We start from the raw sequence: 57,671 nt of genomic DNA on the forward strand, positions 1-57,671 counted from the left end.
AAATTAATCCGCAAGAAATTGCAGCGGATGATGTCACAACTGCAAAAATTACGATTACATTATTTGATGCAAATGGAAACCCACTCACATCTGGAACAAATGAAGCGGATGAGGCATATGATGTTGTCATTATTTCTAAAAATAGTTCTGTATTAGGAACGTTAACACCGGTTACGAATAATGATGATGGTACCTTTACCGCTGAAGTTAAATCACAAATCGCAGGTGTTGAAGACTTTACATTCACAGTAAATGGTGTTGATTCTAATCGAGCTGAGCAGATTCGTTATCTACCAGGTGCTTTTGATCTTACAACATCTACGATTGAGGCAGATCCTGCATCGATTGTGGCAGATGATAAAGCGCAATCTCTGATTACCGTTCAATTAAAAGATAGTTTTGGTAATCCTCTTGCGAGTAATGTTGGCGATGTCAATATTACAGGGTTAGTATTAGCGACTCAAAGGGGGGATCGTGTTCCGGCATCTTATGTAGGGGAAGGTCGTTATGAGCTTGTTGTAACATCTACCAGAGCGGGAACAGATGGCACAATTGGTTTTGAGCTCGATGCTCAAAGTGGTAGTAATACAACTTCAATCACTTATCTTCCAGGAGAAGTGGATTTAGCACAATCAGCAATTTCAGTGGATCCAAAGAGTATTATTGCTGATGATGCGACAACTGCAACGATTACAGTTCAATTAAGAGACTCTCAAGGGAATAATCTTGATAAGAGTGCGGGATCCGTGGCATTACGCTTTAATAATGGCAATCCATCATTTGGTACAGCAAGTGCTGTGATCGACCATCAAGATGGAACTTATACAGCAACCATTAGATCTCAAAAAGCGAACGTTACAGAGCTTATTGGATTTACATTAGAGGGAGATCCAAGTCCAGCGGCTCCAGCAGAGCTTAAATATACTGCGGGCAGTATTGATTATACAACGAGTACTATTACAGCATCCCCAATGACAATTGAGGCAGATGGAGAAACACCATCAACAATTACAGTACAACTTAAAGATGCGTTTAATAACGAAATTTTGAATCCAACTGAAATAGTGGAAGTGACGTTAGATAGAGCGACAGATATTGGGAAATTCTCTCCGGCAAATAATCAGTTTACTTACCAAGGTAACGGACAATATACGGGGACGATGACTTCAACCACAGCAGGAGAAGAAACTTTAGGATTTAAGATTGGTACTCAAAGTGCAACAGGTAAAGTGAAGATTACCTATAAAACAGGTGGTGTTAGTTTAACTAGATCAGAAATCAGTGTTGATCCAACTTCAATTGTTGCAGATGGTGTTGAGAATGCAACCGTAAGTGTTCAGCTTTATGATGCAAATGGTAATAAACCAACAGATGCAAATCCTGGCGTTGTGATATTAACAGGTGCAACCCTTGGAGAAGCAGAAGCAACCACTTTAGTACATCAAGGTGAGGGGCTATATACAACAACGATGACTTCTACAAAATCGGGAGTAGATACCTTAGGCTTTAAGTTTGGAGATACATCAGGAAATGCTGAAGAGGCTACAGGTAAAGCAACGCTTGAGTACACAGCAGGTGAGGTGAATACTGCTAAGTCTACAATTGTAATTACTCCTAAGGTCATTACGGCAAATGGTGTTGCGCGTGCCAATGTTGTGGTTCAATTGAAAGATGCTTTTGATAACTCAATTATTGAGAACAAAGGTATCGTGACATTAACAGATCTTAATTTAGGAGCTGTTACAGGAAATGAAAACAACACCTTAACGTATCAAGCAAATGGTACTTATACAGGAACGATTACATCAACAGTTGCTGGTACAGATGCAACCATTGGTTTTACAGTGGCAGAGCTAGGTGCGGGTGGAAATACCCAATCATTAACTTATAATCCAGGACCGATGAATCTTGGAACATCTACGATTACGGCTGATCCATTAACGATTGAAGCAGATGGCAATATGGGTTCTATTGTTACAATTCAATTTAAGGATGCTTTTGGAAACTCTCTACTTGAGGATATTACGGGTAGCGTGACATTAGATGGGGTTCTTAACGGTAATATTAGCTCAGAGCCAAGCTATACCGGCAATGGACAATACCAAGCAACGATTACTTCAGAAACAAAAGGCTCAGATAAAATTGGTTTTAGAGTCGATGGTACATTAGGCGCAGGCGGAGATCGTGTAGAAATTAGCTATATTTCTGGTGCGGCAAGTATTACAGAAACTGAATTCACTGTGAATCCTACTGAAATTACCGCAAATGGTACGACTGTATCGACGCTTACAGTGAGATTATTTGACGCATATAATAATAGAATCACGGATGACCTAGGTGATATCGTGACGATTTCTATTAGCAGTGAGCAGCCTTTAGGAACATTAAGTAATGTTGTTAATAATGGAGATGGGACTTATACGGCAACCGTTACTTCTATTAAAGCAGGTACAGATCATTTTGACTTTACTCTAAGTGGTGTTCCAGCTAACCGTGAAAATGTGACAGTAACCTATTTACCAGATGTTGCTTATGCATTAACGTCTGAAATTACGGCAAATCCTGTATCTATTACGGCAGATGGAACAGAAACAGCTACGTTAACGATCCAATTGAAAGATAGAAATAGCAATAATTTAACCACTTCTATTGGTGCTAATGCCGTTGTTATTTTTACGAATAATGACATGATCGGCTCCTTGAAAGCAGTTCAAGATAACAATGATGGAACATATAGTGCAGAAGTCACTTCAACGAAATCAGGAACAGATACCTTTAGTTTTGAAGTAGATGGCGCAACAGGTGGTAATACTGCGGCAGTGTCTTATACGGCAGGTATTGCATCGGCAACGACTTCTGAAATTAGTGTATCGCCTTCAGTAATTACGGCAGATGGTACTGAATCTTCAACAGTCACAGTAGTACTTAAAGATATTAATGGTAACCGTTTAACCTCAGATGGAGGCGTCACGATTACATTGAAAGGTATTACATTCGCAACAGAAGGGAATATTGCATTAACCTATAACGGCGGAGAAACAGGATCATTCTCTGGTCAATTAACTTCTACAACTGATGGTCAAGATATTATTGGCTTTACCGTAGATGCTGTTGAAGCAACAGGACCAAAATCGAAAGCAACATTAACGTATCGTTCAGGTGGCGTGAGCTTAACAACATCTACAATCGTCATTGATAAGCCAGAAATTACGGCAGATGGCGTGGATGCTGCGATTGTGACGGTTTCATTAAAAGACCAAAATGGCAATGCTGTTACTGAACTTGCGGACGTGACTTTAGTCGGAGTAGTCAACGGAACGTTACTGAATAATACCTTTGAATCTATCGGTGGTGGGCAGTATCAAGGCTCCATTATTTCTGAAAAATCAGGGCAAGACACCATTGGATTCAACGTGGATGGTGAAAAAGCCAATGATGAAAAAGTATTACAATATATCGCAGGAGATGTAGATCTCACTGTGTCTACAATTGCAGTCAATCCTCGTACGATTAAAGCGAATGACACTGACGAAGCAACAGTTACGGTAACGCTCTTAGATAAATTCCGTAACCCGATTATTGTAGGTGCGGAAAGCTTAGATGTGGCATTAGATATGACGACCTTAGAGAATGGTCAGTTAGTAGATGCTGCTACGAATGGTAAATTCACTTCAATAGGCGCTGGTAAATTCACATTAAAGATTAAATCGACAAAATCAGGGTCCGATAATCTTAACTTCACGTTAGGAGGAGCTGCTAGCCAAAACACACCGGCAACTGTGACGTATACAGCTGGATCTGTCAGTTTAACGGCGAGTGAAATCAAGGTAGACCCAACAGAAATTATCGCAGATGGCAGAACACAAAGTAGAGTTACGGTACAGCTGAAAGACCAGTTCGGGAACGATACAGATTTGGGTGTTACGCCAACGTCAGTGACACTGAGTGGTATTGAGCTTGGAAAACTGACAGCTTCTGTGAGATATGTTTCTAATGGTCTTTTTGAAGGGTTTATCACTTCAGAGAAGAGCGGAACGGATACGATTCGTTACCAAGTTGCAGGCGTAGGTGATGGTACTAATAGTGCACAACTTACCTATACTGCAGGAACAATCGATGTTAATGAATCTACAATTCGTGCGGTACCAAACTCGATTAAAGCAGATGGAGTTGCAGCATCGACAATTATTGTAGAGTTACGTGATGGCAATGGAAATATCGTCCCAGGTGACCGTGGAATTGTGGTTATTACAGGGCTTGATCGTGGTGAGGGAATTACTGAAAAAACAGGAAATACCTTAGCAACAACATTTGATAGCGTTAGCAATCGTTATACCGCCACGGTTATCTCTACCGTAGCGGGCACAGATGTTCTGAGTTTCACATTAGATAATGTGCAGTCGAATAGTAAGGCAAACTTAACGTATACGCCTGGGAACTATGTACTCTCTTCATCTACGATTGAAATTCAGCCTGAAACTATCGAAGCAAATGGGACAGAAACAGCAACGATTACAGTTCAATTAAAAGACCGTTATGGTAATAACGTCGTGGGTAATCCGGGAGATGTATATGTTGCGGGAGCTGTAGTAGGAGAGTTTGCAAATGCTCGCTTAACTTATGTTGACGCAGGAAAATATACAGGTCGTATTTCATCGAGAAAGGTAGGTTCAGATACGGTTTCATTTAACGTAGATGGGGTTACGGCAGTTGGAAAAGAAGCAACTGTGACGTATGTTTCCGGATCGTTAGATAGAAATACCAGTACGATTATGGCAAATCCAGCTCGTATCGTGGCGGATGGCGAAAAATTATCGACGATTACTGTTCAATTAAAAGATGGTAACGGCAATAATTTAGAGAGTAGTATTAATCCGACAACTAACCAACCATATCAAGTGACACTAATGCCAACTGCGCCCGCAATTGGAGAAATGTTACCGGCAACGGGTGTCATGACTGACAACGGCGGTGGTTCATTTACAGCTTATGTGAGATCCGTGAAAAGTGGTGTTGAAACGTTTGAATTTATGGTTGATGGCTTAAAAGCGAGTGCGACGACAAATGTCACTTACTTAGCAGGTGCCGTGGATGCGAATAGTTCAACAATCAGTGCATCTCCTCGTCAGATTCAAGTAAGTAAAGAAGGGGCAATTACTTCTACAATTACGGTTCAGTTATATGATATTCAAGGAAATATCATTACAACGGGCGACCATACTATCCAGATTATTTCTGATCAGAAAATTGGGGAGTTAAGTGATGTTATCAGTGCCGGAAACGGTGCGTATACCGCAACAGTTTCTTCTGAAAAAACAGGTACTGAAACATTTAGATTTACAGTGAATGGAACAGCTTCAAGTGCGGTAACAACCGTTCAATATCAAGCTGGGGCTGTTAACTTCCAAAATTCTGAAATTACAGCAATGCCGCGCCAAATTATTGCGGATGGTATTGCGACATCTACAATTGTGGTGCAATTAAAAGATGGTTTGAATAACAATATTGAAACGAATGAAGGTGAAGTTGTTATCACTGGCGTAACATTTGCAGAGCAAAGTGCCGATGAGATTATTGCAACATATAAAGCAGGTCGTTATGAGTTAACCTTAACGTCTAAAAAATCAGGTATGGATGCAAACATTGGATTTAAATTAGATGGCAGAGCATCTGTTAAAAAGGCCTCATTAACGTATCTCCCAGGAGAAATTGATTTAGCACAATCCTCAATTGCAGTAATTCCAAATAGCATTGTGGCAAATGGTACTGATACAGCGACTGTCACGATTACGTTAAAAGACTCGGAAGGAAACGTTGTCCCTGATAGTAATAAAAATGTGAATTTACTCTTTACAACTAATGGTGGCGTATCTTACGGACAGTTTACAAATATCGTAGCGGGTGATGTTGCCGGAACTTATACAGCAACAGCAACATCCACTGTTGCAAACGTCATAGATGCGATCAGTTTCCAAGTAGATGGTGAAACAAGTACTTATGTACCAGCAAGATTGAGCTATACCGCAGGAGATTATTCTACAAAAACCTCTACGCTTACAGCAGCGCCTTCTACAATTGAAGCGAATGGAAAGGAAAAATCCGTTATTACATTACAGTTAAAAGATATTAATGGAAATACTGTATTAACGGAAGCAAATGGAGTTGTAGAACTTAGTGTCGAAAGTGGCGTCGCTGGTATTATCATTGGTAAAGATTCTACTAATCCAAATATCATGCAATATATGGGTAACGGGCGTTATACGATAGAAGTTACTTCCCAGATCCCAGAAAATGACCCAGGTAAGGATATTACTGGAACTGGAATATATGCTTATTCTATTGGCAACGAGAAAGGTGATAAGACTACTTCTGTCATGTATGAATCAGGCGTTGTAAGTCTAGTTAGATCGACAATTAGTGTGTCTCCTTCTACCATTAGCGTTGAAGGTGAAACGAATGACATATCAACAGTTACAGTGACATTATTAGATGCTAATGGGCAGGGGTATACAGCTCCAATATCAGGGGAAGTTAAACTAACCGGATTAGTGTTAGGTAAACAAGCGGTTACTAATATTCAAGGGGAACTTGTATTAAATCAGGGCACTCCAGGTGTTTATACCGCTGATATTAATTCTCAGAAGATAGGAACGGATACTTTAGGATTCACTTATAAAGGAACAAAAGCTGATGCAACAGCGAATCTAACATATATAGCAGGAGCGGTGGATTCTACAACATCTACAATCGTCATCAATCCTGGTGTGATTACAGCAAATGGTAATGCCTTTGCAACAGTGACAGTTCAGCTTAAGGATAAGTATGAGAATAATATTACAGAGGAACAATCAGATAAATTATCTCTTGCAGATTTAATGGTAGGAATACCAAATCAAGCACAGGGTGAATTAACGTATCTAGGTAATGGAACTTATACTGCAACGATTACTTCGACAACAGCAGGTACTGATCCAGAGGTTGGTTTTACAATTGGCACAGGATCTAAGAGCACTAACACTGCATCCATCACTTATTTGCCAGGTGAAATGAATCTTAGTCGTTCTACTATCACGATTGATCCACTTCAATTTGAAGTTGGATCAACAGGTGCTGATGTGACGATTCAATTTAAAGATGCTAATGGAAACCCTATCGACAGAGAAGTAACGGGATCCGTGACTTTAACAGGGGTTGCGTTAGGTAGTGCAACAACCCCTGTATATACTACAAATGGTATTTACACAGCGAAGATTACTTCAGAAAAAGTGGGTATAGATCAGATAGGATTTGCGGTTGATGGAACACCTGGTGCAAATGGCAATACTGTGGCGGTAACATATACGGCTTCAGGTGCGGATGTGACACAGTCTGAGCTATCTATAACCCCTACAACGATCGTAGCAAATGGTATTACGACAGCAACATTAACCGTAAAACTACGTGATCAGTATGGAAATCCTATTACAGACTCTACAACGGATGTCGTTGAGATATTCTCAGCGAACGGCAATGCAACGTTAGTGAATCCTGTGACGGGTACTATTAGTAGTGTTGTTAATAAAGGAAATGGTATTTATGAAGCAACGGTAACCTCTATAAAAGCGGGTCAAGAAGCATTTGACTTCTCTATTAATGGTGCGGATGCCGATACAAAAGATGTCATTGTGACTTATAAAGCAGGTAGAGCAAGTGCAACGACGTCAACGATTATGGCTGATCCAGTATCTATTACGGCAGATGGGCAAACCGTATCAACTGTTACGGTGACCTTAATTGACCAATTTAACAATACGATTACGGAAAGTCAGGGCAATATTATTGTCATTAGAGCGGAAGGAACACGATTAGGTGTGGTTTCTGATGTCGTAGATAATAATAATGGCACCTACAGTATTACGACCAAGTCAACAAAAGCAGGTTCTGATACATTTGGATTTAGTGTTGAAAACGTCGCATCAAGTGGTAAAGCGAGCGTTGAATATACACCTGGAACTGTTGCATCTGCAACAACTTCAGAGATCAGTGTCACGCCATCGGCCATTATCGCAGATGATACTTCAGCAGCAACAGTGACTGTTATCCTACGTGATGCATTTGGTAACAGATTAACGACCGATGGTGGTAATGCTGAAATTAAATTAACCGGCATTACTACTGGAAAGTATGCTGGAGCGAACTTAGTTTATGATGGTGGCTCATCAGGCTCATATTCAGGAAAGGTTACTTCTGAAAACGCTGGTGAAGATACGATTGGATTTACATTAAATGGTACTCAAGCATCAGGACCTAAGAGCACAACGAAGCTGACTTATAATGCAGGTGGGGTAAGTTCGACTAAGTCTACAGTTGTAGTAGATCCGCAATCTATTACCGCTGATGGAATCATGACTTCTACAGTGAAAGTATCCCTCTTTGATAAAGATAATAATGTGATTACAGAATCTCATAATGTGATCTTAACAGGCGTAACATTCGGTAATTACACAGGAACTGTCTTAGAAGAAACAGCAACAGGATCAGGTGTTTATGAATTTGAAATGACATCTACTAAAGCAGGCGTGGATAATATTGGCTTCACGATTGATGGGAATAGTGCGGCAGGTATTGCGGCTCTTACCTATACTGCTGGAGATGCGGTTATTGCAAACTCTACAATCACGGTAAATCCTTCTACTATTAAGGCGGATGATCAACAAACTGCGACATTAACAGTGACGTTACGTGATGCCTTTAATAATGTTGTCGATACGGATCTATCAGGAGAAGTGACTTTAGATTCATCAACTGCAGTATTAGGGAAGTCAGCTGAACCAAATGGTGATACAACCTTTAGATATATCGGTAATGGTCAATATCAGTTATTGATCAAATCATCAAAAGCAGGAACAGATCAGTTGAACTATCTTTTAGATGGTACAAAAGGTGCAACGCCAGTTTCATTAACCTATACAGCAGGTGCTGTTAGTTTAGTGGAAACAACGATTACGGCAGATCCTATCAGTATCAAGGCAGATGGCACAGAAGAGAGCTCTATTACCGTTCAATTTAAGGATGCTTTTGGAAATGATATCGCGACGAATGTGGGTCAAGTAACGTTAGTAGATTTCACATATGGTTCTGTGAAAGCACCGATGGCGCGTCAGGTAGATGGTACCTATAAAGGATCAGTAGTATCTGTAAGAGCTGGAACAGATAAGATTGGATTTACAATTGCCGGTGTTGGTAAAGGTAATCAGTCTGTTGATGTGACGTACACCGCAGGTGCTGTTAGCCTGACAGAGAGCTTGATTTCACTGAGCCCAACGACAATTCGCGCGGATGAAATTGAAGAGTCTATTGTGACGGTTCAATTGCGTGATAGTGAAGGTAATAATATTACTTCTAATGAAGGAGAGGTTGTTTTAACAGGTTTACTGTTAGGTAAATTAAGCGGTGTAGCTGCTGGAACTCTTGCACTTACATACGATAGCGCTAGCGGTAAGTATAGTGGAACGATTGTTTCTACGCAGGCAGGATCTGACCAGATTGGGTTCACTCTAGATGGAAAAACAGGGAATAACCGTACACATATTACGTATACACCAGGTAGTTTTGATTTAGGGTTCTCCACAATCTCAGCTAACCCAACGCGTATTGAAGCAGATGGTAGTGCGGTATCTGTAATTTCAGTACAGTTAAAAGATAAGCACTCCAATAATATCACTGGAAATCCTGTGGCTATTCGCGTCAGTGGCATTGTTAATGGACGTATTTCTGATCATCAATTATCACCACAAGGTAATGGCTTATATACAGGAGAACTCACTTCTCTGAATGTTGGATACGATATTATCGGCTTCAATGCCGGCGGTACGCCAGCGGTAGGAAAAGAGGTTCGTGTGAACTATATTGCAGGATCTATTGATTTGAGTAAATCTTCTATCACGGCAACCCCTACCACTATCAAAGCTGATGGTGTAGAAATGTCTGTCATTGAAGTGAAATTACAAGATAAATCTGGAAATCCTGTCATCAGTGCAACAGATCGTAATACCGGTCATCGTTATCAAGTTAAATTAGTATCGGTAGGTAATTTGGTAGGAGAAATTCTGCCAGCAGATGGTTTGATGACCAGTGATGGCGCAGGAACATTCTTCGCTTATGTTAAATCGGTCAATGCGGGTTCAGATACATTTAGCTTTACGGTGGATGGTGCCAAAGCTAGAGATAGTGCATCTGTATCTTATACAGCAGGGGATGTGAATATCAGTAACTCTACCTTTACAGTCACTCCTAATGTTATTGATACAGGTCTAGCGGGTGCGGGTGGGAAAGCCACGTTTACTGTGACGTTATATGACCAATTTGGAAATGAAATTGATCCAAGCATGGCTGGCGGGTCTGTTGTAATTAAACCTACTTCTAATCCAATTGGGGACGTAAGCGCGGTACGCATTGAAGGAAATGGTTATAAAGCGGATGTGACTTCTGAAATTGCTGGAACAGAAGAGTTTATGTTCAGTTATAACGGCGTAGATAATCATATTCGATTAAAAGTGACTTATCGTCCTGGGGTTGCGGATCTAACTAAATCTACAATTGTAGCTCTTCCTGGTGAGATATTAGCAGATGGAGTGGCACAATCTAGAATTATTGTTCAGCTTAATGATGCGCTCGGTAATGCACTAACGACGAATGCCGGTCCTGTGACGATTACTGGATTAACGAAAGCTGTACAAGCAGCAAGTAATGAGGTGATTGCATCTTATGTTGGAAATGGTCGCTATGAATTAGTAGTAACCTCTGTAACGGCTGGAACAGATGATAAAGTTAGCTTTAACTTAGGAAGTACAGCGGCGCCAGCAGACATTAATACGAAACTTGTCTATCTCTCAGGTGAATTGGATCTTGGTCAATCTATGATTCAGGTAACACCACGTAGTATTGTGGCTAATGATACGGATACGGCAAACATTACGATTACGTTAAAAGATAGTAAGGGGAACGTATTAACGGATGATTTAGGCGAGGTACTTTTAAGATTCAATGATGGTGGTACACCTTATGGAGTTCCGACGGCATTGACGCAACAATCAGATGGAACATACACCGCAACGATCAAATCAACAGTTGCGAATGTAACGGATATTATCGGTTTCTCTGTGGCAGGTGCAGTAAGTGCTAATACAGGAACAGTATCTTATACCGCAGGGGCATATAGTCCTCAAACATCTACTATTACGGCATTACCACTGCTTATCGAAGCGAATGGCGAAGATATTTCTCAGGTAACCGTTCAATTGAAAGATGCATTTGGTAATGACATTACGACAAATGCCGGTACGGTTGAGATTACGGGATTAGTCAATGGTCTATTTGCTAATGGGAATGCCTTGTCTTATATCGGACGTGGAACTTATCGAGGAGACTTAACGTCGAATGTTGTTGGTGAAGATACCTTAGGATTTAGTGTAGAAGGTATTGATGGTGATAATAAAGTTACAATTGAATATCGTGAATTGACAGCGAATACACCAAGTCTTACAAAATCTACGATTGCTGTTACACCGGCAAGCATAGTTGCAGATGGACAAACTACAGCAACAGTGACGGTAACACTCAGAGATTTTGAGGGGAATACATTAACTGATTACGCAGGAGCTGTATATCTGAATGCGCTTGAAGTAGGTCAAGTAACGGGTACTCCTGTTAATGGAGAAATGACTCAACAATCTGATGGAACATATCAATTAACGATTAATTCTACGAAAATGGGTAGTGACGATTTAGGTTTTAGTATCGGTGATAGTTTTGCAGATCGTGAAGCTGCAGCTATGCATACCTTGATATCGTATACGGCTGGGGATGTTGATTTAGAAACATCTACTCTGACAGTTGAACCCAACACGATTGTTGCAAATGGCGTGATGAGAGCAGAAGTGATTGTTCAGCTTAAAGATGCTACCGGCAATAATGTTCTTGAAAATATGGGAACGGTTGCAGTATCCAAAGTGGTCAATGGTGTGGCTGAAAATGCAGGTCAATTAAGCTTCCAACCAAATGGCACTTATGTGGGAATCATCACATCTACTAAAGCTGGTACTGATGGACTTAGTTTCACATTAAATGGGACTGATGCTGATAAATCTGAGCTATTAACATATACAGCAGGACCGATGAACCTTGATAAGTCTACGATTGAAGCTACTCCTGAGATTATTGCTGCAGATGGAAAAGTTCAGTCAACGATTACTATTCAATTTAACGATGCGTTCGGTAATGCTATTACTGAGGCTATCACTGGTACTGTTGCACTAACCGGAGTGGATTTAGGAGATATTATTACTCAACCATCGGCAGCAGGAAATGGTCGCTACGAAGCAACAGTAAGTTCGACTTATTCAGGGATTGATCATATTGGATTTACAGTAGCGGATGCGACAGGAGGAAGAAGAACGGACAATGGAGGTATTGTTTCTGTTACTTATACCCCTATAGATTTTGATCCGAAGAATTCTTCAATTGAAATTATGCCAATAGAAGTAACGGCTAATGGGATTGAAAAAGCAGTTATTCGTGTTTCATTAAAAGATGAGAACAATAATCTTATTACTGATCCAGACTTAAAAGTCACAATTGTGAATGCTGCAACAGATCCTCTGAAAGGTGTGTTAACTTCAGAAACGGCAAGTTTAGCGGGTAATGTATATGTGACGACGATTACTTCTACAGAAATTGGCACAGATACCTTAACGTTTACAGTAGAAGTAGATGGACCAGGAAATACTAAAATTGAGGCGCCAGGAGGTTCTAATGCTGATGTGAAATATGTAGCAGGTCCTGTGAGTATCACAAAATCTACAATGACGATTGTTCCAACGACGATTGCATCAGATGGTCAGGCTGCTGCAGAGGTTACTATTACTCTGAAAGATCAGTTTGGACACTTGATCCAAAAAGATGTAGGTGTAAATACTATAAAAATTCGTTCGATGAGTCAGAAAATTGGGGATGTATCTTCCATAAGCTACGATGATACGAATCATACTTATCATGCGATGATTACTTCTAATGAAGCAGGTAGTGAAATTTTCAGTTACTCAGTATTAGGAATGGAAAGTTCAGTAAGAGAAACGGTTGTTTATGAGGATAAAGTGGCAGGTACGCCAGTTGACTCAAACTCTACTTTCACGATTGTTCCAGAAGTTATTTTTGCGGATGGTATAGAGCAAGCGAAAGTAACGGTAACGCTTCGTGATAAGGATGGGAATGTCGTTACAGGAGCTGAATTAAATAAGTATGAGGTTACACTCGAAGGATTAGGTGTTGGAAAGGTTTATGGTGCATCAGGCACTGAAATTTCTAAGTTAGAGGTTACTGCAAATAGTTTTACCGGCAACATTAAAAGTAGCGTTGTAGCGATTGAAACGGTGAAATATGCGGTATTTGAAATTGGAAGTGTTGATCCTATATACCCACCAACTAAGAGTATCGTTGTAACTTATAAAGACCCAGTTACTGAAGGTGGTGATGTAAGTCTTGTTAACTCTACCATTACGACACTTAAGCCTATTATTAAAGCAGATGGCGCAGATTCCACAACGATTACGGTTGCTTTACTCGATAAAGATGGTGTAGCTGTAGCTGATGGTTCGATATATACAGTGGCATTAACGGGCATTGATATTGGTACATTAGTGGATGGTCCTACTAGAGCTGGAAATCTGTTCACATTTGAGGTGACTTCTGAAATGTTGGGGACAGATGACATTGGGTTTACTGTTAATAATGTGGAAGCTCAAGATACTGTTGCGCAAACATATGTTGTAGGAGATATCGATGTAAATGTTTCTACAATTGAGGTAATTCCTGCAAGTATTACTGCAAACAATGAAGAGTTAGCAACGATTTATGTACAGCTGAAAGATAAGCTTGGTCATAATATTCTAAGCTCGCGAGGAGGTCCTGATGTTCAGTTAATACTCCCTGCAAATCCTTTTGGAACAGTTGATAATTTACAATTGACAGCAGATAGTGTCGGATCATACAGCACAACCATTAAATCGGAAAAAGTAGGTATTGATACCTTAAAATTCTCTGTTGATGGTGATATATCAACCCAACAAGCGGATGTTGAATATACTGCAGGGCCAATTAGTCTTACCAAGTCTACGATCGTAGTTTCTCCGGAAGCAATCTTAAGTGATGGTGAAGCATCTGCGAAACTAACCATCCGTTTACTTGATGCTAAGGATAATCCTGTAAACATTCAGAGAACGATTACCTTGTCAGGACTTGAGTTAGGAAGACTTGTCACTCCATTGGAGTATCAAGGAAATGGTGTTTATGAAACAAGAATATCATCGACAGCAGTAGGAGAGGATACGCTTGGCTTTAGTGTGACTGGTTTTGGAGTCGGTACGAATAAAGCGACGATTACTTATTTACCAGCGCTATTTAGCTTGAACGAGTCAACAATTACCGCTACGCCTAACAGTGTTGTGGCTGATGGGGTTGCTAAGAGTACGATCACTGTTCAATTAAGGGATGAGTATGGTGATCCAGCGAAATTCAATGCGGGTGGATTGAGTAACTTTAGACCCGTTGTTGAGTTGGTATTCGACGAGCCACAAGTTTCTGATACGGTTACACCTCTTGTTCAAGATCATGATAATGGGCGTTATACCTTTGAAATCTCATCTAAGAAAATTGGTGTAGATACCATTGGATTTACGGTTGATTTGGCTGAAGCTGTGAACAAAACTCAGGTAACTTTTGTGTCAGGACCAATGGATATTGAGCGATCTGTGATTACTGTAACGCCACTAGAAATTGAGGCAAATGGTACCGAAGAAGCCACTGTGACGGTTCAATTGAATGATAAATTTGATAACCCAATCAGTGAAAGTGCAGGAACGGTAACACTTACAGGTGTTGTTCTTGGAAGCATGGCTACTACTAATCACGCATTACATTATGATGGCAATGGAAAATATTCAGGTGAAATTACTTCCACTAAACCCGGTGTAGATACTATTGGGTTTAATGTAGGAGCTACACCGGCGCCGAATAAAACGGCGAAGCTGAGTTACGTTGTGGGTGATATTGATATGGCGACTTCAATCATTACGATTGAGCCAAGTAAAATCTTAGCGAATGGCGATACAAAAGCGACAATAACCATCGATTTCCGAGATGTTGCCGGCAATAGTGTCAGCGATGTGAAAGGACGAGTATTCTTGACAGGTACTGATCTCATCGGAACTATCGTAAACCAAGAGAATGTTCCAAGATTGAGCGGTGGTATTTTCCAAACAACGGTCACATCTAAATTAGTGGGAATTGATCAGATTGGCTTTGCTATCGAAAGACCAACGGGTACATCTGTGGGAGCTGATAAAGCGACTGTTGAATATACTGCCGGAGATGGAAGTTTTAGCGAAAGTCGTTCAACGATTACGGCAAACCCAACTAAGATTGCATCTAATAATTCGGATCAATCTACGGTAACGGTCACGCTCTTCTATAAGGATAGTGATGTACCTTTATCAGGTTACGATAAGTTGAGATTAGTAAGTAAAAATACAACACCTTTAGGAGTGGTTGAGCCTACTTATGGCGTAGAAGTTGTAGGAAAACCTGGGGTTTACGAGTTTAAAGTTCATTCAGGCACGATCGGTATAGAGCAGTTTGCATTTGCAACTGATGCCGGTACAAGCACGAAAACAACTTCAATTGAGTACACCGCAGGAGATGGGGACTTTAATCAGACAACTTCTGAAATTACTGCAACTCCAACAAGTATTTGGGCAGATGGTGTCATGACATCCACGGTGACCGTGACGATGAAGTATGGTCCTAATGGAGATGAGCCTTTATCTGGCTATGTCGGTCTTGAGCTTGTCAGTAAGGACTCAAATACACCTCTATTAGGAGATGTGAAATATGTCGGTGAAGCTACTGGCACAGGTATCTATACCTTCACGGTTACTTCAACGAAACTTGGTACGGATGACTTTGCATTCAAAACAAGAAAAGCGACAAGTGATAAGAGTGCGCAAGTGACATATACCGTGAATGATGGTGCATTTAGTGAAACAGCATCTTCTATTACGGCGGATCCTATCGAGATTAATGCAGATGGTATTGCAAAATCGACCATTACTGTAAAACTCTTCTATGAAAGTAATCCTTCACAACCTCTTACAGGTTATGCAGATGACTTATCATTAACTACTGCTTCAGGAACGATGTTGGGAGTACTTGCAAATAATGGCAAAGCGACAGAAGTAGCGCCAGGTGAGTACCAATTCATTGTGTCATCGACAGAGTTAGGTAGCGATGTGTTCCTCTTCAAAACGCTGAAAGATACGAGCACGAAAAATGCGACAGTGACATATAGTGCTGGTAAAGGTGCGTTTGATGAAACGGCTTCTACTATTACTGTGGATCCTGACACGATTGCAGCAGATGGCAAAACAGCCTCAACGGTAACGGTTAAACTCTTCTATAAAGAAGATCCAACGAAACCATTAACGGGTTATACAAATCTAGAACTTGTGACATTGAATAATGAAGCATGGATTGGAAAAGTAACTGCAAATGGTGAAGATGCAAATCAACCAGGTACTTATACCTTTACGATTGTGTCGGATGATGTAGGATCAGACGAGTTTACCTTTAAAACTGAAGCAAGCACGAGCACGAAGTATGTAAAAGTAACGTACACGGCGGGAGATGGCGAGTTTAATGCGCAAACTTCAACAATTACGGCAGATCCGGAAGAGATTCTTGCAGATAACGTGCAACAATCTACGGTAACGGTGAAACTGTTCTATGTGGAAGATGGGCTTAAACCAATCATAGGATATCTCGGCACATTATCTTTAGTTGCAAAAGATGGTAGTGACATTATCGGAGATTGGGCATATCAGGGTGAAGATCTGAGTAATCCAGGAAGCTACGTATTTACGGTAACTTCAGGAGATCTTGTAAATAATCCTGGAACAGTTACAGATGGTGTTCGTGCGATTGATACCTTTACTTTCAAAACTGATAAACAACTAGGCGAAGATGAAGCAACGATTCGTTATATGGTTGGTGGTAAAGAGTTTGATCCTTCTGCGTCTACTATCGAAGCAAGACCGACTGAGATTGTTTCAAATGGCATAGATGTATCTATTGTTAGTGTGAGACTCTTCTATCAAAATGCACCAAATACTCCTATTACTGGATTTGATGGTAGATTTGGAAGCTTAGAGCTTGAACCTGGAAAACTAGAATGGACAGCAAATCCACCTGTGTATTTAGGAGAAGCTGCGAACTTACCTGAATATCAAGGTCAATACCCTGCAGGAACTTATCTCTTTAAATTGACTTCGGATGAAGCAGGATCAGATACCTTTAGTTTCAAGGTAGATGATAAGAATAGTAATAACCAAGCAACGGTGACTTACTATGCGGGTGGTGGAGAATTCAATAAGGAAGATTCCACAATCGAGGTAAATCCGACAGAAATCTTGGCAGATAATACGCAAATAGCAACAGTGACCGTATCACTCTTCTATATTGAAAGTGGAACGGGTACTAGTGAGCCGAAACGACCAATTGTTGGTTACAAGGGCATATTGAAGCTTGTGAATAATGTCGAGTGGGTAGGAAGAACGCCTGTTTATCGTGGTGAAAGTCCAACTGAGCCAGGGAAATATCTCTTTGAAATCAAATCTGAGAACGTGGGAGAAGATACCTTCACATTTGCAACAGATAAGATGACGAGTGATAAAGAGGTTTCACTTAAATATACGGCAGGAACAGCAGACTTTGATGAAACAGCCTCAACATTGACGGCGAAACCATTAGAAATTGCGGCTAATGATGTCGAAACTTCTAAGGTGACGATTACGCTTTATTATAAAGACAATCCAACTAAACCAATCGAAGGTTATACCGGAACGTTTACGCTTGTAACGGAAGGAGATCAAGATTGGCAAGGTATTGGTAAAGTCAGTGAAGTTCAAGAGTTAGGCGGTGGTCGTTATCAGTTTAATATTACGTCTAAAGTGCTTGGAAGTGATACCTTCACGTTCAAAACTGAAGCAAAAATTAATGAAAACCCAGCGAACTTTGCAACTGTAGAATATACAACTGGCGGTGGTGCGTTTAACCAAAGCTCATCAACGATTGTTGCAGATCCTATAGAAATCGCCGCAGATGGTGTGACGAAATCTATCGTGACAGTGACGATGTTCTACGATGAAGAAGGTTTGCTCCCAATTACGGAATATAAAGGATTAGAATTAGTTGCAAAAAATGAAACCCAGATCGGAACCGTAAGTACTGTTACAGAAGTAGGAGAAGGCCGTTATACCTTTGAGGTGACTTCAACGGAAGTGGGATCAGATACGTTTAATTTTAAAACTGAAATGTATCTTTCTTATGATGAAGCAACTGTTAGCTATACGGGTGGGGATGGTGAATTTGACCAGACTTTATCTACGATCGTCGCAGTACCTGATGATATTGCCGCAGATGATATTGCAACTTCAACAATCACTGTGAGCATGTTCTATGAGAAAGGTAATAAAGATCCAATCATCGGCTATGTAGGTTTAGAGTTAGTTTCAACAGCGACCGATGGCAGTTATATTGGGGAGATTATTTCTGGACCTACGGATAAAGGTGATGGAATGTATGAGTTTGTAGTGAAGTCAGGTCAAACAGGCACAGATACTTTTGCCTTCAAGACAAGAGCAGCTACATCAACAGATACGGCACAGGTTAAATATAGTGGTGGAGATGGGTACTTTGATCAGAACACGTCAACCATTACAGCTGATCCCACAGAGATTGCATCTGATGGTGTTGCGACTTCAATCGTGACAGTGACCATGTACTATGATGCGGCAGGACTTAAACCAATTATCGGTTATGAAGGCTTGAAACTTGTGTCTAACAACACACCACCGATCGGTACTGTGGGATTGCCAAAAGATCTTGGGGATGGACGTTATGAGTTTAAAGTAACCTCTGAAACCGCAGGTTCTGATGACTTTAAGTTCGAAACACGAGCGTACCAATCTGAGAAATCTGTCGAGATCCGTTATACAGGTGGAACTGGGGAGTTTGACCAAACATTATCGAAAATCGAGGCAGATCCTGAGACAATTGCGGCAGATGGTACGGAAGTATCGACGATTACAGTTACCATGTTCTATGAAACAACCAAAGCACCGATTGTTGGCTATGAAGGGTTAGAACTCGTATCCATCGATGGACTTGTAGGAACCATTCTTTCAGGACCGATTGATAATGGAGATGGAACCTATACCTTTGAAGTCTCTTCGAAAACAGTTGGCTCTGATAAATTTGCCTTCAAAACGAAAGCAGCGACATCAGATTCAACGGTAACGGTTCGTTACACAGGTGGAGATGGTAAGTTTGATCAAGCATTATCGACGATTGTTGCAGTACCTGATGATATTGCCGCAGATGGTACGGAAATCTCGACAATTACCGTCACCATGTACTATGAAACAACTCAAGAACCGATTATTGGCTATGAAGGGTTAGAACTAGTATCGATGGATGGAGAGGTAGGATATAAAGTTTCCGGACCAATTGATAATGGTAAGGGCATCTATACTTTCCAAGTTTCATCGACCACTGCTGGCTATGACAAGTTTGCCTTCAAAACGAAAGCAGCGACATCAGATGCAACGGCAACGGTTCTTTATACGGGTGGAGATGGTAAGTTTGATCAAGCATTATCGACGATCGAGGCAGACCCAGAGGTTATTGCCGCAGATGGTACGGAAATCTCGACAATTACCGTCACCATGTTCTATGAAACAACTCAAGAACCAATTATTGGCTATGTAGGGTTAGAGCTAGTATCGATGGATGGAGAGGTAGGATATAAAGTTTCCGGACCGATTGATATTGGAGAGGGGAAATATACTTTTGAAGTCGCTTCGAAAACAGCTGGCTATGACAAGTTTGCCTTCAAAACGAAAGCGGCGACATCAGATGCAACGGCGACGGTTCGCTATACGGGTGGAGATGGTAAATTTGATCAAGCATTATCCAGTATCAAGGCAGAACCTACGGAAATTGCCGCAGATGGTAAGGCAAGATCGAAGATTACCGTATCTATGTACTATGAAACAACCGAAGCACCGATTATTGGCTATGAAGGGTTAGAGCTAGTATCTATCGATGGATGGGTAGGAGAGATTGTTTCTGGACCTGAAGATAAACAAGATGGAACTTATGTCTTTGAGATTTCTTCAAATACGCTAGGTTATGACAAGTTCATATTTAGAACAAAGGCTTATGACTTTAAAGGAGAGCCTGCAGAAGTAACATACGATGCTGGAAAAGGAACGTTTGATCAAACGAAATCGACAATTGAAGCAGTGCCAAAAGAGATTGCAGCAAATGGCGAGGAAATCTCTACAGTGACGGTACGTATGTTCTATGAAGCAGATCCTGATCTACCATTGGCAGGTTATGAGGGATTAGAACTAGTCGCTGCACCTGGTACTACTTTGATTGGAGACATAGATCAAAACTATCAAGAAACGGAGCCTGGAGTTTATGTATTCAAAGTGACGTCTGAGGAATTTGGCTCAGATAGCATTACCTTCAAAACAGAAGCGGCTACTTATGATAAACCAGTAACCATTAAGTATATTGCAGGTAATAAGTTTGATGAGTCATCATCTAGCATTAACGCAGATCCTCTAGTGATTGATGCGGATGGAATTATGACATCTACGGTAACAGTAACGTTGTATTACGACGCTAATGGTGACAAACCGATAGTAGGACATACGCCTCAGACATTGACGTTAGTAGCAGGCAGTGAGCAGATTGGAATATTTGCGCCGGCATCGAACTTTGAAGTAGCGCCAGGAGTATATGAGTTTGATGTGAGATCGACCTTAGCAGGTGAAGAGCTGTGGAAGTTTAAAACAGTGACTCAAACGAGTGATAAGGGCGTGGATATTACTTATCTACAAACTGAAGATGCGTTACTCCTTATCAAGCTCAATGCTTCTAACACACAAGTGAAAGTGGGAGATGTACTGTTGATTACTGCAAACGTGAAGAATATCGGTAACGTTCCTGCAAATATGTTTGATGTTACAAATAGCTTACCAGGAGGATTTAGTTATGTATCAGACTCAGCGGTAACGAGTTCGAATGACACATTATCGATAGTAGGTAACTCACCATTGACATTAGGAGACTTAACGCTTGATGTTGGTAAAGAGATGAATCTGCAATATGTCATTAGAGTGGGTGCCGGAATTAGACCAGGAAATAATACGCTCTATAGTGAAGCTTTTGGTAGTAAAGAAGTTTTAGCAAGAGCTGTAGAAACAGTGACGAAGAGAATTTCCTTATCTAATAGAGCTTCGATCGTCTTACATGTTGATAATAGTGATCCACTATTTGATGACAGCCTAGTATTTGGAACGGTATACCACGACCGAAATGGGAATGGTATGCAGGAGCCAGGTGAGCCGGGTATTCCAGGTGCAAGAATTGTCAGTGCGCAAGGACTTATTATTACAACGGATCAGTTTGGTCGTTACCACTTGAAAGATATTCAAGGCGGTAAGTGGGAGAGAGGTAGAAACTTCATCCTGAAGATTGACGACGCATCCTTACCTGAAGGGGTAACGTTTGTGACGGCAAATCCTCTAGTAAGAAGAATCACGCCAGGATTACCAACACGATTCGACTTTGCAATCCAATTACCGGAAGACGCGATATTAGAAGTCAGTGACATACTCTTTATTAAAGACAAGCCCTTAATGAAGCCCGAGTATGAGCGGTATCTACCGCAGATGCTTGAGATGATTGAAGAGCATGGAATTAGAGAAGTAACAATCACTACAAGTGCGCTTGGAACGTTATCAGAACAACGTGAAGAGTATTTACAAAACTTATTAAACGATAAATTGAATGATGAAACTCAAGTTGTTGTTGGCAGCGATGCTCAAGAAGTGGAGGACAAATAATGAATACACGTATGAAGCTTCTTGATTTAAGATTACTCATGATTTTAGCAGGGCTTGCAACACCAGTTGTTGCAATGCCTCTGGCAGATGGATATGAAACTGCAGCAGAGTCTGAGTATGTAGATTGTAGTAATTCGATTATTTGCACAGATAATGGCGAGACATTGTTTAGTGTGAAGCAGAAGCCTAATGCGGCTTCTAGCGATAAAATTATTACCCTTCCGAATAATGGGATGATCTGGATGACAGAGAATCCCAATATGGGAATGGCAGAGTTATCTGTGTCTGCACCGAGTTATGTTCCTTTTTATGATGGGAGAATTACAAAACCAGTTGAATTTTATGTTCGATCAAACTATTCCGCGTTTGTATCTAAATATGAGATCTTAATTTATCGTGGGAATGATGTGGACTTAGTATCCCCAGTTGCTACGATTCCTGTAGATGTGAATGCCATTACCTCTGTCAATTGGACAGGGGAATTGCCTGAAAATATCCGTTTTAGAGTGAATGATAATCTTCGATATATTGTTCGAGCTTATGATGCTGAAGGTCAGTTCGATGAGACTTTCTCGAAAGAGATTACGCTTGTCACGCCGGAAGAAGATGAGCGAGGAAATGTCGCAATCAGAGATTCTATCTCTAAAATCAAAGGGCAAACTCTCAGTAAAGAAGAAGCATTAACGGATGCATTGATTGATCAGGTAGTAGGTTCTAACGATTTGTATCGACAAAACATTCCGTTTATTGGCTCGAGAGTCCGCATTCAAGGAAGTAATATTCCTGAAGGAAGTGTCTATATTGATGGAGAATCCTATCCTGTGGATCAAGAACGTAAATTTGAAGCAGACTTCTTGGTGCCACTAGGAGAGAGAACTTTTGATGTTGAAGTCAGCGGTTCTAATGGACAAAAAATTGATAGAACACTGTCAACAGATATTACGGGAGAATCTTTCTTCCTTGTGGGGATTGCAGATTTAACGCTCTACCAACATAACGTCAGCGGACCTGGGCAAGATATTGTGAGGGTTGATGAAGAAGGGAAAGCGCAAACTTCAGATTTCCTAACAGATGGTCGTTTAGCTTTCTATCTTAAGAGTCGAATGAAAGGTCGCTATACCATTACTGCTCATGCTGATACTAGAGAGAGAGAATTAAAACATCTCTTTAGAGGTTTTGGCAAGGCTTATCCGGAAGATGTATTTAGATCTTTAGATCCAGATCTTTATTACATGACTTATGGAGATGATTCTACTGTATATCGTGATGTCGATACGATGGGACGTTTCTATGTGCGCGTGGATTGGGATAAAAACCAAGCACTTTGGGGAAACTATAATACAGGGCTTACGGGGACTGAATTTGCGACATATTCCCGATCTCTTTATGGTGGGGCGATTGATCTTCGAACGAATGATAATACGATTTACGGAGATACTAAGGGAACGTTAAGACTCTTTGGGTCGCATGCTGAAACGGTTCCTGGGCACAGTGAATTCCTAGGAACAGGGGGAAGTCTTTACTACTTAAGACATACCCAAATTTTACCGGGATCCGATAAAGTTCAAGTGAAAGTGATCGATCCAACCACAGGTTTAACACAAGCCCTAATTGCCTTAGAGCGCGGCGTTGACTATGAAGTTGATGCTGTTCAAGGCCGTATCATCTTAACAAGACCACTACTTCAAATTATTGGACAATATAACTCTAGTATTATTTTTGAAGGTCCATTAAATGGCTATGAACAGTTCTTAATCGTAGATTATGAATATGTTCCTACAGGATTTGAACCTAAAGATATTACGAAAGGTGGGCGTGGACAATATTGGTTAAATGACCATTTAGCAGTAGGTGTGACATACGTTGATGAACGTGTCGGAGGTGAAAGTTCCTATGAAATTATGGGATTTGACACGGTTTTGAAAGCAGGAAACGGAACCTACTTACGAGGGGAATATACCCATACGCGAAATAGTGGTGTTCCCGTATTCTATTCACATAACGGGGGGTTGAGTTTTGAGCAGATTGATTTACCTGACTCTCTAAAAAACAAGGGTCATGCTTATGCTGTTGAAGGGCGTGTCAACTTACGTGAGCAAGGAATTACGGATCGAGATGTTCAAACAGGCGCTTGGTACAAGCGAACCACTAAAGGTTTCTCAAATGGCTACAGTAGTACAATCGCCGGCATGGAAGAGTATGGGGCTGAAGTATCTGCGGAACTGAGCGATAATCTTCTTGCTTATATTCGACATTCTGTTGCAAAACAAGATCAAAACAGATTTACCCAAACTCAAGTATCGATAGAGAAACGTTTTGAAAATGATTCCACCTTAACAGGAGAATTAAAACAAGTTGAAACGAAAACCAATGATAGCAAAGCAATCGGTAAATTAGCGGCCATTCGTTATAGTCAATTTGTGACTCCTAATTTAGAGATGTATGGAATTGGGCAAGTGACCATTGATGATGACCATAAACGTTATGCTAAAAACAACTTAGTCACATTAGGGGCGCGTTACTATTATGGCGATAACTCTTCTTTAAACTTTGAGGCCGCAACGGGAAGTAGAGGACATAGTATTCAAGCAGGGTTTGAGCATAAAATAAGTACAGATCATACCATCTATACGAATTATACGTTCGCAACCCAGAAATCAGATTACGACAATATCTTTAATCAAAACCAGTCAGGTTTAACGGTTGGTCAAAGATGGCGTTTAAATGATCGTTTGAATATCTTTAATGAAATTCAAAATCTCCGTGGTAGCAATAATGAGAGAGGAATCTCGAATACTATTGGGGCAGATTATCTGTTAGATGATGGTTGGAGTACCAACATCACTTTCCAGCAATCTCGTTTAAAGCATAAATTTAATGATACGGAAGATGCAAAAACAAAACGAAATGCCGTCAGTGCTAGTATTACGAAAACGGATGAAATCATTGAGTTTAGTTCAAAGCTTGAGTATCGAAAAGATACAGGAAGTGAAGAGCGTCGCCAATGGTTAACCACCAATCGTTTTGCTTATAAATTTGATGAAAGCCTCAGATTGCAAGGGAAGTTTAACTATTCACAATCGTACAATTATATTGATGCAAAAGAAGATGCGAAGTTTATCGATAGTGGCATAGGATTTGCATATCGTCCTTGGGATAATAATAAGTGGGGAATGTTTGGTCGCTATAACTATTACTATGACGAATCTAGCAGTGGTCAGGTAGGTTATGGTACGGATTATGATCAAAAATCTCATATTTTCTCAATGGAAGGGGTTTATAAACAAAATGAAACTTGGGAATATGCAGCAAAACTGGCATATCGTAAGAGTGAAACACGCTTTAATTACGGTAAAAACACTTGGTACGACAGTTCCGCATTATTTGCAGCAGCGCAGGTTCGTTATGATCTCGTGAAGAAATGGCATGTAATTGGAGAATACCGAGCACTTAAAGTAAAAGATGGTGGTACAAAAAGTGGTTTCTTAATCGGTATCGATAAAGATATTACGGATAATTTCCGCATCGGATTTGGATATAACTTTACGGACTTTAGCGATGATTTAACGCAACAAGGCTATAAATATAAAGGGTTTTATCTGAATTTTGTAGGCTACTACTAATCGGAATAGTGCTTATTAATATTTATTTATAAAAATATCGATTTATGTAAATAATTATATATCTAAGAAGATATGACTCATCAAAAGCTCAGCAAATGCTGGGCTTTTTTATTTTGATAAAAATAAGGTGTTTTTATATTTGCATTTATCAATATTAATGATATTAATAGGATAATAAAAAACATACAAGAAATACAAGTTAGGTATGTTTTATTGTTAGATATTTTAATCAATGCTTATTAGAAATTAGGGAAGATGGAGGGTAGGTGGATGTTTACAGGGCTATTAGTTGGCGGAATACTAGGGTTTATGCTGCAAAGGGCAAGATTCTGTATGACCGGTGGATTTAGAGATATTTATCTCACTAAAAATTTTACGATGCTCTATGCATTTTTAATTGCAATCGCTGTACAAGCAGTAGGCGTTTTTGCTTTAGTAAAAGGGGGGTATTTATCTATCTCTACGGGAAATGTTTCTTTGCTTGGATCCATTGCCGGTAGCCTGTTATTTGGTGTTGGCATTGTACTTGCCGGAGGATGTGCCACGGGAACATGGTATCGTGCGGCAGAAGGACTCATTGGGAGTTGGATTGCACTCATCTTTTATATGGTTTTTGCATCTATTACAAAATATGGTGCGTTATCTGGGCTTCAAGATGAAGTGAATAAAATTGGTGTAATTAATAACTCCATGGCAGAAACTTTAGGAATCGAGCAAGGGATATTAATCTTGTTATTAGTTGTAATCACAGGCGCTTTAGTGATTAAACATCTTCGTAAACCAAAAGTGAAAATCCCTTCTTTACCGGCAAAAAAACAAGGATTACTCCATCTCTTATTTGAAAAGCGTTGGCACCCTTTTGTCGCAGGTGCAGTATTAGGGTTAATCGCTTTTGTAGCATGGCCATTAAGCTCAATGAGCGGTAGAAATGGGGGCTTAGGAATTACAACCCCATCGGCAAATATTATTAATTTCCTTGTAACCGGTGATTTAGGAATGATTGACTGGGGCGTGTTTTTAGTCATCGGAATTTTTATGGGGTCATTCATCGCTGCGAAGGGAAGCCGAGAATTTAAATGGCGCGTACCGAGTCATAATATTATTATCGCGAGTGTTGTGGGTGGTGCGATTATGGGAATTGGCGCAAGTTTAGCAGGTGGATGCACGATCGGAAATGGTTTAACCAATACTTCTATTATGGCGTGGAAAGGTTGGATCGGTCTATTCTTCACAATTATTGGGGTATGGATAGCTTCTTATTTTGTATATGTCAGACCAAGACGAGCAACTCAGCAAGGAAATATTGCAGGATCAGCGGTAGCTTCTTCCTAGGTAGAAGTGAATGATTTTACAAGTAGGTTGTTAGTAGTAATAGTTATAAAAAGAGTTTTGGCAGTTTTGAAAAAGCTCTGTACAAACATAAATATAAACACATAAATACAAATAAAATGATTTGTTATAAAACGATTTAGGAGAATCACAATATGGCTGTATATGAATTAAAATCTTTAGGTTTAGTGTGTCCTTTTCCATTGATTGAAGCGAAAGAGAAAATGACGACTTTAAACTCAGGAGATGCCTTAAAGATTGAATTTGACTGTACGCAAGGAACAGAGGCGATTCCAAGATGGGCGGCGGAAGCTGGGCATGAAGTGACAGAATATGAACAGATTGGAGATGCAGCTTGGGCTATTACTATCGTTAAAAAATAATGGTAAAAGAATATTTAGTGATCTATGAACAATAGGGAAGTTGTGCAAGGACGCGACTAGCAAGGAGGTTGAGCCAGGATGCAAGATTAGGATAATCTTTTAAAAAAGGATATTTTGCAAATGGAAGCTAGAGCATGAAGCTTAATAACGGTAAAGGATGATCGTGAAGAAAACAGCAATTTCAAGAAGAAGTTGCTGTTTTTTTATTAATAATAGGAGCTACCTATATTAGTAGATGAGATGATTAATCTTCTTCAGGAATCTCTTGGAATTCTGTAATATTCAAACGGTAAGGATTATAAAAACTGCCATTCAGCTGTGTTTTTCCTCTTAATAGTTTTAAATATCTCTTAATGTTTTCAGGGTTTGGGTTGTGGGGGTTCTTCCAAAATTTTTTTAGGGATTGATGGCTAGTGAGCCCCTCAATATCATAATGAGCATCCCCAATAACCTTAATAGGTAAGCCGTGAATAAGGGCAGAGATACCACAAGTACTATTAATCACGACCATTGCTTTGGCATTTCTAAGTAAGTCAGGCATCGAAATTTCATGGACATATAGTACTCGATCTAAAACCCCTTTGCGTGTGGCTAAGCGTACAATAAGACTCTGATAATTACTAAAGCCGCGGTCCATAGGATGATGTTTGATAATGAGTTTACTATCAGAGGGTGCATTTTCCGAAAAGCTATTAATGACTTTACGAATATATTCTGGCATGGATAATCCCCGCCCATGGCGAATAATTTGATTATCGTTATGAACTTGTAGAGGGAAAATAAAAAAATTATCCAGCTTTTGTTGTCGAATAAGTTTAGCTATAGGACGATCTCGAAGCTTATAAAAATACTTTAAAATTCCTGTTTTTAGCCAAGCTCCGAAATAGACACGAAGTTTTGTTTCTCTATGATGTCTATATAAGGCATAGGTTTTACGTTTTTTCCACATCTCAAAATAGTATCGAGAAGCCATTTTTGCTCTGGAAAAGAAGCGAACAGTTAGCGGACGTTCTCTCATAATATGAGGTTGACGAGGTTCGTTTTCTGAGAGAGGCATTCCATCAGGTATAGTTTCTATGAAATCTTGTTGATAAAAAAACTTATCTCGGGAGAGTGTGCTATTAAAATTAACGCCCCATTTTTCAAATGTCACGTAGTTCGGTCTTAAATAGCCCTCTTCAAAAGCCCAAAAGGAGATAGGGCGTTTACTGAGCTCACAATACTCTTTTGCAATTCTATGGTATTTTCGACCATCGCCAAAACAGACGATGGCATCAATATTATGTTCTTGTACATAACGGTGTAGATACTCCGAAAAATTTCTTGGAGATCCTTGATAACTTATTGTATGAGGAGATGCTGGGTAATAATATTCATCTCCGCCGTTAAAATTAATTTTAAAAACAATCTTATGCTCTTTTTGCGTAAGATATTCTTGTAAAAGTTGAAAAAATGGACCGATAGGACCTTGCAAAAGCAATACTCTTTTACTACCAACGATAAATTCATCCCAAAAGCTTTTCACTAAATGCAATTTCCTAGAGTGTTCTATGATGTAGAGCAAGTTTTAATATATTAATTTTTAAAATTCGTACAAAGTAATAGCGGATAATTATGTCATGTTTTCTATATTTTTTTATGAATTAATGATAGATATTTAAAACTTTCTATATAACATTATGAAATAATTCATTATTTATACGCAGATACTAAAATCATTGTCAGTTTTTGAAAGATTTGTGAGGGCTTTAGATAGATTCTAGTTGTTGAAGGGCATGTAGTTCCTGCTTGTATTTGAGTTTATGGTATGATTATTGACGCATTTTGGACTCGCTACAATATCCTGTTTTCTATAATTTCTGAATAAACGATCTCATAATATGACCTTTACCCATTTTAATCTTCATACAGAATTCTCTCTTGTTGATGGCACAATACGCATTAAACCTCTATTCTCTAAGTTAAAAGAATTAGGAATGACGGCTGTTGCCTTAACAGATTTAGGCAATGAATTCGGGGCAATTAAATTTTATGAAACTGCTGTAAAATCTGGTATTAAACCTATATTTGGTGCCGATTGCTTGGTGATTGATGGAAGTGATGTTGTTGGAAAGATCACATTACTCGCACAAAATTATGAAGGATATTTAAATCTCTCTGAGCTCTTGAGTTATGGTTATCGTTCCCACCAAGTTCGTGGCATTCCTCATATTACCTATGAAAAACTTCTTGAATACTCTACCGGTATTATCGTGATTTTGTCGAAAGAGAGTCATTTTGGGCAGTTGTTATTAAATAGCGGTGATGAGGAAGCTTATGAGTTTTTACAAGAATTTTATCAACCTTTCTTAGAAAGTAGACTGTATTTAGGGTTGAAGCGCTTAGGACAAGTGCAAGATGAGGACTTTATTCAAGTTGCGCTTCCATTTGCTGCAAAATATGATTTGCCGGTAATCGCCCATAATGATGTGCGATTTATGGAAAAATCGGGATTTGAAGCGCATGAAGTGAGAGCGAGTATTCAATCAGGGCATACAATGCTTGATCCGAATCGTCCGAAAAATTATACCGCCGAGCAATACCTTAAAAGTGCTGAAGAGATGACGGAGCTGTTTGCCGATATTCCGGAAGCCATTGAAAATAGTGCTGAGCTTGCGAAACGTTGTACGGTTACTTTAACCCTTCATAAGCCACAATTGCCGGCATTCCCAATTCCGGAAGGCATGACGATCGAGGAATTTTTCAAGGCAGAGTCTTATAGAGGGCTTGAAGATCGCATTGGAAAACGTACTGAAGACAATGATCAAGCCGTATATTGGGATCGTTTAGAAACAGAACTCAACGTGATTAATAACATGGGTTTCCCAGGTTACTTCTTGATCGTTGCAGATTTTATTCAATGGGCAAAAGATAACGAAATTCCGGTGGGGCCTGGTCGTGGATCAGGTGCTGGTTCTTTAGTTGCTTGGGCGCTGAAAATTACCGATTTAGACCCGATTCCTTATGATCTACTCTTTGAGCGATTCCTAAATCCTGAGCGTGTTTCTATGCCGGACTTTGATATCGACTTCTGTATGGAAGGGCGAGATCGCGTCATTGAATATGTAGCCAATACTTATGGAAGAGAAGCCGTTTCTCAGATTGCAACACATGGAACGATGGCTGCAAAAGCCGTTATTCGAGATGTGGGAAGGGCACTTGGGCATCCTTATGGATTTGTGGATCGTATTGCCAAACTGATTCCGATGGATATCGGCATTACCCTTGAAAAAGCGATGATGCAAGAGCCGGAGCTTCATGATCTTTATCATCAAGATGAAGAAGTGAAAATTTTAATGGATTTTGCGAAGCAATTAGAAGGGCTTTCTAAATCTGTGGGAAGACACGCCGGTGGCGTAGTGATTGCACCTACAAAGCTTACCGATTTCTCGCCGCTCTATTGCGAGGAAGGCTCAAGCGCTTTAGTGACGCAATATGATAAAGATGATATTGAAGCTGCGGGGTTAGTAAAATTTGACTTCTTAGGCTTAAGAACCCTCACTATTATTGATTGGGCACTTAAAAATATTGAATATAATCGAGATATTAAACTCGATATTCAAACGATTCCGCTGGACGATAAGCCGGCATTTGATCTCTTAAAAGCATGTCAAACAACCTCTGTATTCCAGCTTGAATCACGAGGAATGAAAGATCTGCTTCGCCGAATGCAACCCGATACCTTTGAAGATATTGTCGCACTTGTGGCGCTCTTTAGACCTGGACCGTTAGAATCGGGAATGGTGGAAGACTTCATCAATCGTAAGCATGGGCGAGAAGAAGTGAATTATCCTTTTGATGAATTGGAATCAGTGCTTAGCCCGACCTACGGCGTCATTGTGTATCAAGAGCAAGTGATGCAGATTTCTCAAATCATTGGGAATTATAGCCTTGGTGGCGCTGACCTTTTGCGCCGAGCAATGGGAAAAAAATTGCCGGAAGAGATGGAGCAACAGCGCACGCTCTTTATGTCGGGTGCAGAAACCCTTGGATTTGATACCGAAAAAGCAGGGCGACTCTTTGATCTCATGGAGAAATTTGCCGGCTATGGATTTAACAAATCTCACTCCGCTGCTTATGCGCTTCTCTCTTATCAAACGGCATATCTGAAACAGCATTATCCTGCGGAATTTATGGCGGCGGTACTGTCCGCTGATCTCGATCATACCGATAAAATCATCATTATTATTGACGAAGTGAAAGAGATGAAGATTCCGCTCATTCGCCCAAGTATTAATGAATCTCATTATAAATTTACGGTAAATCGTGAAGGCGCGATTATTTATGGCTTAGGTGCTTTGAAAGGGTATGGGCAAGCAGCGGCAATGCAACTCATCGAAGAGCGAGAAGAGAATGGACCATATCTTGATCTATTTGATTTTTGCCGAAGAATTGATCTATCCAAAACATCTAAACGAGCCATTGATATTCTCATTCGTGCCGGCGCATTAGATTGTCTAGATGAATCGGTACAAACGGTTTCTGAAAGGGCGCATTATCGAGCAAAACTATTAGCAACTATGCACGAAGCGATTCGTCTTGCGGATCAGCATCATAAAAATGAAACCTCAGGGCAAGGGGATATCTTCGGGTTATTTGAAGCGACAGAAGTAGAAATGCCGGAATATGGATTACAAGATGCGCTTCCAATGACCGAGCGTGATTTTTTACACGCCGAGAAAACGATGCTAGGTTTCTTCTTTACGGCGCATCCCGTCGATCAATATCGTACGGAGATTGAATCGGTAGCAACGACGTCGCTGACGACATTGAAAGAGATGCCAGAACCGCAATATCATTCAAGAGGACATGATGATAGCGTATTAGTCGGCGGTTTAGTCACGACTTTTTATTCCCGTATTAGTAAAGCCGGCAATAAGATGTATTTTGTAGTGATTGATGATGGAAGAGCGCGCGCAGAGTTTCGTCTGTTTGAAGATACGATTGAGGCATTTGGGCAGTTTATTGAAACGGATATGATCCTCTTTGTGCAAGGCGGTTACAGCTGGGATTCCTTCAATAACTGTATGACGCTTCGTGTAACAGCTCTTCATTCCTTAGCCGATATTCGAGCAAATCATGCAAAGTATATTCTCCTTGAAAATCATCAAACATTGAGCTTATCTGCCATGCAAGAAATTTTCGGAAAAATAGAGGCATATGCGAATATGGATCGTGGATTACAGATTGTCTTTAAGTATAGTAATAATGAAAGCACCGGCGTATTACGTTTACAAAAGCAACGAATTATCCCAGATGAAGCATTATTCACAACACTTAAACAGGAATATCATGATTGTTTGACAGTTTCTGTCGGATACTCTGCTTAATGGTTGAAAGGGCATCAAGATGAAATTTGATCCGCCTTTACAAAAAGGTATTTTTAAGAAGCGTTATCGCCGATTTTTAGTGGATGTGGAAATTGATGTAGAAGCCACTGGAAAAGACGGTAATGATAAAGAGATTATTACGATTCATTGTCCTAATACTGGCTCGATGCTCAATTGCTTAATGCCGGAGAGTGAACTCTGGTATCAGCCTTCTACAGATCCTAATCGAAAAACAAAAGGCACTTGGGTTTTGGCAACCGTCGCACATGATCGGATTGCTAACGTCAATACCCAATTAGCGAATAAGCTCGTAGAAGAGGCGCTTTATAATGGTGTCATTAATGTTGTTGAACCATTTGTTGCATTAGAGCGAGAAGTCAAATACGGGAAAGAAAACTCCCGAATCGATATTCGCTTGAAACATCTTGACCAAGATCAAGAAACGTTTACTTATATTGAAGTAAAAAGTGTCACATTAGGCTTTGAAGATTCTGATATCGCGGCATTTCCAGATTCTATAACGAGTAGAGGTACGAAGCATTTAAGAGAACTTACAACGCTTGCTCAAAATGGTATTTCAGCAATGTTGATCTACTGCGTTAATTTATCAGGCATAAAAGGTGTTCGGCCTGCTGATGAGATTGATCCTGAATATGGAAAAGCATTACGTGTGGCAATGGAGAATGGTGTGAAAGTATTTGCGTTTGTTACAGAATTGAGATCAGACAGCATTAAAATTACTCATCAAGTCCCGGTTATTCTAGACTGAAACTACTTAAATCAGTGGGTTAACGCTGTGTCATAGGGTGACTTGTACTAAATGATTATTGTTAGTAAGTAATTGTTTATAAGCGCAGCTATTAAATAAGATTATATTTTATTTTAAAGCAAGAGATAGCTTTTATAAGAGATTATAGATTTTCACCTATTTTACAATAATAAAGAGTACTGCTATTATTCAGTACAAAAAAAATTATATACGTATATTTTTTGTTATCATTAAAAGTTAATTTTTAGTGATTGTTAACGCTGTTTTGAGTGCTGATTTTGTATTAGATACTCGGATTAAAGAATAGGATGTTTTAGCTGCTGTTGGCTAATTTGAATAGGTATATATGAACGGTAAATTGAAGTCTTTTTTTAAAAATAAATATAGTTTAGGAATTGTGGTTATTCCTTTTATTGTATCGTTTATTTATCTGTTTATTTTTGCATCAGATCGTTATGTGAGTTCTTCCCAAGTGGTGGTACGTCAGCAAGAAAGTGGTCAGCAAGCAGGAATGCCGGGGCTCGCACTCTTAGTAGGGGCGGTTGATCCGGTATCGAGAGAAGATACGCTCTATTTAAAAGAATATATCGTTTCACACGATATGCTAGATGTTTTAGAAGCAAAAACAGATTGGACAGAGAAATATTCTGGTAAATGGAATGATCCGCTATTTTATCTATCTAAAGATGCACCTAGTGAAGATAAGCTTGAATTCTACCAAAGAATGGTTACGACGAATTACGACGAAACAACAGGATTATTACAAATTGACGTCCAAGCATTTACGGCTGAAGATGCTGAAGAAGTTCTACAGGAAATATTAAGACAGAGTGCGACGTTCGTGAATAATATCACACGCTCTATGGCCGATGAGCAATTAGCCTTCGCCCAAAGAGAATTAGTGACTTCTGCTGAGCGTTATGAATCAAAACAAGCCGAGCTACTCGCTTTTCAAAATATGCATAAGTTATTTAATGCGGAAGTAACAGCAGAATCCATGTCGCAAATTGTTGCGAATTTGGAAGCGGAAATCGTCAAAGAAAATGCACGATTGAATGCACTTAAAACAAGGCTTGCCGCAAATGCGCCACAAATTCGTTCACAAGAAAATAAAATTAATGCGCTCACAAAACAGCTCGAAGCAGAGCAACGTAAAATTACCGCAAGTGACTTTAGCGCAGATGATATCTTAAATACCATTGCATTTGATTACCGCCGTTTACAGGTTGATCTATTAGTTGCAGAAGAATTTTATAAAACGAGTTTAGCAGTTGTTGAAAATGCTAAACTTGAAACCATTAAAAATATCCGTAGTTTAATTGCAGTAGTGAAGCCAAATCTGCCACAAAAAGCAGAATATCCACGAACAATTTATAACTTAATTACCATCCTCATTGTTTTAATGTTGCTCTATGGTATCTCCCAATTTGTATTAGCATCTGTTCGTGATCATCGCGAATAGTGCATAAGGAAAGTTTAGAATCCTATGAAAAATAGACCCTCTTATTCATTTAATAAGTTATTAACGCACTCATTACTCGTTGTGCTTCCTTTAGTTGTATCAGGATGCTCCGGTGTTTTATCTGCTGCAGGACCTGGTAAAGGTTCTATCGTGAATAGTAAGAAAAAAAATGGGGCAGACTCTTCTCTCACTAATGGCTATGAGTTTGTGGCACTTTCTCCTAAAAACGTGCATCAATACATGACGCCGAAAGTCACGAAATTAAACTCTTCTGTGAGTAAGCCTGTCGTACCTGAATTAAAAATGATCTCAGGAGATGTGGTTTCAATTATGATCGCTGATAGCGCAGAAGATGGTGCTCTGTTTGCACCACTTGCTGCAGGTGGAACGGTATTTGATAAAGTGCGTTTAAATAGTCGTGGGGAAATATCTCTTCCTTATGCCGGCATTATTAATTTAAAAGGCTTAACAACGATTCAGGCTGAAAGCGCTGTTCGTGAACAGTTAAAAAAATATGTTTCTGATCCACAAGTTGTGATCAACATTGTCGGTGATTTAGGAGGTTCTGTACTTGTTGCCGGTGATGTTAATAAACCAGGACGCTTCTCCACATTAGAAGGGCCGTTAACTTTACTTGATGCCGTAAATATGGCAGGTGGCCCGAAGCTTGAACCTTATTTAGTGGATGTTGTGGTTCGTAATGGCTCTCATGTTACAAAGTTCAATTATGAAGACTTGTTAAATGGTATGAACCATCCCATTGCCGCGAATACAGAAGTTGTAGTGGAACGTTCACGTCAACGTTTTGTAGCGATGGGTGCTGTGAATGAACCAGGACTTCATGATTTTCCCTCTAAAAATGCGAGCCTTTTAGATGTGCTCGGAACAGTAGGTGGATTAAGTGAACAAAAAGCCAATGCAAGTGGCGTATTTGTTTTTAGATTATCCGACGGTGTGGAATATGATGCCGTAACAAGCACTATTACTTCAAAAGAAAAACCAATGGTGTTTCAGTTAAACCTACAAGATCCCACATCTCTGTTTGTAGCAAGACAGTTTTTAATGCATCCAGATGATGCCGTATATGTCACGAATGCCGCAACCTATGAATTTCAAAAACTTATTTCACCGATTATCCAAATGTTAGTGTTGGGTAATTCCGTTAGTAAGTAGTAAGAAAGAGATTAAAATTACAGTGGACTATGTGACCATATCAGCTAAAACAGAATAGAAAAATAGAATGACAACTCATACCAAAAGAACCCCATTCCAAATTATGCAAGATGTGCTCTTCGCACTCGTCTTGCGGGAATTTTTGACGCGCTTTGGCGAGCGCCGAATGGGTGCATTTTGGGAGTTATTTGAAGCAATGGCAAATATTGCTTTTATGATGTTTATTTTTTCTGTCTTACGAGCAAGATCAATGCCGGGTATTGATATGCCGATGTTTTTATTAACAGGAATGATACCTTTTTTCTTAATGCGGAATATTATCTTTAAGCTTATGGATTCTGTAGGTGCGAATCAGGCACTGTTCTCATACCCCAATATTAAAGTGTTTGACACTTATGTGGCACGTGTCTTAGTGGAGTGCATGATTTCTGCAACCGTCTATTGTATCTTTATCTTTATTTTTGGCTTTTGGTTCGGCTATGACATTTTAGTGGCTTACCCACTTGAATGGTTAATGGCGCTGCTTATCGGAATTTTATTTGCATTTGGATTAGGTGTTATCTTCTCCATTGTGACGCAGGTTTTTCCGAATATGAAGTCATTTATTCGACTTCTATTTTTACCACTTTATCTGATGTCCGGCGTGATCTTTCCGCTTTGGATTGTGCCAGATAAATATCTCCCATGGCTTCTATGGAATCCTTTTGCCCATATCATTAGTAATATTCGGGAAGCAGTATTTATAAATTACCCTGGTATTAACGGTGTAACATATAGTTATCCGCTTATATGTACAATTATTGTGTTATTTGCAGGCCTAGGATTATACCGTTTACGCCGCCAGAGGTTATTAGTGAAATGATTAAGATCGAAAATCTCACTAAATCCTATCTGCATCATAAGGCTGGGCGAAAGTATGTTTTTAAAGACCTATCTTTCACGATTCCAGATGGTAAAAATGTCGCCATTATCGGTAAAAATGGTGCGGGAAAATCCACGCTTATGAATTTGCTCGCAAAAGTAGATACGGCAGATAGTGGACGAATTATTACAGATCAAACCATTTCTTGGCCAGTCGGTCTTGCTGGTGGATTCCAAGGATCCCTTTCTGCACGTGAAAACGTGAAGTTTATCGCAAGAACCCAAGGGTTCCGCGGCAAGGAAATGTTAGAGAAAGTAAAGTATGTGGAAGAGTTTGCAGAAATTGGTGACTATTTTGATCTGCCAGTAAAAACATTCTCATCGGGGATGCGTGGGCGGGTTGCATTTGGTCTAAGCCTCGCCTTTGATTTTGATTACTACATTGTGGATGAAGCAATGTCGGTGGGAGACGCTCACTTCAAGAAAAAAGCGAGTGATGCGTTTAAAGCAAAAGTTGGCAAAGCGAATATTATATTAGTCACGCATGGGATGACGCAAGTACGAACCATGTGTGATTTAGTCATCATTCTCAATAATGGTGTTGCGACCATTTATGAGGATGTTGAGGAAGGGATTAAAATTTATCAAGGTTTATAAATAGAGATAAAAGTAAAATAATTAAAATAAGGACATTAAATAAAAATGAGTATCGATGGTTTAAATGTTGTAGAGAAGGCTGTAACAGATCAGATAAATATATTAAAAAAGTGGCAAGAAAAAGTTGTTGGAAATCTAAGCATTAATGAGGCTATTGATTTAATCCTCAATTGTGAAGGACGGACGATTATTTCAGGTGTTGGTAAGTCAGGTTTAATTGGTAAAAAGATTGTTGCAACATTAGCATCTACTGGTACTCCTAGCTTCTTTCTGCATCCGACGGAAGCGTTTCATGGTGATTTAGGAATGATTAAACCATCAGATGTATTGATACTTATCTCTTACAGTGGTGAAACTGACGAAGTCAACAAACTTATTCCTAGCCTTAAAAGTTTTGGTAATAAAATTATTGGTATTACAGGGAATTCTGAATCTACATTAGCTAAACATAGTGATGTATTTCTTGATATTGGAGTTGAGAGGGAAATCTGTCCAAATAACTTAGCGCCAACATCATCTACTTTAATTACTCTTGCTTTAGGTGATGCATTAGCTGTCGCATTAATGCGAGTGAGAGATTTTAAACCTGAAGATTTTGCGAAATTCCACCCAGGGGGAAGTTTAGGGCGGAAGCTATTAAGTCGTGTTTCGGACTACATGAATACGCAAGATCTCCCCTTTGTTTCTGAAAATACTACGCTTGCTGACTGCTTGTTAAAAATGACAGAGACGAAAAGTGGTGTTGCATTTGTAGGTAATAACCAAAATTTCCAAGGTATTATTACAGACGGGGATATTCGACGAGCATTAGTTGCAAATAATATGAATATTGATGTGGCAGCTAAAGAAATTATGACAAAAAAACCACATGAAGTGCTTGATACAGAATACTTGGTACAAGCTGAAAAAATATTACAAGAAAATAAGATTAGAACATTAGTCGTTAAAAATAGTGAAGGTATTGTGGTTGGTGTTTTTGAACAGCCTGGAATATAAAAAAAATTATATAGGACTTAATAAATAATGATTAAAATTAATGATGTTATGGTTGATAATGATGCACCCTTTACCCTTTTTGGGGGGATTAATGTTCTTGAAGATTTAGATAGTACATTAAAAGCATGTGAGCATTATGTAAAAGTGACTAGCGAATTAGATATTCCTTTAGTCTTTAAAGGTTCTTTCGATAAAGCTAACCGCTCTTCAATTCACTCATATCGCGGAGTTGGGTTAGAAGAAGGAATGAAAATCTTTAAAAAAGTTAAAGAAGAGTTTCATGTTCCAATTATTACCGATATTCATGAACCTTATCAGGCAGAGATTGTAGCTGAATATGTTGATGTTTTACAGCTTCCTGCATTTTTGGCAAGGCAAACGGATTTAGTAGTCGCTATGGCTAAAACAGGAAAGCCCATTAATGTGAAAAAACCTCAGTTTTTAAGCCCTTCACAAATGGGAAATATCGTCGAAAAGTTTCAAGAGGCAGGCAATGATCAAATCATGCTATGTGATCGAGGTACCTGCTTTGGTTACGATAATTTAGTAGTAGATATGCTTGGATTTGGGGTAATGAAGCAGGTTAGTAATAATGCTCCTATTATTTTTGATGTGACTCATGCGCTACAACAACGTAATTCGAATGATAAAGCCTCCGGCGGAAGAAGAGAGCAGATTGTGGATCTTGCTTTGGCAGGAATGGCTACAAGGATTGCCGGACTATTTTTAGAAGCTCATGAAGATCCAAATAGCGCTAAATGCGATGGGCCAAGTGCATTGCCATTATCTTTATTGTATGACTTTTTATTAAGACTGAAATCGATAGATGAAGTTATTAAATCTTTTAATCCACTAAGAATAAATTAAGAGGAAGAGGAAAATAATATTTATGAAAAAATTATTAATTAATCACTTTGTTTTGGATCCTAATTTTAGTAATGGTGTTGGTAATTATATTAAAGAGTTAAATGGTCTTTTAGATAATGGTTATGATGTAATCAATAAGCCATATCCTATGAATATGCAAGAATTTAGACGATATATTTCAAATGTTTTAAAGCGAGAAGGAGCTAGCTATTATGATGTTATAGAATGTGCAGAATCGCAGTCCCCAAGTTTATATTTAAGTAATGAATATAATGTTCATATACGTATGCATTGCCCCTATTTTTTATATAAGAAAATAATTCATGAATCTCCTGATGAAGCTAGATTTTCTGATGAAGTTAGAGCAATGTATAAAGCTAAAGCAGTTTCATCCCCATCTTATGGTATGTTAGAACTATTAAAAGATGAATTAGATATTGATAATATTCACGTTTATAAAAATCCTATAAAAAAGCAACTTCATTTATTTAGAGAGAAATCTGAAAAAGATATTGATGTTATTTTTCTTAGTAGGTTTAATGACTTAAAAGGAAACGAGTTTATTGATGAATTAATGCAAAAGTTACCTAGTAATTTAAATGTTTTGATAGCCGGTAAACAAGAGCAGAAGATTAAATTTAGTAGAGACTACTCTAACTTAACAATAGTTGATCATATTGAAGGTGAGGGTAAATTTGATATTCTTGCTAGATCAAAAGTAGCTATATCTCTGAGTAAGTTTGAAAACTGCTCTATGGCTATCTTGGAGGCTCTTTCTGTGGGAACGTCCGTTGTCGCTTGGGATGTTGGGGGAAACAAAGAAATGGCCCCACCTCCAATATTGAGAGTTGCTCCGCTCGCAGATATAGACACATTAATTGAATTGATCAAAGTTGCGATAGATACTCAAGCAAAGCCTCAGCATTTTGAAGATGTATTAGATGCTTTAAATCTTGATTTTATATCGGGAATCAGCCATGTTGAATCTTACATTAAGGGAGATAACTCTAATATCTATAAAGGGATTAGTTATGCATCATTTCATAATGATATGGTAACTAAATTAGGGGGTGTACCGACAATAGTAACTACTAAAGTACCTATTAATATTTTAGCTGTATCTTCAACTTTGGCCATGGCTAGATTTTTCCATAAAAATTATAATAATATCTTAGAAAATACCCGTGTTTCAGTTGCTTATCATGGATCGTATTATAGTGAAATAAAAGATATTTGTGATTATAATATTTCAGCTAATTATTCTTCTACTTCAGAATTAGAAGGTATCATAAAAAGATCTAAAGCTGAAGTAGTTGTTCTAGATAGTGAATTTCCATTACACATAAATGATGTTTATTTATTGCGAAAAAAACTAAATATTAAAATATTATATTGTGAAAAATCTATACTTAGTAAGCATGGCTATACATTAAACCAATATGGATTTTCCCATTTATCTAATATCTATTTTAGTGGGATTAAAGGACCAGATCGTTTTGTTCAAGTTGAGAATAATAATGTTATTCTTTGGGCTAATAAGATAAAGGATCTTATGGCTGTTGACTTTAATAAATTGAGTATTTTGCTGGCATCTTATGAGAGTGTTGATTTTGTTGGTAGCGAATCATTGTTAAAAGAAATTACCCAAAAGATAAACTGTAAATTAAATTATATTTCGGAAGCGCATGTGTCATATTCTCATTATGGGACAATCATTTCTATTAGTGATTTTATGGTTTCTGAGTTTTTTGATTATAATAATTCTATATTCATCATCAATAATTATTCTGTCTATCTAAATAAGAATATTGATAATAATGATGACATTTTAAATGGTGGCAATAATAGGATTGTTAATGTTGGTTCTAGAGAGAATGCTATCAATTTTATTGAATCCTATGAATGCTCTGAAAAAAAGAATGCGTATTCTTTAATAAGAAATCAAGTTTTAAAGGGGGATGTATAAATGAATAGTTCATTTTTAAGAAAGTTAAGAAAACTTTTGAAGAACCCCAAACATTTTCTTTTAGATAGTAAATACTTGTCATTTATTTTTATGGCTAAAAACAACTCATTTCAGGAGGAAGAGAAACCAATAATTCATTCCCAATTACCTGTTAATACTAAGGATAAAGTTAATAAAAAGCTAACTTATGAATCTTTTAATTTAGGGCATTTTAAAAATGACGTTAGGGATAAAAAAATATCGGATTTAGAAGCAAGGGAAATATTGCTTAGTCTTTGGGCTATACATCCATGGAAAGAAAAGTTAGTTAATGCTTATGTTTATTTCTATGAGCTAAATGAAGAATATGTAGATGCTTGTCGTTTTATAGAAAAAGCTATAATAAAACATCCTAATTCTAATGAATTAAAGATGAGTTATGTTAATCTTTTAAGAAAGTCTGGGGAATATAATATTTCGAAAACAGTAGATGTTTTAGAGAATATATTAGAGAAAGTACCTGACCATATAGCTGCAAGATATTTTTTATGTCAGTTTTTATGGGAATCTCAAGGGGTTTCTCCATATTTATATAAACATATTCAGGTTATTAAAGGAAAATATAAAAGTCTAAGTCCTGTTCAAAAAAATTTTTTATGTGCATGTTTATATGAGTTTGGTCGCTATACAGATGTGAATGAGTTATATCCTTCGATCCGCCCCGAATTAAAGAGAAAGTATTTTACACTTGAAATGTATTATCAGGAAACTTTTGAAGATAATAGCTTGAGAGTTCAAGCCTATAATGAATTATTATCCTGTCAATCTAATTTTGAAAACCAAATTAAAAATGCAAATAAAATTTCAATTGTTGGTAATGGCCCCACAGAATTAAATACAGGAAATGGTATTCAGATAGACAGCGCTAGCTTAGTTATTAGATTTAATAATTTTGCAACAGGCGGTAGATTTTCTGAAGATTATGGTTTTAAAACTGATTATTGGGTGAAAGGTGGTTATTTTATTGATATTCAAAGAAAAAACACAGTGGATTTCAAAGGAGTGATTCAATCCGGCAATAATACTCTTTTTAGAAATTCTTCATTCGATGATTTTTTATGGGATGCGAAGATTTCTGATACTGATTTTTTATTTATTCCGTCTAGGGTATATTACGATTTAATAAAAGAATTAGGTACATCTCCTTCCGCGGGGCTTGCAATAATATATTGGATATATTTAATTCGAGGGAAAATTCCAAAGGATTGGGTATTTGGCTTTTCATTTGGTAACCAGGAAAATAATCGCTCAGAGCATTATTTTTCTAATAACAATATTGGTAAATTTTATCCCCATAATTGGGATAGGGAAGCAAGTATTTTGAATAGAATATTAATGTAAGGGTAATCATGAACACATCTATTATTTTTGAAAATAATATTACATTTGATTGGCAGATTAATTTGGAAGTTCATGAAACTATCGGTGGTAAAAACAATCTAATAATTATTGGGGGAAATTTTCCTAAGTCATGCAAACTGAAAGTTATTTTTACAGGGAGTCATAGTACATTATATTTAGGTGATAATTGTAATTTTAGAGGCAGTATTCGAATAGATACGAAAGGTAGCGTTAAGATCGGGAAAAACTTCAGATCTACTAATAATATCTCTTTATTATGCAGACCTAATAAAGAAATTGTTATTGGTGATAACTGTTTATTTGCTACGGGCATAGTAGTAAGAACTAGTGATGAACATAGTATATTATGCAAGGATACTAGAAAAATCTTAAATCCGAATAAGAGTGTATATATTAGTGATAGAGTTTGGGTGTGTGATGATGTGATTGTGTTAAAAGGTACTAAAATATCATCAGATACAGTTATAGGGGCGGGTACTGTTGTAACAGGCACTATAGATAGTCATCTTATCGTTGCAGGGAATCCTTGCCGAATAGTTAAAACAGGGATTATTTGGACATATGATAAACCAATGTAGAGTAGTAAATAAAACGTATGAATTTTCGAAAAATAAAAAAACTATTTAATCAACCTAAGCAATTTTTTAGAGATGCTAAAAAAAATAAAAGAGAGGAGTTTAGTGTTCTTGGTCAGAAAAATCTTTATTGTTATCATTTTTCAGATTGGAAAAAGTCTTTTCTGAAAACTTGGTTTCCGCACAATAATTTAATATTTTTACCATTTTGTTTGACCCAAAAAAACTTCAATGAAAATTACTCTGAATTAATTTTAGAAAATTTTGGAGATGGTTTTTTGTTATGGGGAATGAATGCACCTGATTTTTTACTACAATTTTTGAAAAAAAATAATATTCCTTATTTTTTTGTTGAAGATGGTTTTTTAAGATCTAAAGAATTAGGAGCCAAACATACTCCCCCAGCGTCATTAGTTTTTGATAGTGAAACACTATATTACAACTGTAGGGAAGCTTCCACATTGGAAATTATATTACAGACTTATGATTTTAAAAATGATCATGAGTTACTAATGAGGTCTGATAAATTAAGGGAGTTATTGTTAATAACAGGGGTCAGTAAATATAATCCAGACAGTGCCGTTTCTGTAGATGAATTATATGGTATTAAAGTAAAAAAAAGAATCCTAGTTTTAGGGCAAGTGCAAGATGATGCTTCAATAAAGTATGGTTGTTATAAAAAATACAATTCTAATTATTTATTAGAATTGGCTATTGCAGAAAATCCTGGTGCTCAGATAATTTATAAACCCCATCCAGATGTATTGAATGGGCTTAGAAAAGGGGCAGTGGGGAAATATAAAGAAGTTTTAGTGTTAAATGAAGAAGTACCATTGTCAGAATCATTTAAAACAATAGATCATGTATACACGATAACTTCCCTTTCTGGTTTTGAAGCATTATTACGAGGAATTAAAGTGACAACATTAGGTTGTCCTTTTTATTCAGGCTGGGGCTTAACAGATGACCGACAGATTAATAAAAGGCGCACAAGAAAACTTGGGCTTAGTGAGTTATTAGCAGGGGCGTACATTTTATACCCTCGTTATCACCATCCTTATACAAAGGAAGATACAACACCAGAAAAAATTATTAGTTTTTTGGCGAGTTGTTAGGACTGAAATGAATAAAATAGAGATCCCTTTATTAAGTTTTGGATTATGGCGTCATCAGGAAAAATGGTATCTTTTTTTTTCTAGTACGGAAAAGAAAGGGATTCCTCAAGACTTTGATCAAATATTGGTATTGGGGTGGGGTAAAAAGCGAAGCGGGATTCGAGCAGAGAAAATCGCGAAAAGCTGTACCAATAAAGGTTTTATTTTAATAGAAGATGGCTTCCTTCGTTCTATGGATTTGGGCGTGAATGGCGAAGATCCGTTATCACTTGTGGTGGATGATTTAGGAGTTTACTACGATGCGACGAAGCCTTCTCGCTTAGAGGCGATGATTTTAGATCAAGATGCTTTGCAGCATTCGCTTTCTGATGGAGAAAAGGCACTTGCTTTAGTGGTGGAAAATCGTTTAACGAAATATAACCATATTTTAGAAGGCATTCCACAATCTCTTCAAATAGATACATCTAAACCGCAAGTATTAGTGATTGATCAGACTTTTGGCGATATGTCTCTGCTTTACGGTGGTGCTACGTCGGCAACGTTTACAGAGATGCTGAATGCTGCAATTGCAGAAAATCCGTTGGCGGAAATTTGGATTAAGGTGCATCCAGATGTGCTTGCCGGTAAGAAGCAGGGGCATTTTGCAGAATTTTTGACGATGAAAAACGAAGCGCCAGAAAAGTACCAGCATATTCACTTTTTAGTGGAGGATATTCATCCGCATTCTTTGATTGAAAAGATGGATAGAGTGTATGTCGCAACGTCGCAAATGGGATTTGAGGCATTATTACTTGGTAAAGAAGTGATTACTTTTGGTTTGCCGTGGTATGCCGGCTGGGGATTGACGGAAGATCGAAATGCCGGCATTACAAAGCTTCAAGCAGAAGGGCGAAGAGAACCTCGAACTTTATTAGAGCTCTTTACGGCAAGTTATGTGCAATATTGCCGGTATATTAATCCTTTTACGAGTGAACGCGGTTCGATTTTTGATGTCATCGAATATCTCATCATGATGAAGCGCCGAGAAATGTTACTACAAGGGGAAATCTGGATTGCCGGACTTTCTTGGTGGAAACGCCGGATAATGAGTCCTTTTCTAAAGACAACGGGAAACCAACTTCGATTTTTTAAAAATCCGAAAGCATTACAACAAGCGTATATAGAGATTCATCAAAATCAGGGTAATGATCATACCCATAAGGATAGTAATGACCATATTGATAGAAACACTAATAACAATATCCGACTTCTACTATGGGGAAAGAAGTTTCCGGAATTAGAAACTTGGGCGAATCGGGAGAATCTTTCGGTATTAAGAATGGAAGATGGCTTTATTCGCTCGGTAGGGCTTGGCTCAAATTTAGTTGCGCCGAGATCGCTTGTGATTGATGATTTAGGAATCTATTTTGATGCGAGTAAGGTATCTCGATTAGAGCATATATTAGAAAATACGCATTTCACGGAAGATTTGCTGAAACGTGCAGAAGCATTACAAGCTCAGTTAGTGGCGGAAAAGGTCGGGAAATATAATGTGGGTTCTTATGAAATCACAGATATCTTTCCAAAAGATCAAAAGATTTTTCTTGTGCCGGGGCAAGTGGAAGATGATGCTTCTATTCAAACGGGAACTCGGGATATTTCAACAAATTTAGGTTTATTGAAAGAAGTTCGCCGGCAAAATCCGAAAGCATACATTATCTATAAACCGCATCCAGATGTCGTGAGCGGCAATCGGATTGGGGAAATTGCCGAGAATGAAGCGCTGAAATACGCCGATATTATCATGCCGGAAACAGATATTATGGCGCTCATTGAAAAGTGTGATGAGCTGCACACAATGACATCCCTTGCCGGCTTTGAAGCTCTGCTTCGTGGTAAAAAAGTGCATTGCTACGGCATTCCTTTTTATGCCGGCTGGGGATTAACGGAAGATCGACATCGGTTAGAAAATCGTAGATTGCGAAAACTCATACTAAGTGAGCTGATTGCCGGCACGTTACTTCTATATCCTGAATATCTCAATATCAGTACCGGAAAACTCACAAACGCCGAAACAATACTTCAATCTTTGGCAAAAGAGCGAGAATTACAAACGAATAAGTTGAAAAAATCAACGCTAAAAACCCATTGGCCAGCACGTAAATGGAAGCAGTTACAAGGATTAATGCAAACTCTTAAATGGTAAATTGTAGAAATAATATTCATTAGAGATATTCATTGACGATATTTATTAGAATTCAGTATGAGTATATTGAGATAACACCGGTAATTGAAAAATTATCGGTGTTATCATATCGGGTAATTATTCATTAAATGCTTCGATTTTATATTAATCGACATCAGAAAATACGAAAAACAAGAGCATAATTAACATGACGAAAATTAGAAAAGCAATATTGCCTGTTGCAGGGCTTGGAACACGTTTTTTGCCGGCAAGTAAGGCGATTCCGAAAGAGATGGTCACCGTTGTGGATCGTCCTGTGATTGATTATGTGGTGCAAGAGGCGGTAAATGCCGGCATTGAAGAGATTATTTTGGTAACGCATCCTTCTAAAGCGAGTATTGAAAATTATTTTGATAAAAATTTTGAGCTTGAAACGATTCTTCAAGAGAAAAACAAGCTCGATATCTTAGCGGAAATTGAAGCCATTATTCCACCAAATGTAAAAGTAATGAGCGTTCGACAAGGTGCACCATTGGGTTTAGGACATGCGGTATTATGTGCAAAGCCACTCGTGGGAAAGGAACCTTTTGCCGTCTTATTGCCGGATGTATTGGTTTACAACGGACAAGATTCTCAGTTTTCAGATAATGATTTGAAAACGATGATGACGCAATTTGAGAAAGCAGGACATGCACAAATTATGGTGGAAGAAGTGCCAAGTGATTTAGTCGATCAATATGGCATTGTGGATGTTGCGGAAGCACCGCTAAAAGGTGAAAGTATTCAGATGCAAGGGATTGTCGAGAAACCAGCGATTGGTAGAGCGCCTTCCAATTTATCGGTAATTGGCCGTTATATCTTGCCGGCAAGCATTATGGAACTATTAGAAAAAACGCCAAAAGGCGCCGGCAATGAAATTCAGTTAACCGATGCAATTGCCATGTTGCAGCAAGAATCGGCGGTTGATGCCTATCGTATGCATGGAAAAACCTTTGATTGCGGTAGTAAAATTGGCTATTTAGAAGCAATTTTACATTATGGCGTTTCGCATCCTGTTTTAGGCTCTGAGTTTAAAAAGATGGTTCAAACCACTTGCGATTCGATGAATGATTAACATATGAAGTTGTCTTGAATTGAATCGGGATATGATCGGATTTGGATCACACCAGAAACGGTTTTAGATATTTATGATTGAATATTTGTTATTAAGAATATATCTGAATACATCGTTTTCTTTGGGATATTTCCAAAATATATTTTAGGATATCAATAGATGCAAATAGCTATTTTAGGATCAACGCTTCAAGCAGGGGTATTATCTCTACTTTTTGCGGAATGTGGTAATCAGGTTTTCTGGGTAATGAATGATCGATCTGATCAAACAATTGATTATCAAGATAGAGAAATTAACTATCGTCTAAAAGAGATGATTGAAAAAGGTAATCTGCAACTAATTGATATTGAAGATCTTTCTAATGACGTAGAATGTTATATCTTGAGTTATGCAGCAGATCAAGAACTACTAGCGATCAAATCGCTTCAATCTCTGCCGAGAAAAGAGTCCTTCAAGAGCCGGATGATGATTAACGGTTCTACCTTTGGTCTTCATGGAACGGCAAGATTACAAGAAGCGTTGATGCAGGTATCTCTAATGTCATCATCTGATGTTTCGGAAAAACAAGAGCAAGAACAAGCTTCCGACAATTGGGTCTATTTTCCAGATACTTTGCAGGAAGGAAGCGCTATCGATAGCTTCTTAAATATGAAGGAAGTGGTGCTTGGTGTATCAAGTGCGGAATCTCAGAGATTACTCAAGGAGCTATTGCGTCCTTTTTATCCTCTTGATAATCAATATCTGTTTATGCCCATTCTCGATGCGGAATTTACAAAGCTCAGTATTTCGGGAATGTTGGCAACCCGAATTAGTTATATGAATGATTTAGCAAATGTCGCTGAATCGTTAGGGATTGATATCTTAAATGTGAAACAAGGACTTGCGGCAGATTCTCGAATTGGAGCGACTTACCTTTCGCCGGGAGTTGGATTCGGTGGAGAAAATTTCTCTCATGATATTTTAATGCTGACAGATGAAGTTTCCAAAGTTGGCACAAAAAGTAAGTTACTTTCTCAAGTATGGGAAATTAATGAAGCGCAGAAAGAGCTGGTTTTTAGAAAGCTCTGGAAATTTTTTGAAACAGATCTGAAAAATCGAGTGATTGGCATTTGGGGCGCTTCCTTTAAAGAAAATAGTGCCAGTAGCTACAATTCGCCGGTGCATAATTTATTACAGGCGCTTTGGTATCAGGGTGCGATTGTAAAGTTGCATGATCCACAATCTTTGCCGGAGATTGAAGAAATCTATGGGAAAAGAGAAGACCTGATTATTTGCCATGATAAATATGACGTGATTGAAAATGCCGATGCGCTCTGCGTTTTAACCGCTTGGACGGAATATTTCAGCCCTAATTATTCTCTTTTGTTACAAGAGATGAATATTCCGTTGTTGCTCGATGGCCGTAATATTTATGACCCAAGTTATATGAAATCTCTTGGTTTTATCTACGAAGGAATTGGCCGATAATGAAAGAGATAGAAAAACAAGCGCATTACAAGATGCATGCAGATGAAGCGTTACAGGCGTTGAGTGAGGAATTTAAAGAGAAACATCTCACGGCAATTTTTCAGGAAGATCCTAAAAGATTTGAGCATTTTTCCCAAGAATTAGAAGAGTTACTCTTTGATTATAGTAAGCAGAGATTAGATCAAAATGTGCTAAATGCGCTCGTGGAATTGGCAGAAGAGCGGGATTTATCACAATGGATTAATCGTCTTTTTAGTCAAGAAAGGGTGAATCAGAGTGAAAATCGAGCGGCGATGCATTGGGCATTGAGAGCGCCGAAAGAAGCATTAAGCAATCTCCTTGATAAAGAAGAAGTTGCCGGTGAGATTGAAGCAACGTTTGAAAAGATGACGAATTTAGTCACAAAAATCCATGCCGGACAATATCGCGGTGCTACAGGTGAAGTGATTACAGATGTGGTAAATATCGGCGTGGGCGGATCTGATTTAGGGCCACTTATGGCAACAACGGCATTATCAGATTTTGAAGTGAAAACGGTAAAGCCATTAGGGATTCATTTTGTTTCAACGATTGATGGCAGCCAACTTTCAGATCTTCTTTATCGATTACGCCCAGAAACAACGCTCTTTATTATCTCTTCTAAATCGTTTGGCACGATTGATACATTAACGAATGCAGAAACTGTTCGGCAATGGCTGTTTAAAGCGTTAGGTGATAGCCCCATTACCTTAAAAAATCACTTTATTGGCGTTTCGGCGAATCATGACGCAATGACAAAATGGGGCATTCATGAAGATCATCAATTGCAATTATGGAATTGGGTGGGCGGACGATACTCACTTTGGTCATCCATTGGATTACCCATTGCGCTCCTCATTGGTGTTTCAGGATTTCGCGCCTTTTTAGATGGTGCTTACTGCATGGATCAACATTTTTGGGAAGCACCCTTTGAGCGTAATATTCCGGTATTATTGGGCTTGATCGGCATTTGGAATAGTAACTATCTTGATATGCAAACCCATGCAATCTTGCCTTACGATGGCAGGCTTAAATACTTTGCGAGCTATTTGCAACAGCTAGAAATGGAATCGAATGGGAAATCGATTAATCGGGAAGATGAAGTCATTGATTACACAACATGTCCGATTATTTGGGGAGAAGTTGGGCCAAATGCGCAACATGCTTTCTATCAGCTTTTGCATCAAGGAACACATTCTGTCAGTGCAGATTTTATTGCGCCGATTGAGCGTTATAATAGGGCGCAATTTACTTATCATGAAAATTCAGAAGCGTTAATTGAACAGCATCAATTATCTCTTGCTAACTGCTTGGCGCAATCAAGATTATTAGCTTTTGGCAATGAAGTAGATGAAGTGAAGCTTCAAGCGGTAAAAAATCAAGAGGATTGCGGAAGCACTTCTGCATTAAGAGCAAAAATGCAATATGAAGGGAATCAGCCAAGTACAACCATTTTAGTGAAAGCCTTAACGCCGAAAACTCTTGGTATGCTCATCGCTCTATATGAGCACAAGGTGTTTGTGCAATCGGTGATTTGGAATATTAATCCTTTTGATCAGTGGGGCGTTGAGAAAGGGAAAGAGATCGCCAATCAATTATTGCCGTTATTGTCGGGAATGGATGAGGTAGAATTTTCACAATTAGATTCTTCTACGCAGGGGCTCATTCTCATGTTACGGGAACAGGACTAACTCATAATAGGTGATGAGTGTTAAAGAAGCATTTATAGATTTTTAAATTAGGAATCAAGTATTTTATTAATAGAAGGAGGTAGTCAGAAATCAACAGAAAGGAATAAAAAAATCATGCAAAATAAGATAATTTTAGTAACTGGTGGTGCAGGCTATATTGGTTCACATACCTGTTTAGAGCTTTTAGCTCATGGTTTTGAAGTAATTGTGCTTGATAACTTATCGAATAGCTCCAAGATTGCACTACAACGAGTAGAAAAGCTATCTGGAAAATCTTTAACCTTTATTAAAGGAGATATCCGAGATTCAGCTTGTTTGGATGTCTTATTTTCAGAGCATAAAATTGATGCAGTTATTCACTTTGCCGGTTTGAAAGCGGTGGGTGAAAGTGAGAAAGAGCCATTAAAGTATTTTGATAATAATATTTCAGGCTCTATTTCTCTTATTAAAGCGATGGAAAAAGCAGAAGTATTTCATATGGTCTTTAGTTCTTCGGCAACGGTATATGATGAAGCGAATCCTTCTCCCTTAGAAGAAACAATGCCGACAGGAATGCCCTCAAATAACTATGGTTATACAAAATTAATCGCAGAACAGATGTTAGAAAAAGTGGCTATTGCCGATACAAGATGGTCTGTGGCACTGCTACGTTACTTTAACCCGATTGGTGCGCATCAAAGCGGGCTAATTGGAGAAGATCCTCAAGGGATTCCCAATAATTTAATGCCGTATATTACCCAAGTCGCTGTCGGTAAAAGGGCGGAGCTTTCTATTTTTGGTAATGATTATGATACGCCGGATGGTACAGGCGTTCGTGATTATATCCATGTGGTTGATTTAGCAAATGCTCATCTGTGTGCATTGAATAATCGCTTAGATAATAGTGGATGCCGAGCTTGGAATATTGGTACGGGTGATGGCACCTCTGTATTAGAGATGAAAAACACGTTTGAACAGGTGAATAGTATTCAGATTCCTTTTAGTTTCGCTCCAAGACGAGCAGGAGATGTTGCAATCTCGTACGCAAACAATGGAAGAGCTATTGATGAGTTAGGCTGGAAGCCTCAATATGGTTTAAAAGAGATGTTACAAGATAGCTGGCGTTGGCAATCAACGAATCCTGAAGGCTATCAAGAAGATTAATCACTAAAAGTAAAAGAAAAGGTGCTACTCAGAGAGTAAGCACCTTTTTATCATAGGTTGCATAGGGATAATGATCTATTAATCCTATTCAACCAGCAGTTTTCATTTAAGAATTTTGAATGAGTGCTGTGAGTTCATCAATATAGTGTTGCATCGGTTTTGGCGATTTTCCGGCATCTGATTCAATGTTCAGGCGCAGAAGTGGCTCGGTATTCGATGCGCGAACATTAAAACGCCACTCCCCAAAGTTTAAGTTGATGCCATCTGTGGTATCAAGTTCAGGATTTTGTGGTTGATAATGTTTAAGGATTGCCTCAATGGTCTGCTTGGAATCTTTTACGGTAAAGTTAATTTCACCACTGCATGGAAATGCCGTAATCATAGAATTCACAAGCTCTGAAAGCGGTTTCTTCGTAGAAGAGAGTAGGTTCACTACCAATAACCAAGGAATCATCCCGCTATCGCAATAAGAGAAATCTCTAAAGTAATGATGTGCGCTCATCTCTCCACCATAAACGGCATTGTGTTCACGCATCGCATCTTTGATAAATGCATGACCTGATGTGGATTGAATCGCTTTCCCTTTAAATTCTTCGGTAATCGCAAGCGTATTCCAAATAAGTCTTGGATCATGCACGATTTTCTCATTGGGCATTTTGGTCAAGAATGCTTGTGCAAGAAGCCCCACGATATAATATCCTTCGATAAATGCGCCGGTTTCATCAAAGAGAAAACATCTATCAAAATCACCATCCCATGCAATGCCCATATCGGCTTGATGTTCTAATACGGCATTTCTTGTGCTATCGCGATTTTCAATGAGAATCGGATTAGGAATCCCATTGGGGAAGGTGCCATCTGCTTCGTGATGGATTTTAATAAATTCAATGGGAATGTTCAGCGATTGAAAGCGAGCTTCTAAAGCATCAATCACATGCCCCGCAGCGCCATTACCGGCATTGACGACGAGTTTTAAAGGACGAATCTGATCGATATTAAGATACGTCAGAAGATGCGATACATATTCCGGCACAATATCGTAAGAAGCAGTTGTACCTTTTTCCGTAATGGCTCTGAACTCTTCGCTTTCTACAAGATCACGAATCTCTTTTAAGCCACTTTCCATACCGATTGGGCGAGCATCTTCTCTGACGAGTTTTAAGCCGTTATAGTCGATAGGATTATGGCTTGCAGTGATCTCAATGCCACCTTGAACATCTAAATGAAATGCGCCGAAATAGACTTCTTCCGTTCCTGTCATTCCAAGATCGAGTACGTCAACGCCGGCATCGTTTAAACCACGAATAAGTGCTTGCTTTAAACCTTCACTGCTTAAGCGAATGTCTGCGCCCACAACGATGGTTTTGGGTTGATAAATATCGCCGTAAGCACGACCAATTTTATAGATGAGCTCTTCGTGAAGCTCGCTTCCCAGTTTTCCGCGAATGTCGTAAGCTTTAAAGCAAGTCAAGGTAGACATGTTGAATTTCCTATTGTTGAGATTGTGAAAAATGATAGTAAGTCGATAACACTGCTAAAACTACTAATACCGATAAAAACAGATTCAAATTGCGCTTATTATAATGAATCCTACCTAGAATGGGAAAAGAGCGAGTAATTATTCCGGTAGGATTTTTGGTTTTCAGCTAGAATATTTTCATTCTCACAATTTTGAATAAAAAGAAAAACCGTAACATCTTGTAAGATAGAGAAAATGGATATCTGAGAGTTGTTTCAGCTTTATAATGAGAGGAATAAAAATCCCAAAAGCCTTAAGAATCATCAAAAAATCACCAAAAAAATCATCTAACACATTTGATAACAACTCGATAACAGTTCGATAATGACCAAAAGAAGGACGTAAAAAAATGAATAGCAAAACGCTTTTTTTAGCGGGATATGCGCGTTTGCCACAAGGAATGGCGGCGAAAACAGTGTTTGAATCAATGACAATTACTGTTGAGATTGAACCTAAATATGGTGTGATTTTATCGGCAGATTGCACGCTGATTACGGAACTTGGACGGGATTTTATTGGGAAACTTCTTCGGGGTTATAGTTTAAATGATGGGATTGATGTGATGATTGAGGCTATTAACGATAGTTATCGTGGAAAAGCGACAAGCGCATTGATTGCCGCACTTCGAGATTTAGAGCATCAATATCAAAACGTGAAGAAGCGATAATTCAAAGGCGATAATGAAAAATTCTAGGCTAGAGTTTTTTGAAGTCAGTATTGATATAAATTGAAGCAAGTAGAAACATATTGATATTCCGATACAGAATAAAATCAGGAATCAGGAATCAGGAATCAGGAATCAGGAATCAGGGAATAGAATAGGGCGGTTTTGCAGAACATTTTTTGTATTGTTACCTGAAATTGTTCTTCAATATTGAGAATATTTGTGACATTTGTGAAAAATAGACATTTTTAGATGTTTTTCATGAAGTGAGTTATTTTTATTGATAATCAGTTTGTTAGAGGTTTTTCTGATCGCTTTCCTAACAGTTGAATATGAAAATTTGATGACGATTGGGGATAAATTCAAAAAAAGAGTTGGCAAAGATTTTAGTTGCATGCTACATTCTAACAACAGTATCAATCAGCGTCGTGCAGAGCAGTTACCACTGTTCTTTCCCACTACCGATTACGTGATACAAAAGAATTTAAGAGCTGTTAATAATAGTAACTGCCAAACCATTCGGAGATCGTTTAGCCACGACACATGAGAATGGATAAACCAGTGAACAAAAGACTATGGATGTCATGATATATCCCGGATGCCGGCGTATATATTTAAAATCATAGTTCATGTTCTCTGGTTTTTTTATTGCCTAAAGAAAGTTGAAAAACAAAGCTGAGAAGCAATAAAAAGTGAAGATCGTTAATAGCTCAAAACAAATTTTAAGTAGTAAACAACATTAAAAAAGATTGAAATTAAAATACATTACAACTATAGAGCGCTAGGGGAAACCGGTTGCTCGCAAAAATTGGAGAATTAAATATGTCTAAGTATATTCAAAAAAATGACAAAATCGAAGTAGATTACAATCCACAATCTAAACGTATTTTAAACATTAAGTTATCGAAAGAAGTGGTTGCGAACTTCTTAAACCGTATTCGTGAAGAAGGTATTGGTGTTCAGCATCTTGAATATACGCCGTATGAGCGTCAAGTGATTGCGAGCTACTTAGATGAAGAGATCGGTAACGAGTTCGGCAATATGCTTCGTAACATTATCAATGATCGTGAAACAGGCGGCTTTACAATTGGTGTTGAAGGCGTTACTGAAGATACAGATGAGTATGTAATTTTCTCTACAGCGATTGCACATTTAGTAGGAATCTCAAACTTTGACTCAATGACGGGCAAATACTATGCACGTTTCCAAGTAAGAGATACTGACAGCAGTGACTCTTATCTTCGTCAAGCATATCGTCTCTTCACAATGCACACAGATGGTACATTTGTGAGCGAAGCGACAGATTGGCTCTTGATGATGAAAATGATCGAAGAGAATGCAGTAGGTGGCGAGAGCCGTTTACTTCACTTAGATGATTGGGCAGAGCTTGATAAGTTCTACAAGAGCCCATTAGGTGAGCACAAGTTCCAATACATTGCGCCACCAAGTAAAAATGTTCAAGAGATCGTATTCCGTAAATTGTTCTTCTTGAAAAACAATAAACCATGCATCTGCTTCATCGACCAATTTGCATATCCTGAAACAATTGAAGAAGCGAAATTCTTAAAAGAACTTTCACAATCAATCGAATCAGAGAAAAACGTGGTTGAGTTAGCATTGCCGGTAGGTAGTTTAGTTGTACTTAATAATGAATTCTGGATGCACGGACGTGCAGCATTTGAAAAAAATCCTAACTTGAATCGCGAGCTTCTCCGTCAGCGCGGTCATTTCTACGAATAATTCAAATAAAAGGCATTTAGCTGTTAAGGACAACAAAAAGATAGATATAACTATGAGTTAAAAAGAAAGAAATCGCTGATATTTATGTCTAAAAGGAAAGCCTCGATGTGAAATCATCGAGGTTTTTTTATCTTTTTTGCGATTCAACAGTGATTGTATCAATGAATTGTATTCATGGATTAATTCAATGGTTGATAGTATTACTTTGAATGCTCTGAATACGCTGGAAAAAATAATTTTAGTACAGGAATCTTTATCAAGGGCGATAAGAACCACGTTTGTAGATTACCAAAATATCGAAGGTTTTTGATTAAAGTCATAGGAAAGAGTAGTGCTTTGACTAAAGATTTATAAGGATTTCAGCATTCAAAAAAAGGTTGCGAAGATATTGGGCGGGAAGCGGATAAAAAAAATCTGTTAATTGTTTGAAAGTAGGTCTTGATAGTTGAGTTAAGAATTGTCAATACGCCACTTGGATAGTTTTCAGGAAGTCTTTGATTTCTTATGTTTTTCATTTTATTTGTGTTATATATTCAGTGTAAGATTATATTTAAATTAGTAATTATTTAATATAAAAATTTATAAAAGCTTATAAAATATTTTTAATCTTCAATATCAATTTAAAGACGAGATTTAAATACAAAATTTAGAGCAGATTTCAATATCAAATTTCAATATCAATATTTCAAAGGAGTGAAATATGAAGAGAGTGATTAAATGGCTGATTGTCATTGGGATCATCGGATTTATTGCCGCTTATGCCGGTTCAATGTGGATTATGAAATCCCGTAAAGCGCCGGAACCCAGTAATGCTTCCAATGTACAATATGACCAAGATTTGATTCAAAAAGGGAAATATCTCACAAGGCTCTCTGATTGTGCGGCATGTCACTCTGTACCGGGAGATGCACCTTATTCCGGCGGTTTAGCGATGCAAACACCATTTGGGGCAATCTATTCCACCAATATTACGCCAGATGCCGAAACAGGGATTGGAAATTACACGCTAACGGAATTTGTGAATGCCGTAAAACATGGCGTGAGAAAGGATGATTCGCCGCTCTATCCGGCAATGCCATATACTTCCTACGCCATTATGCCAGATGAAGATTTAGAAGCGATTTACGCATATTTCATGACATCTGTGCCGGCAGTGAAAAAGCACAATGGCGCAAGTACCTTTCCTTGGGTGATCAGTATGCGTTGGCCGGTGGCATATTGGCAATTCTTATTCTCTCCGCAACGTGAGTTCACGCCCAATCCTAATTTGAACGAGATTGAAAATCACGGCGCCTATATTGTGGAAGGACCTGGGCATTGCGGTGCTTGTCATACGCCACGAGGAATTGCATATCAGGAAAAAGCGTTGTCCAATGATTCAGAACTTTACCTTTCAGGTGCGTTAATTGATGGTTGGAGAGCAAAAAGCTTGCGAGGCGAAGCACAAGGTTTAAAACTGTGGAGCGAAGCGGAAGTGAGTGAATTCCTCAAAACAGGACGTACCGATAAAGTGATCGCATTTGGAGCGATGGCGGATGTTGTGGAGCATAGCTCGCAATATTGGAGCGATCAGGATTTGGAAGCGACAGCAGCCTATT

General features: G+C 38.6%; 26 protein-coding genes (2 of these 26 only partly in view). 24 read left to right on the forward strand and 2 right to left on the reverse strand.

The window, feature by feature from the left end; genetic code table 11:
* From ACYSN2_RS01725 to ACYSN2_RS01740, 4 genes are all read left to right on the forward strand, one after another.
* On the forward strand, positions 1-22,007 hold the 3' portion of the coding sequence (locus ACYSN2_RS01725) for an invasin domain 3-containing protein (protein WP_461748519.1). Its footprint begins 3,367 nt before the window's first position; 22,007 of the gene's 25,374 nt are visible here — the last part of the coding sequence; its start codon lies off the left edge, out of view; its stop codon occupies positions 22,005-22,007.
* Positions 22,007-25,630, forward strand: a complete 3,624-nt coding sequence (locus ACYSN2_RS01730) for a hypothetical protein (protein WP_461748520.1) — start codon at positions 22,007-22,009, stop codon at positions 25,628-25,630. Before ACYSN2_RS01725 ends, ACYSN2_RS01730 begins: the two co-directional genes overlap by 1 nt.
* Before the next feature lie 270 nt (positions 25,631-25,900).
* The gene (locus ACYSN2_RS01735) at positions 25,901-26,962 is read left to right on the forward strand and encodes a YeeE/YedE thiosulfate transporter family protein (protein ID WP_461748521.1); all 1,062 of its coding nucleotides are present in this window, start codon (positions 25,901-25,903) and stop codon (positions 26,960-26,962) included.
* A 152-nt stretch (positions 26,963-27,114) separates the two neighbouring features.
* Complete coding sequence (locus ACYSN2_RS01740) at positions 27,115-27,342, forward strand: sulfurtransferase TusA family protein (RefSeq protein ID WP_461748522.1); 228 nt, start codon at positions 27,115-27,117, stop codon at positions 27,340-27,342.
* Positions 27,343-27,586: 244 nt separating this feature from the next.
* Here the strand turns inward: ACYSN2_RS01740 and ACYSN2_RS01745 are convergent, their stop codons facing one another.
* Positions 27,587-28,867 (reverse strand): capsule biosynthesis protein, encoded by a 1,281-nt coding sequence (locus tag ACYSN2_RS01745; RefSeq protein ID WP_461748523.1) that lies wholly within the window; start codon positions 28,865-28,867, stop codon positions 27,587-27,589.
* A 355-nt stretch (positions 28,868-29,222) separates the two neighbouring features.
* On the opposite strand from ACYSN2_RS01745, the gene dnaE reads away from it, so the two are divergent.
* From dnaE to galE, 17 genes are all read left to right on the forward strand, one after another.
* Complete coding sequence (gene dnaE, locus ACYSN2_RS01750; protein WP_461748524.1) at positions 29,223-32,711, forward strand: DNA polymerase III subunit alpha; 3,489 nt, start codon at positions 29,223-29,225, stop codon at positions 32,709-32,711.
* Between the two features lie 19 nt (positions 32,712-32,730).
* A complete protein-coding gene (gene sfsA / locus ACYSN2_RS01755) occupies positions 32,731-33,480 on the forward strand; it encodes a DNA/RNA nuclease SfsA (RefSeq protein ID WP_461748525.1) in 750 nt (249 codons plus the stop codon).
* Between the two features lie 346 nt (positions 33,481-33,826).
* Complete coding sequence (locus ACYSN2_RS01760) at positions 33,827-34,942, forward strand: ABC transporter permease (RefSeq protein WP_461748526.1); 1,116 nt, start codon at positions 33,827-33,829, stop codon at positions 34,940-34,942.
* A gap of 24 nt (positions 34,943-34,966) precedes the next feature.
* Positions 34,967-36,115 carry a polysaccharide biosynthesis/export family protein gene (locus ACYSN2_RS01765; RefSeq protein WP_461748527.1) on the forward strand — a complete coding sequence of 383 codons (1,149 nt, stop codon included), beginning with the start codon at positions 34,967-34,969 and terminating at the stop codon, positions 36,113-36,115.
* Between the two features lie 67 nt (positions 36,116-36,182).
* A complete protein-coding gene (locus ACYSN2_RS01770) occupies positions 36,183-36,977 on the forward strand; it encodes an ABC transporter permease (protein WP_461748528.1) in 795 nt (264 codons plus the stop codon).
* Entirely contained in the window at positions 36,974-37,633 is a 660-nt protein-coding gene (locus ACYSN2_RS01775) for an ABC transporter ATP-binding protein (RefSeq protein ID WP_461748529.1), read from the forward strand. The genes ACYSN2_RS01770 and ACYSN2_RS01775 overlap by 4 nt, the downstream gene beginning before the upstream one ends.
* Positions 37,634-37,678: 45 nt before the next feature.
* Positions 37,679-38,629, forward strand: a complete 951-nt coding sequence (locus ACYSN2_RS01780) for a KpsF/GutQ family sugar-phosphate isomerase (RefSeq protein ID WP_461748530.1) — start codon at positions 37,679-37,681, stop codon at positions 38,627-38,629.
* 24 nt (positions 38,630-38,653) lie between these two features.
* On the forward strand, positions 38,654-39,496 hold the full coding sequence (gene kdsA, locus ACYSN2_RS01785) for a 3-deoxy-8-phosphooctulonate synthase (protein WP_461748560.1): 843 nt from the start codon (positions 38,654-38,656) through the stop codon (positions 39,494-39,496).
* Between the two features lie 22 nt (positions 39,497-39,518).
* Positions 39,519-41,462 (forward strand): glycosyltransferase, encoded by a 1,944-nt coding sequence (locus tag ACYSN2_RS01790; protein ID WP_461748531.1) that lies wholly within the window; start codon positions 39,519-39,521, stop codon positions 41,460-41,462.
* Complete coding sequence (locus ACYSN2_RS01795; RefSeq protein ID WP_461748532.1) at positions 41,463-42,842, forward strand: glycosyltransferase family 29 protein; 1,380 nt, start codon at positions 41,463-41,465, stop codon at positions 42,840-42,842.
* 8 nt (positions 42,843-42,850) lie between these two features.
* Complete coding sequence (locus ACYSN2_RS01800; protein ID WP_461748533.1) at positions 42,851-43,441, forward strand: acyltransferase; 591 nt, start codon at positions 42,851-42,853, stop codon at positions 43,439-43,441.
* Positions 43,442-43,458: 17 nt separating this feature from the next.
* On the forward strand, positions 43,459-44,553 hold the full coding sequence (locus ACYSN2_RS01805; RefSeq protein WP_461748534.1) for a capsular polysaccharide export protein, LipB/KpsS family: 1,095 nt from the start codon (positions 43,459-43,461) through the stop codon (positions 44,551-44,553).
* A 7-nt stretch (positions 44,554-44,560) separates the two neighbouring features.
* A complete protein-coding gene (locus tag ACYSN2_RS01810) occupies positions 44,561-46,738 on the forward strand; it encodes a capsular polysaccharide biosynthesis protein (RefSeq protein ID WP_461748535.1) in 2,178 nt (725 codons plus the stop codon).
* A gap of 187 nt (positions 46,739-46,925) precedes the next feature.
* Positions 46,926-47,831: a UTP--glucose-1-phosphate uridylyltransferase GalU gene (galU, locus tag ACYSN2_RS01815; RefSeq protein WP_461748536.1), complete on the forward strand. Its 906-nt coding sequence runs from the start codon at positions 46,926-46,928 to the stop codon at positions 47,829-47,831.
* A 159-nt stretch (positions 47,832-47,990) separates the two neighbouring features.
* Positions 47,991-49,298 (forward strand): UDP binding domain-containing protein, encoded by a 1,308-nt coding sequence (locus ACYSN2_RS01820; protein WP_461748537.1) that lies wholly within the window; start codon positions 47,991-47,993, stop codon positions 49,296-49,298.
* Entirely contained in the window at positions 49,298-51,007 is a 1,710-nt protein-coding gene (gene pgi / locus ACYSN2_RS01825; protein WP_461748538.1) for a glucose-6-phosphate isomerase, read from the forward strand. Before ACYSN2_RS01820 ends, pgi begins: the two co-directional genes overlap by 1 nt.
* Before the next feature lie 114 nt (positions 51,008-51,121).
* Positions 51,122-52,150, forward strand: coding sequence for a UDP-glucose 4-epimerase GalE (gene galE, locus ACYSN2_RS01830; protein ID WP_461748539.1), 1,029 nt, complete (start codon positions 51,122-51,124; stop codon positions 52,148-52,150).
* Positions 52,151-52,256: 106 nt separating this feature from the next.
* Here the strand turns inward: galE and ACYSN2_RS01835 are convergent, their stop codons facing one another.
* A complete protein-coding gene (locus tag ACYSN2_RS01835; protein WP_461748540.1) occupies positions 52,257-53,630 on the reverse strand; it encodes a phosphohexomutase domain-containing protein in 1,374 nt (457 codons plus the stop codon).
* A gap of 388 nt (positions 53,631-54,018) precedes the next feature.
* On the opposite strand from ACYSN2_RS01835, the gene ACYSN2_RS01840 reads away from it, so the two are divergent.
* From ACYSN2_RS01840 to ACYSN2_RS01850, 3 genes are all read left to right on the forward strand, one after another.
* On the forward strand, positions 54,019-54,336 hold the full coding sequence (locus ACYSN2_RS01840) for a DUF3870 domain-containing protein (protein ID WP_461748541.1): 318 nt from the start codon (positions 54,019-54,021) through the stop codon (positions 54,334-54,336).
* 819 nt (positions 54,337-55,155) lie between these two features.
* Positions 55,156-56,073 (forward strand): glutarate dioxygenase GlaH, encoded by a 918-nt coding sequence (glaH, locus tag ACYSN2_RS01845; RefSeq protein WP_461748542.1) that lies wholly within the window; start codon positions 55,156-55,158, stop codon positions 56,071-56,073.
* A gap of 700 nt (positions 56,074-56,773) precedes the next feature.
* Positions 56,774-57,671: the 5' portion of a c-type cytochrome gene (locus tag ACYSN2_RS01850; protein WP_461748543.1), read on the forward strand. 443 nt of this gene lie beyond the right edge of the window; only the first 898 of its 1,341 coding nucleotides appear in the window; the start codon lies at positions 56,774-56,776; its stop codon lies beyond the right edge, outside the window.

Source organism: Ignatzschineria sp. LJL83 (assembly GCF_054871845.1).

Coding starts and splice junctions, on each gene's coding strand:
- ACYSN2_RS01730 (WP_461748520.1), top strand. CDS start 22,007: ATGAATACACGTATGAAGCTTCTTGATTTAAGATTACTCATGATTTTA.
- ACYSN2_RS01735 (WP_461748521.1), top strand. CDS start 25,901: ATGTTTACAGGGCTATTAGTTGGCGGAATACTAGGGTTTATGCTGCAA.
- ACYSN2_RS01740 (WP_461748522.1), top strand. CDS start 27,115: ATGGCTGTATATGAATTAAAATCTTTAGGTTTAGTGTGTCCTTTTCCA.
- dnaE (WP_461748524.1), top strand. CDS start 29,223: ATGACCTTTACCCATTTTAATCTTCATACAGAATTCTCTCTTGTTGAT.
- sfsA (WP_461748525.1), top strand. CDS start 32,731: ATGAAATTTGATCCGCCTTTACAAAAAGGTATTTTTAAGAAGCGTTAT.
- ACYSN2_RS01760 (WP_461748526.1), top strand. CDS start 33,827: ATGAACGGTAAATTGAAGTCTTTTTTTAAAAATAAATATAGTTTAGGA.
- ACYSN2_RS01765 (WP_461748527.1), top strand. CDS start 34,967: ATGAAAAATAGACCCTCTTATTCATTTAATAAGTTATTAACGCACTCA.
- ACYSN2_RS01770 (WP_461748528.1), top strand. CDS start 36,183: ATGACAACTCATACCAAAAGAACCCCATTCCAAATTATGCAAGATGTG.
- ACYSN2_RS01775 (WP_461748529.1), top strand. CDS start 36,974: ATGATTAAGATCGAAAATCTCACTAAATCCTATCTGCATCATAAGGCT.
- ACYSN2_RS01780 (WP_461748530.1), top strand. CDS start 37,679: ATGAGTATCGATGGTTTAAATGTTGTAGAGAAGGCTGTAACAGATCAG.
- ACYSN2_RS01790 (WP_461748531.1), top strand. CDS start 39,519: ATGAAAAAATTATTAATTAATCACTTTGTTTTGGATCCTAATTTTAGT.
- ACYSN2_RS01795 (WP_461748532.1), top strand. CDS start 41,463: ATGAATAGTTCATTTTTAAGAAAGTTAAGAAAACTTTTGAAGAACCCC.
- ACYSN2_RS01800 (WP_461748533.1), top strand. CDS start 42,851: ATGAACACATCTATTATTTTTGAAAATAATATTACATTTGATTGGCAG.
- ACYSN2_RS01805 (WP_461748534.1), top strand. CDS start 43,459: ATGAATTTTCGAAAAATAAAAAAACTATTTAATCAACCTAAGCAATTT.
- ACYSN2_RS01810 (WP_461748535.1), top strand. CDS start 44,561: ATGAATAAAATAGAGATCCCTTTATTAAGTTTTGGATTATGGCGTCAT.
- galU (WP_461748536.1), top strand. CDS start 46,926: ATGACGAAAATTAGAAAAGCAATATTGCCTGTTGCAGGGCTTGGAACA.
- ACYSN2_RS01820 (WP_461748537.1), top strand. CDS start 47,991: ATGCAAATAGCTATTTTAGGATCAACGCTTCAAGCAGGGGTATTATCT.
- pgi (WP_461748538.1), top strand. CDS start 49,298: ATGAAAGAGATAGAAAAACAAGCGCATTACAAGATGCATGCAGATGAA.
- galE (WP_461748539.1), top strand. CDS start 51,122: ATGCAAAATAAGATAATTTTAGTAACTGGTGGTGCAGGCTATATTGGT.
- ACYSN2_RS01835 (WP_461748540.1), bottom strand. CDS start 53,630: ATGTCTACCTTGACTTGCTTTAAAGCTTACGACATTCGCGGAAAACTG.
- ACYSN2_RS01840 (WP_461748541.1), top strand. CDS start 54,019: ATGAATAGCAAAACGCTTTTTTTAGCGGGATATGCGCGTTTGCCACAA.
- glaH (WP_461748542.1), top strand. CDS start 55,156: ATGTCTAAGTATATTCAAAAAAATGACAAAATCGAAGTAGATTACAAT.